At 69.8% G+C, this 55,684-nt stretch carries 59 protein-coding genes and 1 tRNA gene (2 of these 60 only partly in view); 29 read left to right on the top strand and 31 right to left on the bottom strand.

What is annotated here, in order from left to right:
* The 3 genes in view from ORI60_RS09785 to ORI60_RS09775 are tightly spaced (each overlapping or abutting the next) and all read left to right on the top strand, a layout consistent with a single transcriptional unit that may run on beyond the window.
* Window positions 1-558 carry the 3' portion of a fumarylacetoacetate hydrolase family protein gene (locus ORI60_RS09785; protein WP_266036529.1) on the top strand. 606 nt of this gene lie to the left of the window's left edge, so 558 of the gene's 1,164 nt are visible here — the last part of the coding sequence; its start codon lies off the left edge, out of view; the stop codon is at window positions 556-558.
* A complete protein-coding gene (locus ORI60_RS09780; protein ID WP_266036527.1) occupies window positions 558-1,190 on the top strand; it encodes an IclR family transcriptional regulator in 633 nt (210 codons plus the stop codon). The genes ORI60_RS09785 and ORI60_RS09780 overlap by 1 nt, the downstream gene beginning before the upstream one ends.
* A complete protein-coding gene (locus ORI60_RS09775) occupies window positions 1,187-2,329 on the top strand; it encodes a VWA domain-containing protein (protein ID WP_266036525.1) in 1,143 nt (380 codons plus the stop codon). The genes ORI60_RS09780 and ORI60_RS09775 overlap by 4 nt, the downstream gene beginning before the upstream one ends.
* Here ORI60_RS09775 and ORI60_RS09770 read toward each other — a convergent pair.
* Together ORI60_RS09770 and ORI60_RS09765 are read right to left on the bottom strand one after the other, a co-directional pair.
* Window positions 2,326-2,778: a hypothetical protein gene (locus ORI60_RS09770; RefSeq protein ID WP_266036523.1), complete on the bottom strand. Its 453-nt coding sequence runs from the start codon at window positions 2,776-2,778 to the stop codon at window positions 2,326-2,328. The two genes, ORI60_RS09775 and ORI60_RS09770, sit on opposite strands and share 4 nt — an antisense overlap.
* Window positions 2,775-3,239, bottom strand: coding sequence for a hypothetical protein (locus tag ORI60_RS09765; RefSeq protein WP_266036521.1), 465 nt, complete (start codon window positions 3,237-3,239; stop codon window positions 2,775-2,777). The genes ORI60_RS09770 and ORI60_RS09765 overlap by 4 nt, the downstream gene beginning before the upstream one ends.
* Before the next feature lie 30 nt (window positions 3,240-3,269).
* Between ORI60_RS09765 and ORI60_RS09760 the strand changes: the two genes are divergently transcribed.
* From ORI60_RS09760 to ORI60_RS09745, 4 genes are all read left to right on the top strand, one after another.
* Window positions 3,270-4,082, top strand: coding sequence for a DUF2470 domain-containing protein (locus tag ORI60_RS09760; protein ID WP_266036602.1), 813 nt, complete (start codon window positions 3,270-3,272; stop codon window positions 4,080-4,082).
* Window positions 4,083-4,155: 73 nt separating this feature from the next.
* Entirely contained in the window at window positions 4,156-4,854 is a 699-nt protein-coding gene (locus ORI60_RS09755; protein ID WP_266036601.1) for a CPBP family intramembrane glutamic endopeptidase, read from the top strand.
* 147 nt (window positions 4,855-5,001) lie between these two features.
* Window positions 5,002-6,189: an arginine deiminase gene (locus tag ORI60_RS09750; protein ID WP_266036600.1), complete on the top strand. Its 1,188-nt coding sequence runs from the start codon at window positions 5,002-5,004 to the stop codon at window positions 6,187-6,189.
* Window positions 6,190-6,289: 100 nt separating this feature from the next.
* Window positions 6,290-6,850 (top strand): ferritin, encoded by a 561-nt coding sequence (locus ORI60_RS09745; RefSeq protein ID WP_266036519.1) that lies wholly within the window; start codon window positions 6,290-6,292, stop codon window positions 6,848-6,850.
* Between the two features lie 71 nt (window positions 6,851-6,921).
* Here ORI60_RS09745 and ORI60_RS09740 read toward each other — a convergent pair whose 3' ends face one another.
* From ORI60_RS09740 to ORI60_RS09730, 3 genes are all read right to left on the bottom strand, one after another.
* Window positions 6,922-8,055 carry an RNA polymerase sigma factor gene (locus ORI60_RS09740; protein WP_266036517.1) on the bottom strand — a complete coding sequence of 378 codons (1,134 nt, stop codon included), beginning with the start codon at window positions 8,053-8,055 and terminating at the stop codon, window positions 6,922-6,924.
* Between the two features lie 3 nt (window positions 8,056-8,058).
* Complete coding sequence (locus tag ORI60_RS09735; protein WP_266036515.1) at window positions 8,059-8,466, bottom strand: YciI family protein; 408 nt, start codon at window positions 8,464-8,466, stop codon at window positions 8,059-8,061.
* Between the two features lie 174 nt (window positions 8,467-8,640).
* Window positions 8,641-9,078, bottom strand: coding sequence for a hypothetical protein (locus ORI60_RS09730; RefSeq protein ID WP_266036513.1), 438 nt, complete (start codon window positions 9,076-9,078; stop codon window positions 8,641-8,643).
* A 19-nt stretch (window positions 9,079-9,097) separates the two neighbouring features.
* Between ORI60_RS09730 and ORI60_RS09725 the strand changes: the two genes are divergently transcribed.
* Window positions 9,098-9,304: a hypothetical protein gene (locus tag ORI60_RS09725; protein ID WP_266036511.1), complete on the top strand. Its 207-nt coding sequence runs from the start codon at window positions 9,098-9,100 to the stop codon at window positions 9,302-9,304.
* A 128-nt stretch (window positions 9,305-9,432) separates the two neighbouring features.
* Here ORI60_RS09725 and ORI60_RS09720 read toward each other — a convergent pair whose 3' ends face one another.
* From ORI60_RS09720 to ORI60_RS09700, 5 genes are all read right to left on the bottom strand, one after another.
* Window positions 9,433-10,239: a hypothetical protein gene (locus tag ORI60_RS09720; protein WP_266036509.1), complete on the bottom strand. Its 807-nt coding sequence runs from the start codon at window positions 10,237-10,239 to the stop codon at window positions 9,433-9,435.
* 2 nt (window positions 10,240-10,241) lie between these two features.
* A complete protein-coding gene (locus ORI60_RS09715) occupies window positions 10,242-10,715 on the bottom strand; it encodes a SigE family RNA polymerase sigma factor (RefSeq protein ID WP_323055892.1) in 474 nt (157 codons plus the stop codon).
* Between the two features lie 198 nt (window positions 10,716-10,913).
* On the bottom strand, window positions 10,914-11,249 hold the full coding sequence (locus tag ORI60_RS09710) for a DUF952 domain-containing protein (protein WP_266036507.1): 336 nt from the start codon (window positions 11,247-11,249) through the stop codon (window positions 10,914-10,916).
* A gap of 38 nt (window positions 11,250-11,287) precedes the next feature.
* The gene (locus ORI60_RS09705) at window positions 11,288-12,223 is read right to left on the bottom strand and encodes a DUF5926 family protein (RefSeq protein ID WP_266036506.1); all 936 of its coding nucleotides are present in this window, start codon (window positions 12,221-12,223) and stop codon (window positions 11,288-11,290) included.
* A gap of 27 nt (window positions 12,224-12,250) precedes the next feature.
* Complete coding sequence (locus ORI60_RS09700) at window positions 12,251-12,991, bottom strand: glycerophosphodiester phosphodiesterase family protein (protein ID WP_266036504.1); 741 nt, start codon at window positions 12,989-12,991, stop codon at window positions 12,251-12,253.
* Window positions 12,992-13,080: 89 nt separating this feature from the next.
* On the opposite strand from ORI60_RS09700, the gene ORI60_RS09695 reads away from it, so the two are divergent.
* Together ORI60_RS09695 and ORI60_RS09690 are read left to right on the top strand one after the other, a co-directional pair.
* A complete protein-coding gene (locus ORI60_RS09695) occupies window positions 13,081-14,268 on the top strand; it encodes a cytochrome P450 (RefSeq protein ID WP_266036502.1) in 1,188 nt (395 codons plus the stop codon).
* Between the two features lie 212 nt (window positions 14,269-14,480).
* Entirely contained in the window at window positions 14,481-16,166 is a 1,686-nt protein-coding gene (locus ORI60_RS09690; RefSeq protein ID WP_266036500.1) for an MSCRAMM family protein, read from the top strand.
* Window positions 16,167-16,325: 159 nt separating this feature from the next.
* Here ORI60_RS09690 and ORI60_RS09685 read toward each other — a convergent pair whose 3' ends face one another.
* The 11 genes from ORI60_RS09685 to ORI60_RS09635 form a co-directional block, all read right to left on the bottom strand.
* Window positions 16,326-17,336 carry a glycerophosphodiester phosphodiesterase gene (locus ORI60_RS09685; protein ID WP_266036498.1) on the bottom strand — a complete coding sequence of 337 codons (1,011 nt, stop codon included), beginning with the start codon at window positions 17,334-17,336 and terminating at the stop codon, window positions 16,326-16,328.
* Window positions 17,337-17,402: 66 nt separating this feature from the next.
* On the bottom strand, window positions 17,403-18,308 hold the full coding sequence (locus tag ORI60_RS09680; RefSeq protein ID WP_266036496.1) for a DUF4328 domain-containing protein: 906 nt from the start codon (window positions 18,306-18,308) through the stop codon (window positions 17,403-17,405).
* Between the two features lie 2 nt (window positions 18,309-18,310).
* Complete coding sequence (locus ORI60_RS09675; protein ID WP_266036494.1) at window positions 18,311-18,649, bottom strand: rhodanese-like domain-containing protein; 339 nt, start codon at window positions 18,647-18,649, stop codon at window positions 18,311-18,313.
* Window positions 18,650-18,714: 65 nt separating this feature from the next.
* Complete coding sequence (locus ORI60_RS09670; protein WP_266036492.1) at window positions 18,715-19,605, bottom strand: hypothetical protein; 891 nt, start codon at window positions 19,603-19,605, stop codon at window positions 18,715-18,717.
* Complete coding sequence (locus ORI60_RS09665) at window positions 19,605-20,096, bottom strand: SigE family RNA polymerase sigma factor (protein WP_266036490.1); 492 nt, start codon at window positions 20,094-20,096, stop codon at window positions 19,605-19,607. Before ORI60_RS09665 ends, ORI60_RS09670 begins: the two co-directional genes overlap by 1 nt.
* Window positions 20,097-20,214: 118 nt before the next feature.
* Complete coding sequence (locus tag ORI60_RS09660) at window positions 20,215-21,807, bottom strand: cation acetate symporter (RefSeq protein WP_266036488.1); 1,593 nt, start codon at window positions 21,805-21,807, stop codon at window positions 20,215-20,217.
* On the bottom strand, window positions 21,804-22,154 hold the full coding sequence (locus ORI60_RS09655) for a DUF485 domain-containing protein (protein WP_266036486.1): 351 nt from the start codon (window positions 22,152-22,154) through the stop codon (window positions 21,804-21,806). Before ORI60_RS09655 ends, ORI60_RS09660 begins: the two co-directional genes overlap by 4 nt.
* Window positions 22,155-22,411: 257 nt before the next feature.
* Window positions 22,412-24,211, bottom strand: coding sequence for a cation acetate symporter (locus tag ORI60_RS09650; RefSeq protein WP_266036484.1), 1,800 nt, complete (start codon window positions 24,209-24,211; stop codon window positions 22,412-22,414).
* Window position 24,212: 1 nt separating this feature from the next.
* The gene (locus ORI60_RS09645) at window positions 24,213-24,641 is read right to left on the bottom strand and encodes a hypothetical protein (RefSeq protein ID WP_030480300.1); all 429 of its coding nucleotides are present in this window, start codon (window positions 24,639-24,641) and stop codon (window positions 24,213-24,215) included.
* Window positions 24,638-25,504 carry a LytR/AlgR family response regulator transcription factor gene (locus ORI60_RS09640; protein WP_266036481.1) on the bottom strand — a complete coding sequence of 289 codons (867 nt, stop codon included), beginning with the start codon at window positions 25,502-25,504 and terminating at the stop codon, window positions 24,638-24,640. The genes ORI60_RS09645 and ORI60_RS09640 overlap by 4 nt, the downstream gene beginning before the upstream one ends.
* 63 nt (window positions 25,505-25,567) lie before the next feature.
* A complete protein-coding gene (locus tag ORI60_RS09635; RefSeq protein ID WP_266036479.1) occupies window positions 25,568-26,428 on the bottom strand; it encodes a S49 family peptidase in 861 nt (286 codons plus the stop codon).
* 98 nt (window positions 26,429-26,526) lie between these two features.
* On the opposite strand from ORI60_RS09635, the gene ORI60_RS09630 reads away from it, so the two are divergent.
* Window positions 26,527-26,694: a hypothetical protein gene (locus ORI60_RS09630; protein WP_166048541.1), complete on the top strand. Its 168-nt coding sequence runs from the start codon at window positions 26,527-26,529 to the stop codon at window positions 26,692-26,694.
* Window positions 26,695-26,926: 232 nt separating this feature from the next.
* Here ORI60_RS09630 and ORI60_RS09625 read toward each other — a convergent pair whose 3' ends face one another.
* Entirely contained in the window at window positions 26,927-28,189 is a 1,263-nt protein-coding gene (locus tag ORI60_RS09625; RefSeq protein ID WP_266036474.1) for a sensor histidine kinase, read from the bottom strand.
* A gap of 111 nt (window positions 28,190-28,300) precedes the next feature.
* Here ORI60_RS09625 and ORI60_RS09620 point away from each other — a divergent pair, with 111 nt between their 5' ends.
* Genes ORI60_RS09620 through ORI60_RS09610 form a run of 3 tightly spaced genes read left to right on the top strand, consistent with a single transcriptional unit; the run spans window position 28,301 to window position 30,995 of the window.
* Window positions 28,301-29,008, top strand: a complete 708-nt coding sequence (locus ORI60_RS09620; protein WP_266036472.1) for a (Fe-S)-binding protein — start codon at window positions 28,301-28,303, stop codon at window positions 29,006-29,008.
* Complete coding sequence (locus ORI60_RS09615; RefSeq protein WP_266036471.1) at window positions 28,990-30,414, top strand: LutB/LldF family L-lactate oxidation iron-sulfur protein; 1,425 nt, start codon at window positions 28,990-28,992, stop codon at window positions 30,412-30,414. The genes ORI60_RS09620 and ORI60_RS09615 overlap by 19 nt, the downstream gene beginning before the upstream one ends.
* The gene (locus ORI60_RS09610) at window positions 30,411-30,995 is read left to right on the top strand and encodes a LutC/YkgG family protein (RefSeq protein WP_266036469.1); all 585 of its coding nucleotides are present in this window, start codon (window positions 30,411-30,413) and stop codon (window positions 30,993-30,995) included. Before ORI60_RS09615 ends, ORI60_RS09610 begins: the two co-directional genes overlap by 4 nt.
* Before the next feature lie 6 nt (window positions 30,996-31,001).
* On the opposite strand, the gene ORI60_RS09605 is transcribed toward ORI60_RS09610, so the two are convergent.
* The 3 genes from ORI60_RS09605 to ORI60_RS09595 all read right to left on the bottom strand — a co-directional run bounded on the left by ORI60_RS09605 (window position 31,002) and on the right by ORI60_RS09595 (window position 33,744).
* A complete protein-coding gene (locus ORI60_RS09605) occupies window positions 31,002-31,868 on the bottom strand; it encodes a DNA-formamidopyrimidine glycosylase family protein (protein ID WP_266036467.1) in 867 nt (288 codons plus the stop codon).
* Between the two features lie 15 nt (window positions 31,869-31,883).
* A complete protein-coding gene (locus ORI60_RS09600; protein WP_266036465.1) occupies window positions 31,884-32,321 on the bottom strand; it encodes a DUF983 domain-containing protein in 438 nt (145 codons plus the stop codon).
* Window positions 32,322-32,415: 94 nt separating this feature from the next.
* A complete protein-coding gene (locus ORI60_RS09595; RefSeq protein WP_266036463.1) occupies window positions 32,416-33,744 on the bottom strand; it encodes a sigma-70 family RNA polymerase sigma factor in 1,329 nt (442 codons plus the stop codon).
* Between the two features lie 159 nt (window positions 33,745-33,903).
* Between ORI60_RS09595 and ORI60_RS09590 the strand changes: the two genes are divergently transcribed.
* The 3 genes from ORI60_RS09590 to ORI60_RS09580 all read left to right on the top strand — a co-directional run bounded on the left by ORI60_RS09590 (window position 33,904) and on the right by ORI60_RS09580 (window position 34,994).
* Window positions 33,904-34,302 carry a hypothetical protein gene (locus ORI60_RS09590; RefSeq protein ID WP_266036461.1) on the top strand — a complete coding sequence of 133 codons (399 nt, stop codon included), beginning with the start codon at window positions 33,904-33,906 and terminating at the stop codon, window positions 34,300-34,302.
* 33 nt (window positions 34,303-34,335) lie between these two features.
* Window positions 34,336-34,408: transfer RNA gene (locus tag ORI60_RS09585), tRNA-Gly, on the top strand.
* Window positions 34,409-34,565: 157 nt separating this feature from the next.
* Complete coding sequence (locus tag ORI60_RS09580) at window positions 34,566-34,994, top strand: OsmC family protein (RefSeq protein WP_266036459.1); 429 nt, start codon at window positions 34,566-34,568, stop codon at window positions 34,992-34,994.
* Here the strand turns inward: ORI60_RS09580 and ORI60_RS09575 are convergent.
* Window positions 34,969-35,760, bottom strand: coding sequence for a cytochrome P450 (locus tag ORI60_RS09575; protein ID WP_266036457.1), 792 nt, complete (start codon window positions 35,758-35,760; stop codon window positions 34,969-34,971). The two genes, ORI60_RS09580 and ORI60_RS09575, sit on opposite strands and share 26 nt — an antisense overlap.
* Before the next feature lie 312 nt (window positions 35,761-36,072).
* Between ORI60_RS09575 and ORI60_RS09570 the strand changes: the two genes are divergently transcribed.
* The 4 genes from ORI60_RS09570 (at window position 36,073) to ORI60_RS09555 (ending at window position 40,354) form a co-directional block, all read left to right on the top strand.
* On the top strand, window positions 36,073-38,862 hold the full coding sequence (locus tag ORI60_RS09570) for a BTAD domain-containing putative transcriptional regulator (RefSeq protein ID WP_266036455.1): 2,790 nt from the start codon (window positions 36,073-36,075) through the stop codon (window positions 38,860-38,862).
* 168 nt (window positions 38,863-39,030) lie between these two features.
* Window positions 39,031-39,531, top strand: a complete 501-nt coding sequence (locus ORI60_RS09565) for a hypothetical protein (protein ID WP_266036453.1) — start codon at window positions 39,031-39,033, stop codon at window positions 39,529-39,531.
* A 28-nt stretch (window positions 39,532-39,559) separates the two neighbouring features.
* Window positions 39,560-39,952, top strand: a complete 393-nt coding sequence (locus ORI60_RS09560) for a contact-dependent growth inhibition system immunity protein (protein WP_266036451.1) — start codon at window positions 39,560-39,562, stop codon at window positions 39,950-39,952.
* A 45-nt stretch (window positions 39,953-39,997) separates the two neighbouring features.
* Entirely contained in the window at window positions 39,998-40,354 is a 357-nt protein-coding gene (locus ORI60_RS09555; RefSeq protein WP_266036449.1) for a septal ring lytic transglycosylase RlpA family protein, read from the top strand.
* On the opposite strand, the gene ORI60_RS09550 is transcribed toward ORI60_RS09555, so the two are convergent.
* Together ORI60_RS09550 and msrA are read right to left on the bottom strand one after the other, a co-directional pair.
* Window positions 40,335-40,760 (bottom strand): hypothetical protein, encoded by a 426-nt coding sequence (locus ORI60_RS09550; RefSeq protein WP_266036448.1) that lies wholly within the window; start codon window positions 40,758-40,760, stop codon window positions 40,335-40,337. The genes ORI60_RS09555 and ORI60_RS09550 overlap by 20 nt on opposite strands.
* Window positions 40,761-40,821: 61 nt before the next feature.
* Entirely contained in the window at window positions 40,822-41,499 is a 678-nt protein-coding gene (gene msrA, locus ORI60_RS09545) for a peptide-methionine (S)-S-oxide reductase MsrA (RefSeq protein ID WP_266036446.1), read from the bottom strand.
* Between the two features lie 124 nt (window positions 41,500-41,623).
* On the opposite strand from msrA, the gene ORI60_RS09540 reads away from it, so the two are divergent.
* The 6 genes from ORI60_RS09540 (at window position 41,624) to ORI60_RS09515 (ending at window position 51,365) form a co-directional block, all read left to right on the top strand.
* Window positions 41,624-42,247 (top strand): hypothetical protein, encoded by a 624-nt coding sequence (locus ORI60_RS09540; protein ID WP_266036444.1) that lies wholly within the window; start codon window positions 41,624-41,626, stop codon window positions 42,245-42,247.
* Window positions 42,244-43,284, top strand: coding sequence for a hypothetical protein (locus ORI60_RS09535; protein WP_266036442.1), 1,041 nt, complete (start codon window positions 42,244-42,246; stop codon window positions 43,282-43,284). Before ORI60_RS09540 ends, ORI60_RS09535 begins: the two co-directional genes overlap by 4 nt.
* The gene (locus ORI60_RS09530) at window positions 43,281-44,375 is read left to right on the top strand and encodes an acyltransferase family protein (protein ID WP_266036441.1); all 1,095 of its coding nucleotides are present in this window, start codon (window positions 43,281-43,283) and stop codon (window positions 44,373-44,375) included. Before ORI60_RS09535 ends, ORI60_RS09530 begins: the two co-directional genes overlap by 4 nt.
* Window positions 44,372-46,738 (top strand): glycosyltransferase family 4 protein, encoded by a 2,367-nt coding sequence (locus ORI60_RS09525; RefSeq protein WP_266036440.1) that lies wholly within the window; start codon window positions 44,372-44,374, stop codon window positions 46,736-46,738. The genes ORI60_RS09530 and ORI60_RS09525 overlap by 4 nt, the downstream gene beginning before the upstream one ends.
* A 69-nt stretch (window positions 46,739-46,807) precedes the next feature.
* On the top strand, window positions 46,808-47,941 hold the full coding sequence (locus ORI60_RS09520) for a hypothetical protein (RefSeq protein ID WP_266036438.1): 1,134 nt from the start codon (window positions 46,808-46,810) through the stop codon (window positions 47,939-47,941).
* 1 nt (window position 47,942) lies between these two features.
* Window positions 47,943-51,365, top strand: coding sequence for a glycosyltransferase (locus tag ORI60_RS09515; RefSeq protein ID WP_266036437.1), 3,423 nt, complete (start codon window positions 47,943-47,945; stop codon window positions 51,363-51,365).
* Here ORI60_RS09515 and ORI60_RS09510 read toward each other — a convergent pair.
* A complete protein-coding gene (locus ORI60_RS09510) occupies window positions 51,362-52,633 on the bottom strand; it encodes a glycosyltransferase family 2 protein (protein WP_266036435.1) in 1,272 nt (423 codons plus the stop codon). The two genes, ORI60_RS09515 and ORI60_RS09510, sit on opposite strands and share 4 nt — an antisense overlap.
* Entirely contained in the window at window positions 52,630-53,853 is a 1,224-nt protein-coding gene (locus ORI60_RS09505; protein ID WP_266036433.1) for a hypothetical protein, read from the bottom strand. The genes ORI60_RS09510 and ORI60_RS09505 overlap by 4 nt, the downstream gene beginning before the upstream one ends.
* A 355-nt stretch (window positions 53,854-54,208) precedes the next feature.
* Between ORI60_RS09505 and ORI60_RS09500 the strand changes: the two genes are divergently transcribed.
* Together ORI60_RS09500 and ORI60_RS09495 are read left to right on the top strand one after the other, a co-directional pair.
* Complete coding sequence (locus ORI60_RS09500; RefSeq protein WP_266036431.1) at window positions 54,209-54,583, top strand: hypothetical protein; 375 nt, start codon at window positions 54,209-54,211, stop codon at window positions 54,581-54,583.
* Between the two features lie 278 nt (window positions 54,584-54,861).
* Window positions 54,862-55,206, top strand: coding sequence for a hypothetical protein (locus ORI60_RS09495; RefSeq protein ID WP_266036429.1), 345 nt, complete (start codon window positions 54,862-54,864; stop codon window positions 55,204-55,206).
* A 76-nt stretch (window positions 55,207-55,282) separates the two neighbouring features.
* Here the strand turns inward: ORI60_RS09495 and ORI60_RS09490 are convergent, their stop codons facing one another.
* Window positions 55,283-55,684, bottom strand: partial view of a gamma-glutamyltransferase family protein gene (locus tag ORI60_RS09490; protein WP_266036427.1) — the end only. It continues 1,380 nt past the right edge of the window; 402 of the gene's 1,782 nt are visible here — the last part of the coding sequence; its start codon lies beyond the right edge, outside the window; it ends in the stop codon at window positions 55,283-55,285.

The raw sequence follows: 55,684 nt of genomic DNA, 5'->3' as shown, positions 1-55,684 counted from the left end.
TTCGGCGTCACGCTGGTCAACGACTGGTCGGCGCGCGACATCCAGGCCTGGGAGTACCAGCCGCTCGGCCCGTTCCTGGCCAAGTCGTTCGCCACGTCGATCGGCGCGTGGATCACGCCGCTGGAGGCGTTCTCAGTTGCACGCGTCCCGACGCCGCCGCTGCCGAACAAGCTGCACGACTACCTGACGTGCGATCAGCCATGGGGCCTGGACATCACGATCACCGTGGAGCTGAACGACACGATCGTCGCGCGGCCTCCGTTCCGGGAGATGTCGTGGTCATTTGTGCAACAGCTGGCGCACATGACGGTGAACGGCGCTACGGTGCGCCCAGGTGATCTGTTCGCCTCCGGCACGGTCTCGGGACCGGAGAAGGACGAGCGCGGCTCGTTCCTCGAACTCAGCTGGGGCGGCAAGGAACCTTTCAAGCTCGACGACGGCTCCACGAGGTCCTTCCTGGAGGACGGCGACACGGTCAAGCTGACCGCGACCGCCCCCGGTGAAGGCGGCTCGGTGGTCGGACTCGCCGAGGTGGTGGGAACAGTTCGGAGTGCGTGATGGTCGGAGCGACGAAGGAGAGCTCGCTGACCCTGGAAAGGGGTCTGGCGCTGCTCCAGGCGGTCGCTGAGGCGGAGTCCGAGGCGCCGTCGATCTCGGAGCTCGCCAACGCCATCGGCGCGTCCAGAGCGGCCGTGTACCGGCTTCTCGTGCCCCTGCAGGCGCGCGGTCTCGTGCGCCGGGAGGGCTCGAAGGTCAGGCTCGGCCTGGGCGTGCTGCGCCTCGCCTCCAACGTCCTCCCCCAGCTGCGCATGGCGGCCAACCCGGCGTTGCGCGAGCTCGCCGAGAAGGTCGGCGCCACCGCGCACCTCACGGTCGCGGACGGCACCGAGGCACAGGCCGTCGCCGTCGTCGAACCGTCGTGGACCGCTTTCCACGTGGCGTACCGGGTGGGTTCCCGCCACCCGGTGCACCGCGGGGCGGCCGGCAAGGCCATCTCGCACCCCGGTGAGCCGTGGGTGGTCTCGGCCGGTGAGCTGCAGCCGAACGCGTACGGCGTCGCGGCGCCTGTGCGCGGCGTGCCCGGCCTCAGGGCGTCCGTCGGCGTCGTGGCGCTGGAGAAGCTCGATGCGAACGTCGTAGGCCCTCACGTCGTGCGTGCGGCCGAAGAAGTGGCGGCTGCGCTCAAATGACCGAAGAGCGGCTACGGCGCTGGCGGTTGCTCCTCGGACCGAGCGCGGAAGACGTGTCCGAACTCGGCGAGGACGACCAACGGCGCGATGGCGCGCTCACGGGTCTGTACGGCGGCGGCGGTGATCGCGGTGCCGGCCTCGGCGCCAGTTCCCCGCAGCTGCACCGCTGGCTCGGCGACGTCCGCAAGTACTTCCCCACCTCCGTCGTGCAGGTGATGCAGCGGGACGCGGTCGAGAAGCTGGGCCTCAAGCAGCTGCTGCTCGAACCCGAGCTGCTGCAGTCGGTCGAGCCGGACGTGAACCTCGTCAGCACCCTGCTGCAGCTCTCCCGCGCCATCCCCGCCCGCACCCGCGACACCGCGAAGGCCGTGGTGCGGAAGGTGGTCGAGGACATCGAGAAGCGGCTGACGGACCGGCTGGTCGAGGCCGTCCGCGGCGCGGTCGACAGGTCGCGGCGCACCAGGAGGCCGCAGCTGCAGGACGTCGACTGGGCGACGACGATCAAGGCGAACCTCAGGAACTACCAGCCGCAGCACAAGACCGTGATCGTCGAGGACCTGATCGGGCACCGCAGGCGCAGCCGGACCGCGGCGATGCGGGACGTGGTCCTGCTGGTCGACCAGTCGGGCTCGATGGCGGAGTCACTGGTGCACGCGGCGGTGCTGGGCTCGGCGCTCGCGAGCATCCGGTCGATCTCGACGAGGCTCGTCGTGTTCGACACCGAGGTCGCCGATCTCACCGACCAGCTCAGCGACCCGGTGGACCTGCTGTTCAGCGCCCAGCTCGGCGGCGGCACGGACATCAACCGCGCGGTCGCCTACGCGCAGACGCAGGTCCGCAGGCCGACCGACACGGTGATCGTGATCATCAGCGACCTCTACGAGGGCGGTTCGGAGACCGAGCTGCAGCGCCGGGTCCGCGAGCTGGTCGCGAGCGGCGTCACGGTCGTGAACCTGTTGGCGCTCAGCGACTCCGGCACGCCCGCCTACGACCACGAACTGGCCGCGAAGCTGCACGCGCTGGGCGCGCCCGCGTTCGCCTGCACGCCGGACAAGTTCCCCGAACTGCTGGCGGCCGCGCTGCGCAAGGACGACCTCACGCAGTGGGCCGAGGCCGAAGGCATCGCGACGGGCCGTTAGCGGTCGATCACCCGGCCGCGGGTGAGGAACGCGAGCCCGCGCGTCATCGCGACCACGCGCCCGCGCTCGTCCGGACCGGCGATCCACATCCGCCCGGTGTGCCGCACGAGGATCCGGGCCCGTTCGGGGAGCTCGGGCAGCCGCAGGTCCTTCTCCGAGTCCTCGACGCGCAGGTACGCCTGCCGCCCGATGCGCCGGCCGGGCACGAAGCTCACCGACACCGGACGCCACGGGAACCGCTCGATCAGCTCGAGGGTGCCGCGGCGGGTGAGGAAGTGCCGCAGCCCCGGCGCGGCGAGCTCGAGCACCACGGGCACGGACAGCACGACGAGCCAGATCCAGCCGATGAAGAGCACGACGCCGAGCGCGGCGAGCGCGAGGAAGATGTGGCCGACGGCGCGGCGGTCCGCTCGCGCCAGGCAGGTGTCGCTCCAGTTCTCGATGATCATCTCTGCACACGCGCCGGGATCAACCGCGGTACTCCTCGGAACGTGACGAAGGTGTTCCCGGCGGAATCCGGTGGCACGAACCACACACGCCGGTGACGTGCGATCCGTCCGCGAAGGAGAGGACCGACGCTCAAGGTCAGCAACAGAGGCGGCGACGACAACACGACCAGACGCCCTCCTTCCCACTTCACATGGGCGAAATGCCACGGTTCGCCTTCCGGTAAACGCACCGGACGCTTACGTGTCACCCACCAGAGGACGGCCGCGGCGAAGAAGAGCAGCACCAGCGCCACCGGTGAGGACCAAGACCACACCAGTACCAGCAAGAACTGGAGCGCGAAGGCCGCGCCCGCGAGCACCGTCCACACCAGGGCACGACGGCTCGCCCGGTCCACGCAGTGCCGGGTCCACCGATCGTCGAGCGCCGTCACCTCGGTGGACGGCTTGTTGGGCACGACCACGCGTCCAAGGTACAGGTGGTGCTTCCCATGATGAGCAAAGCTAAGTTAGGCTTGCCTAACCTTCGAGGAGGTGCAGCGGTGACCGACACCCAGATCAAGCGCCCGCCGGCGCCGCACGCCGCAGAGCGCGCACGCACGATCGCGGCTCGCCACGGTTCCGCCGCACTGCTTCCTCAGTCCGGTTCGCGCACGAGCCCGTTGTTCCACCACGTGCACCCGTGCGGGACCACGATCCTCTTGCTCGCCGACGAGCACCCGCTGGTCGGGCAGCTGTGGCAGGCTCCGCGGACCGAGGTGACGGCGATGCTGGAGATCGCCGACCAGGCACCCGTGCAGCTGCGCGAACCCGTGCGCGGCCTGCTGTGGCTGACCGGCTGGGTCTCCGCGCTGGACGGGCAGGAGGCGCGCGAGGAGATCCTCGCCATCGCCGACGTGCGGCCGGACCACCGGCTGCTCGACGCGGGCCACGGCGCCTCGGTGCTCAGGCTCACACCCGCGTCGATGGTGATCGCGGACGCCGAGGGCACCTCCTCGATCAGGCCGGAGCAGTTCGCGAGCGCGACGCCGGACCCGTTCTGCCGCAACGAGGACCACTGGCTGCGGCACCTGGAGGCCGCACACCGCGACGTCGTCGGCCAGCTCGCCCGCCACCTGCCGGAGGAGCTGCGCGCCGGCACCGTGCGGCCACTCGGCCTCGACCGGTTCGGGCTGAGGCTGCGGGTCGAGGCGGAGTGCGAGGACCACGACGTGCGGATCGCGTTCTCCAAGCCGGTCAGCACTCCTCAGGAACTCGCCGTGGAGCTGCGGCGGTTGATGGGCTGCCCGTTCCTGTCCCAGAGGTAGCGTCTGGCTGGTGACCTTGATCCCCGCCGACGAGAAGCGCGGTTACCAGCTCGAACTGCTGATCGTCTTCAGCATGACGCTCGGGCTGTCCGGCCTGCGCAGCCTCGTGCGGCTGATCGACAGCCTGCTGCAGCCGACACCGCTCAACAAGCAGTCCGTCGCGATCAACGTCCCGCAGGCGCGCGCCGACCTGCTGGACCTCGTGGCGCAGCTGCTGGGCGTGCTGCAGCTCGCGGCGTGGGGCGGCATCGGGCTGTACCTGTTGTGGCGCACGGGGATCAAGCTGCGCGTCATCGGGCTCGACGGCACCCGCAAGCTCGCGGACTCGCTGGGTGCCCTGGGGCTGGCCGCGATCATCGGAATCCCCGGGCTGGCGTTCTACTTCGCCGCCTGGGCGCTCGGGCTGAACCTCGCCGTCCAGCCGTCCACTCTGGACAACCAGTGGTGGATGAGCCTGGCGCTGGTCCTCGCCGCCGCCGGCAACGCGTGGGCGGAGGAGGTGCTCGTCGTCGGGTACCTGATCACGCGGCTGCAGCAGCTCGGCTGGCGGCAGTACACGGCACTGTTCGCGGCGGCCGTGCTGCGCGGCTCGTACCACCTCTACCAGGGCTTCGGCGGGTTCGTCGGCAACCTGGTCATGGGGCTGGTCTTCGGCCTCTACTGGCAGCGGACCAAGCGGCTGTGGCCGCTGGTCATCGCCCACACCATCCTCGACGTGGTCGCGTTCGTGGGCTACACAATGTTGCGCGGCAAAGTCAGCTGGTTGCCCTAACGATTGCACTGTGAAATTTGAGTTCACACCCCATTCGTTGCATTTTGAGGCCCAGGAGCGGCGATTTGTGCTGTTCAGGGTTACGCTCGATCGGTGACTGCGCACACGATCGCTGAGACCGAAGCACTTCCGGACGCCGCACCCCGTGTGGACAGCGAGGTAGGCCCGCTGCGCACGGTGCTGCTGCACCGGCCGGGCAACGAGCTCAAAAGGCTCACCCCGCGCAACAACGACCAGCTGCTGTTCGACGGCGTGCCGTGGGTCGGCAGGGCCCAGGAGGAGCACGACGCGTTCGCCGCGACGCTGACCTCCAAGGGGGTCGAGGTCCTGCTGCTGGCCGACGTGCTGGTGCAGGCGCTGGAGGACAACCGCGCGCGCATCGCGGGCATCCACAGCGCCGTCAACGAGCGCCGCCTCGGCATCGACCTGGCCGACGCGCTGCGCAGCCACCTCACGTCGCTCGACGCGCCGACGCTCGCACAGGTGCTGATGACGGGCATGACGTTCGAGGAACTGCCGGCCGCCGAGGGCGCGTCGCTGGTGCGCAAGATGCACCTGCCGATCGACTTCGCCGTCGACCCGCTGCCGAACCTGCTCTTCACCCGCGACTCGTCGGTGTGGGTCGGCGACCGGGTGGCCATCACGTCGCTCGCACTGCCCGCGCGTGACCGCGAGACGACGCTGACCGACCTGATCTACGCCTACCACCCGCGGTTCCGCCGCACGGGCCGTGCGTACGGCGCGCACTCGGCACCGCTGGAGGGCGGCGACGTGCTGCTGCTCGCGCCCGGCGTGATCGCCATCGGCGTCGGCGAGCGCACCACCCCGGCGGGCGCGGAGTCGTTCGCCCGCTCCGCTCTCGCGGACGGCCTCGCGCACACGGTGCTGGCGGTGCCGATCGCGCAGGAGCGCGCCACGATGCACCTCGACACCGTCTGCACGATGGTCGACCGCGACGCCGTGGTGATGTACCCGGCGATCAGCGACGCGCTGACCGCCTACCCGCTGCGGTCCGACGGCGACGGCGGCGTGCGGGTGGACGGCCCGGTGCCGTTCCTGGAGGCGGCGGCCGAGGCGATGGGCATCGAACGGCTGCGGGTGATCGACACCGGCCTCGACGTCGTGACCGCCGAGCGCGAGCAGTGGGACGACGGCAACAACACCCTCGCGGTGGCTCCCGGTCTCGTCGTGGCGTACGAGCGCAACGTCGAGACGAACGCGCGCCTGGAGGACGCGGGCGTCGAGGTGCTGCGGATCGCCGGTTCGGAACTGGGCTCCGGCCGCGGCGGCCCCCGCTGCATGTCGTGCCCGATCGACCGCGCGCCATTGGTGTAGATCGTTAGGAATGCCTAACCTTTGTTTGGATTACCTCTCCAAACAAAGGTTAGCTTTTCCTCGAATGCAAATCACCGCGTTTTGGGTTAACGTACTCCTCATGGCCTCGAACGTGAAGAAGATCCTGTCCGGAAAGTCGAACTTCCACGAGCTGCTGCGCGCTCAGATCGGCAACGAGTTCTCCGCTTCGCAGCAGTACATCGCGCTCGCCGTGTGGTTCGACAACGAGGACCTGCCGCGCCTCGCGTCGCACTTCTACAAGCAGGCCCTCGAAGAGCGCAACCACGCCATGATGATCGTGAAGTTCCTGATGGACAACGACATCGCGGTCGCCATTCCCGGCGTCGAGACGCCGATCAACGACTTCAAGTCCCCGCGTGAGCTCGTCGCCCTGGCCCTGAGCCAGGAGCAGCAGGTCACCGACCAGATCATCGCGCTCGCGAAGGCCGCCCGCGAGGAGAGCGACTACATCGGCGAGCAGTTCATGCAGTGGTTCCTGAAGGAGCAGGTCGAGGAGGTCTCCTCGATGAAGACGCTGCTCACGATCATGGACCGCGCGGACGGCAACATGTTCTACGTGGAGACGTTCCTCACCCGCGAGAGCGTCGGTGACGAGGGTGGCGACTCCAGCGCTCCGACCGCCGCCGGGGGAACGATCTGAGCTTTTTCTTCGCACGATTGAGTGCCTGATCACAAAAGGACCGCCCACCCCGTCCGGGGCGGGCGGTCCTTTCAGTTGTTGAGCCGGGCGGCCTGCCGGGTCAGGAATTCCCGCTCGGCGAGGTTCGACGCTTTCCCGGCTGCCTCGGCGTAGAGCCTCGCGGCCGTTTGCCGGTCACCGTCGCGCTCGTGGAGGTAGGCCGCCACGGCCGAGTGACGGGGAAGCCCGTCGTCCAGTTCCGCCAACGCTCTCAGCCCGGCGCGCGGTCCGTCCGCCTCGCCCACGGCCACCGCGCGGTTCAGCCGGACGACGGGACTGTCCGTGAGCGCCAGCAGTTCGTCGTACCACTCGACGATCTGCACCCAGTCGGTCTCCTCGGCCACGGGTGCGTCCGCGTGCAGTGCCGCGATGGCCGCCTGCGCCTGGAACTCCCCCAGCCGGTCCTGCGCGAGCGCCGCCTGCAGGATCTCGACGCCCTCGGCGATCAGCGCCGTGTCCCACCTGCCGCGGTCCTGCTCGGCGAGCGGCACCAGACTGCCGCCCGCCGTGGTCCGGGAGGCCCGGCGCGCGTGGTGCAGGAGCATGAGCGCGAGCAGGCCAGCGACCTCGGGGTGGTCGATCGCGGCCGCGAGCTGGCGGGTGAGCCGGATCGCCTCGGCGGCCAGGTCGACGTCACCGGAGTAGCCCTCGTTGAAGACCAGGTAGAGCACGCGCAGCACGGTCGCGACGTCGCCGGGCTGGTCGAACCGCACGTCGCTGACCGTCTTCTTGGCCCGGCTGATGCGCTGGGCCATCGTGGCCTCCGGCACGAGGTAGGCCTGCGCGATCTGACGGGTGGTCAGCCCGCCGACGGCCCTGAGCGTGAGCGCGACCGCCGACGACGGCGTGAGCGACGGATGAGCGCACAGGAAGTAGAGCTGCAACGTGTCGTCGGTGTCCGGCGCGAGCCCCTGCTCGGGTTCCGCCTCGACGAGGTCCTCACGCCGGCGCCGCGCCGTCTCCGCCCTCGTGGCGTCGAGGAACCTGCGCCAGGCCACCGTCACCAGCCAGCCCTTCGGGTCCCGCGGTGGATCCTCCGGCCACACGCGGACGGCCTCGACCAGCGCGTCCTGCACGGCGTCCTCGGCCGCCGCGAAGTCGGCCCCGCGGCGGACGAGGACGCCCAGCACGGCCGGCGTGAGGCTCCTGAGCAGTGCCTCGTCCACTTCTCACTCCGTGATCGTCGGCGCGTGGCCGTAGAACGGGCGGATCTCCAGCCACTCGTGGATCGGCTTGCCGTCCTTGCCGGGTGCCGCCGACAACTCCGCGGCCAGCTCGAGCGCGCGCTCGTAGCTGTCGGTGTCGATGATCATCCAGCCGGCGATGAGGTCCTTCGTCTCCGCGAACGGGCCGTCGGTGACCGGCGGCCGTCCCTCGCCGTCGTAGCGGACCCAGGTGCCCTCCTGCGCGAGCGCCCGCTCGTCGACGAACTCCCCGGTGCCCCTGAGCTTGTCCGCGAAGTCGTTCATGTACTTGATGTGCGCCGAGATCTCGTCCTGGGTCCACTGGTCCATGGGGACGTCGTTGATCGGGGCCGGGGCGCCGCGGTAGTGCTTGAGCAGCAGGTACTTGGCCATCTCGGGTGCTCTCCCTCGGTGCTGGTGCGACCCATACTGGCCGCTTTCACCTCCGGGGACGGAGCCGAAACGCGGATCTCGACATCACCGGGGGCCATCGGTTTCGGATTTCCCGGGACGTGGCGCTGTGCCCGCCCCACCCCCAGCGGGGCGGGCACAGCGGTTCGGCGAGGTTCAGAGATCGGCCATGGAGCAGTTGACGACTCCCGCGACGAGCTTGATGCGCTGGATCTTGTCCGCCTCTGCGAACCGGGCCAGGTCGAAGCTGCCGATGAAGGCGTAGTAGGCGTTGTCGGCGACCTTGGCCGACCAGCCGGAGCGGTACTCGGAGGCGCTCGGGAAGGCCCGCCGCGCCTCGCCGAAGGTCGAGCCAACGCCGATCCCCTGGGACGTCCTGGCGTCCGCGGGCAGCGTGATGCGCTCGACGCCGTTCGCCTTGGAGATCGCGACCGTCTTGTCCGCGACGCAGCCGGGGTCGTGGCCGGAAGCCTCGTCCCAGGTCAGGTCGGTCAGGCCGGCGGCACGCGCCTCCTCCAGCGACATGCCCAGCTTGAGACCGCCGTAGCCGAGCCGGTTGTCCACCTTCGCGATGGCCCGCGGTGGAGCGGTCACCGTCGCGGTGACGACCTCCGTGACCACCTGGACGGGCGGCGTCGCGACCGACGGCGTGGACGTGCCGGTCGTCGGCGTGACGATTTCGGAAGTGACAGGTGCGGAGTTCTGCTTCGGCACCGAAGTGCACGCGGCGATTCCAGCGACGGCGATTGCGGTGACGAATGCGGCCTTGAGTGAGTTCTTCATTTCGGTTTCCCCCTGGTTTTGTCTGAGCCACCAGTAAGACGTCACCTCCGCAGTGAGGTTGCGCAGGTCAGAGTCACGAAGAAGTCACGGCAGAAGTGGAACAAAAGCGCACTCCGATGTCCCGCCGCACCCCAGGGGCGGCGGGACTTCAGCACTGTTCAGCGATCAGACGGAAATGCAGTCGTTCGCGTTCAGGCGCATGAAAACGGTCGTCACCACTGTGCCGTCGGTTTTGAAGACATATGACCAGGGTGGCGTCGCGGACATTTGCACGATCACATCGGAACCGCTTTGCGCGGCATTCTTGTAGGCGGCCTTCACGTCGGCCACCGTCGAACCCGCGCCGACGTTCTTCGGCGTCTTGGCGTAGCTCGGCATGGTGATCCGGACGATTCCCCTGGCCGGCGAGACGACCACGGCGTCGGTGTCGGGCACCGACTTCGTCGCGTACGCCTTGCACCTGGCCTCCGCATCGGCGGGGCTGCCGGGTTCGACCAGCGACCCCGTCGCCAGCGCGTCGGCCTCGGACATCCCCAGTGCGAGCGTTCCGTACCTGCCCGGCTGCGACTCCGGCGTGGCCGGCGACGACGGCGGTTTCGGGGTCGACTTGCTCGTGCCGCCGGAGCTCGGTTTGCCGGTGTTGCCGCCGGTGGAGTTCGGTGGTTGTCCCAGCGTCACGGTCTCGGTCGAGTAGACCGTGACCGGTGGTGGCGGCGAGGACGTCGTGGGGACGGAGGTGGACGTCGTCAGGAGCGCGCCCGCCGTGCCGTCCGGTGACGACATGCCGAACCGGCTCACCCCGATCCCGGCGCCGGCCACTGCCACCAGGGCGAGGGTGCCGGCGACGGCGTTCCGCCGGCGGCGGCGCCGATCCGCGCCGCGGAGCACCGCCTCGGTGGAGACCGGCGCGGAGTGGACGTCCAGCCGATCGTCGCTGAAGAGCCTGCGCAGCTCGTCGTCGAGGTCGTCCACGGTCACTCCTCTCCCAGGCGTGTTCGAAGACTCGCCATCGCCTTGCTGCTCTGGCTCTTGACCGTGCCGCACGAGATTCCGAGCGCGTCCGCGATCTCGGCCTCGGAGAGGTTCTCGTAGTAGCGCAGCACGATCACCGCTCGCTGCCGTGGCGGCAACGAGCGCAGTGCTTGCCAGAGTGGTTCATTTTCCAGCCTGCTCAGCTCGGGAGCCACGGCTCCGCTGTCCGGGATGTCGGCCACCAGGCGCTCGCGGCGACGACGGCGCCAGATGCTGATGTGCGTGTTGGCCATGGCCCGGCGGACGTACGCGAGCGGGTCGTCGCCCTTGAGCTGCACGGCGCTCCAACGCGAACCGACCTTCTCCAGCACCGACTGCACCAGGTCCGCGGAGTCGTGCGGGTTCCCGGTCAGTGCGTGGCCATAGCGCAGAAGTCCGGGCATGGAGACGCGCACGAACTCAGCGAAATCCCCCACGGCTTCCGCTCTTCCCCCGCCGTGTTCGACGGCTGATCCCAGCTGCAACACCGCCGTCACGGCACGCCCCCTCCCCCGAAGCGAACTGGCTCGGGGTGTTCACGCACGGGGCCGAGAAGCGGTTGCCGCCACTTTAGTCACGGAAAGGCAACGGCCGCAGGCAGTTCCGGGGTTTCGGCACGCGACGGCGAACGGCCGTCAGGGGGCGGCGACGGCCTCCGGGAGGACGAACGAACCGTCCGCCTGAGCGGGGAACTCGTGCACCTCGACCACCGCGGAGACCGGGATCGGCCCGTAGACGTGCGGGAACCACAACGGCGAGTCCGCCACGGGCTCCCACCTGACGGGCACGTCGAGCAGCTCGGGATCGATGACGAGCAGCAACAGCCCGCTCTGCCCGTGGAAGAACTTCCCCGCCGTCACGTGCACGACTCCCCGATCGGAGCAGTGCACGAAGTCCTCGCCGGCGGGCGCGATCGAGCCGGCCGACCGGGCGGCTGCCCAGTCGGCCGTCGAGATGATGTGCAGCAGCACTTATCCACAGCTCCTTGTGGACAACCCTGTGGACAGGGTCATCGAAGCGTGATCTGGCGACCGCGCAGGCCGTCGCGGGCGCGGCGCTCGGCGTCGGACAGCGGCTCGTCGGAGGCGAGTGCCTCCAGCAGGCGCTTGCCCAGTGCCTCGGCGGGCTCGGCCCACTCGCGGGCGTGCATCTCGCGGTCGAGGTCCCAGACCGGCACGAGCAGGCCGTGCGCGCGGAACGAACCGGCGTAGCGCGAGCCCTCGCCGAGGTCGAGCTCACCGCGGGCGGCCAGCCGGGCCATCGCGGGCAGCAGCTTCTCCTCGGGCTCCGGGCGGACCCAGCGCAGGTGCGCCTTGTCGCCGGCGTCGACCCAGTAGGCGGCCTTCACACCGGGGGCGTCGAGGCGCTCGGTCGGCAGGATCGCGGCGTTCGCGCGCTCCAGGGACAGCGCCACCTCACCGGTCGGCTCGGTGCCCTCCGGCATCCACCAGATGAAGTCGGTGTGCAGCACCGGCGTGATGTCGGCCTCGGGGTCGAGCAGGTCCTGCAGGCGGCCCGGCTCCGCGTTGTTGTCGGGGCCCACCACCGGCAGCACGTCACCGGCCTTCGCCTGCTGCGCCCACCGCAGCGCCCGCGCCAGGTCGCGGCTGATGTCGCCGGAGCGCGTCTGCACCTGCAGGCCCACGAACGGCACGTCGTCGCCGCGGATCAGACCGGCGGCGGCCATCGGCAGCACGGTGGCGAGGGTGACCTCGCGACCCTCCTTGACCGGCAGCTTCACGATCGCGGACGGCACGAACTCGCGCAGGGCGATCAGCTCGCACTCGGCGGCCAGGCCCTCGAACGGCCGGGACACGATCACGTCCGTCGCGCCGCCGGGCGCGCCGTGGCACGCCTTGTAGCGCTTGCCGGACCCGCACGGACAGGGCTGCTTCGGGTTGATGCCGTCCTTCGGTGCGTCCTTGACCGCGGTCCGCTTGGCCACCTTGGCCCTCCTCGTGCTCAGGCTTGTCTAGGTGGCCAAATTAGCCGTCAGCAGGCGGCGGGTGTTCGCCGGGGCATTGGTCGCGAGGTAGCGGACACCCAGGTCACGGCACAGCGCGACGTCCTCGGCGCCGTCCACCGTCCACACGTAGGTCTCGTGACCCGCGCGCCTGGCCCGATCGACGTAGCCGGGGTCGTTGCGCAGCACGTGCACGCCCGGCCCGGTGTAGTCGGCGAACGACGGCAGCGCGCCGCCGCGGTACCGGCCCAGGCGGTCGAGGAGCAGCACCGTGCGGATGTCCGGTGCGTGCTCGCGGAACGCCTTCACCGCCGTCGGCGAGAACGACATCATGACGATCTGCGAGTCGAGGCCGTATCTCTTGAGCGCCTCGGCGAGCTTGCGTTCGACCTCGTTGCGGTACCGGACCGGGTGCTTGGTCTCGACGAAGAGCTCCACGTCCGTGTTCTTGACCAGCTCCAGCAGCTCGTCGAGCACCAGCAACCCGGCCGGCTGGCCGTGGCGGTGCCAGCTGCCGTAGTCGAACTTCTTCAGCTCGTCGAGAGTGAGCGCGCTGACCGTGCCGCGGCCGCTCGACGTGCGGGCGAGCGTGCGGTCGTGCACGCACACGAGTTCGCCGTCCTTCGACAGCCGGATGTCGCACTCAAGTCCGTCCGCGCCCTCTTCGAGCGCGAGCTCGTAGGCGCCGATGGTGTGCTCGGGACGGTCTGTGGAAGCGCCGCGGTGCGCGACGATCGCAGGCTGCTGCACACCCAGAACGATAGTTCCTCGGCAACAATTTGAGTCATCAATCAAATCGGCGTGGACGAAACGCGGATCGCGACCTACCGTCCCGCCTTGTGACGTTCGACCAGCGTGATCCCGCGTTCATCGCCGACCCGTACCCGGCCTTCGCAGCCCTGCGCGAAGCCGGTGAGGTGCACCACCACGAGCAGCTGGGCGTCGCTGTCGCCGTCTCGCACGCCGCCTGCTCGGCGGTCCTGCGGCACCGCTCGCTCGGCCGGATCTGGTCGGACGTGAAGCCGGTCGAGCAGTTCATGGCCTTCAACCTGCTGCACCGCAACTCGCTGCTGGAGAACGAGCCGCCCACGCACACCCGCCTGCGCCGCCTGGTCGCCGCCGCGTTCGGCCGCGGCCACGTCGAGCGCCTGCGCCCGTGGGTCGCCGACCTGGCCGACAAGCTCGTCGACGAGCTCGTCGCCAAGATCGAGGACAACGGTCAGGCGGACCTCCTGGCCCACGTCGCCGCGCCGCTGCCGGTCGAGGTGATCGCGGAGCTGCTCGGCGTGCCCGGCGAGGACCGCTACCTGCTCCAGCCGTGGTCGAACGCCATCGTGAAGATGTACGAGTACGGCCTGGCGGCCGACCAGCAGGCCCTGGCCGAACGCGCCGCCGCCGAGTTCGTCGCCTACCTGCGCGAGCTGGTCGCGTTGCGCCGTGTCTCCCCCGGTGACGACCTGGTGTCCGACCTCGTCGCCGTGACCGACACCGACGGCGCGAGACTCACCGAGGACGAACTCGTCGCCACCGCAGTGCTCCTGCTGATGGCGGGCCACGAGGCCACGGTCAACGTCATCGGCAACGGCGTCTACGCCCTGATGCAGCACCGTTCGCAGTGGGAACGCCTCTCCGCCGAGTTGATGCCCACGGCCGTGGAGGAGCTCATCCGCTACGACTCGCCGCTGCAGCTCTTCGAACGCACCGCCACCGAACGCGTGGAGATCGCCGGTCACGTCGTCGAGCCCGGCGAGAAGATCGCCGCCCTCCTCGGCGCCGCCGCCCGCGACCCGCTGGTCTTCGAGAACCCGGACGTCCTCGACATCGGCCGCGAGAAGAACCAGCACCTCGGCTTCGGCATGGGCATCCACTACTGCCTGGGCGCACCGCTCGCGCGCATCGAGGTGGAGGCGGCGCTGTCGTCGTTGCACCGCAAGCTGCCCGGCGCGGTGCTGGCCGAGGAACCGAACCGGCGCGCGGAGTTCGTGATCCGCGGCCTGCACTCCCTGCCCCTCGGCAACGGAGCGTGACCGGCCGACCCGAGCACTTCGGCCAGCACATCGGCCTTGAATGAGTCAGTGGGAGCGCGGTTCACCCACCGGCGTGCCTACCCTGGCGATCCGGCCCCGCTCGACCGTTGATCACGGCACCAACTCTCCCGCCCGGCCGTCCTTCCGTCCATCTGGACGTCGGCGCGCGGCGCGGGGGCCGGGCAGACGTCCCAGCGCACCGGAGAACCACCATGCGCAGACGTTTGATGATCGCGGGCGCCGCGGTGTCCGCATTCGTGCTCGGCCTGCTCGGTCCGGCAGGCGTCGCGTCCGCCGGCCCGGTCGGACTCGCCGCCGGGTTCGAGGACGACGACGCCAACCTCGCCCCGCAGGCACCGATCAACTTCGACTGGAACAGCTTCTCGCCCGCCACCTGGACGGGCACCGCCGGCACGAGGACGGCCACCAAGGTCACCTCGGGCTGGACCTTCACCGGCCTGGAGGACAGGCAGGCGACCACCTCCGACTCCGGGTTCGCTGGCGGCACCAAGCAGGACAACGTCTGCCCGACCGTCGGCACGGCCAAGGCGTCCAACAAGGACGACCTCAAGCGCGTCTACGTCGCGAGCAAGACCGTGGGCAGCAACGTGTTCCTGACGCTCGCGTGGGTCCGCATCCCGCAGAACACCACCTCGCCGAGCGCGCACGTGGCGTTCGAGTTCAACAAGGGCACGACGTCCTGCGGCGCCTCCGGCCTCGTGCGGCGGACCGCGGGCGACATGCTGATCGTCTACGACTTCGAGGGCGGCGGCACCCCGGTGCTGAAGCTGTCCCGCTGGATCTCGTCCGGTGCGTGCGAGGTGGGCAGCAACTCCGCCCCGTGCTGGAGCGTCGCGACCACGCTGTCCTCCGGCGTCGCCGAAGCGGCCGTGAACACCGGCAACACCCCGCAGGACACCGTCGCACCGGCAACCGAGACGCTCGGCCTGCACGAGTTCGGCGAGGCGGGCATCAACCTGACCGCCGCCGGCGTCTTCGCCCCCGGCGTGTGCGAGGGCTTCGGCAAGGCCTACGCGGTCAGCCGCAGCTCAGGCCAGTCCTCGACCGCGCAGATGAAGGACCTGGTCGGGCCGGGCAACGTCAACATCCGCAACTGCGGTTCCGTCGCCGTCACCAAGCTCGGCAGCGACGGCGGCAGCCAGGCCGGTGCCGTCTTCACGCTGTACTCCGGCACCGGAACGGGCGGCACCGTCGTCGGCACCTGCACCGTCCAGGCGAGCGGCTCGTGCACCCCGCAGTTCGCCGACCTGCCTGTCGGCACCTACACCCTCGACGAGACGACGGTTCCGGCCGGCTACGACAAGGACCCGACCCTGCCGTTCTCGTTCAGCGTCGCGGCCGGCGAGAGCAAGGCGCTGACGTTCACCGACCCGGCGCGACCGGCGACCGTGAACGTGGCGAAGACCGACGACGCCGGCGCCGCGGTGCCGGGCGCGGTCTTCACCCTCTACACGGGCGCGAACACCGGCGGCACCGTCGTCGGCACCTGCACCACGGACGCCGCAGGCGTCTGCCAGCCGCCGTTCACCGGCCTGGCCGCGGGCACGTACACGATCGACGAGACGACCACACCCACCGGCTACGCGAAGGACAGCTCACTTCCGCTGACCTTCACCGTCGTCCGCGGTGAGACGAAGAACCTCTCGTTCACGAACCCGAGGACCTTCAAGGTGATCGTGCTCGTCTGCCGCGAGGCCGGCGGCACGCTGCACCCGAGCCCGGTCACGATCGACGGCCAGGCCGCGGGCACCACGCTGTCCTCGGCACAGGCGACCACCGCCGGCTTGAGCGAAGCCGCGCTGTGCGGCATCGCGACCGGTCAGCGCGGCGGCCTGCAGGCCGGCAACCACTCCGCCAGTCCGATCGGCATCAGCTAGGCCGTGTCCCGGAAGTCCCTCGGGCGGCAGTGGCGGCCGAGGGCCCCGGAGACGACACCGCCGCGACGCCCGAATACGCCCGGTATGAGGGCATCGCGGCGGCGCCGTCTCCGGGTCTCTCGCCCGCGCCTGCCACCGGACGAACTTCCGGGCCACGACCTAGCGCTTCGGATAGCGCTTGGGGAGCTTGAACCCGCGCTCCTTCGCGACGGTGCGCAAGCGGTCCGGGTAGTCGGTGATGATGCCGTCCACCCCGTCGTCGATCAGCTTGTGCATCGTCGCCGGGTCGTTCACCGTCCACGGGATCACCTTCAGCCCGTGGCGGTGGGCGTCCGCCACGAGTGCCCTGGTGGTGAACGGGACGTAGCCGGGGTCGCCGACCTTGCCGTTCTGCGGGTTGCCGTGCACCGGCGACAGGGCCTTGGCGCCGAAGCTCTTCACCGCCTTCGCGACGCTGCCGCCGAAGTCGGCGAGCTCGAGGCCGCCCGTCCACGGCGAGCCGGGCCGCAGCATCTCCGGCTGCGTCAGCGCCACGAGCGGGATGCGGGGCTCGACCTCGCGCAACCGCATCAGGGTTCCCCAGTCGAAGGACTGGACGGTGATGTTCGGCATGAAGCCCGAGCGGCGGATCTCGCGGACGGCGCGCTGCACGAACTGCTCACGCGGCGCGGTCTCGTGCGGAGCCGCGGCCTCGACCTTGGTCTCGATGTTGAAGCGGACGCCCCACGCGCGGTGCTCGCGCGCGAGGTCGAAGAGCTCGGCCAGGGTGGGCATGCGGGCGCCCGGCGAGAGTTCCTGGTCCGGGTACTGCGACCACCTCGTGCTGCCGCAGTCGAGCGTCCGCACCTGGGCGAACGTCAGGTCCTTCACGTACTTGCCGGCGTAGGGGAACTCGGGGTCGCCGGGGAACGCGGGCGCGGTGTCGAGGCACTTCGCCGGGTTCGTCCTGCGGTCGTGGGTGATGACCTCGCGGCCGTCCCTGGTGATCTGCAGGTCGAGCTCCAGCGTCGTCACACCGAGTTCGAGCGCCTTGCCGAACGCCTTGAGCGTGCTCTCGACGGTCAGCCCGATGCCGCCGCGGTGTGCCTGGACGTCGAAGTCCCTGTGGTGTGCCTGGGCGATGCCTGGTGCGAGCAGTGCGATCACCAGAGCCCCGATGAGTGTCCGCATTCCTCCAACCTGGCACTCGGCGGGGAACGCCGGCAGGTCCGCCAGGGCGAACGTCGCCTGAACAGATCAGCGGGGCGAGCCGGACGCGCGGACCGAGCGCAGCGGCGGCTGGGGGGCGTCCTTGACCTCCACCACGCGCATCAGCCGGACGGACGCGGCGTCCACCGGCAGCAGCAGGGTGGTGATCCGGCGGACGACCAGTGCCGACGTCACCGCGACACCGGCGAGCAGCAGGTCGGCGAACGCGTGCAGCAGCACGCCGTCCGCGAGGGCCTGGGTGCTGGAGCGGAACGACCACAGCACCACGACCACGACCATCAGCCCCGAACCGGCCCAGAAGCCCCACCACCAGCGCAGGAGCTTCGACGGGGTGGGACGTTCGCCGGCCGGCCTGCGGGCCACGGCGTGTTCGAGCTCGGCGAGCACCGAGCCGGGCACCACGAGGTTCACGCCGGGCACGATCAACCCGATCAGCACGTCCCGGTCCGGGCGCGACGGCCCGTAGCCGACGAGCGTCGCCGCCACGTTCCGCGCCCGCCGCACCCACAGCATGCTGAGGATCAGCGCCAGGAAGCAGCCGGTGATCGTGACCGCCGAGGAGGCCACCACCATGGCGTCCGAGGTGCTCACGACCCCGGCCGACAACGCTCCGAACCGGCTCAGCGCGACCAGCACGTAGCGCCAGATCTCCGAGCACGCCGCCCAGACGGCGACGGCGGCGAGCAGCCACAGCGCGTTCTGCGCGGTCCGGCCCAGCCGGCGCACGCCGTCGACCGAGTCGGCCTGCTCGACCGTGCCGGGCACGGCCGTGGGCCAGCGCCACGCGAGCAGCGGGAAGCCCCAGCGCGGCGGGACCGGGTAGTTCGGGGGGCCGCCGTAGGACGGCCGCTGCGACCGGTGCGACGGCTGCGGGTACGCACCGGGTGGCGGAGTCGCCACCCAGTCCACGCGCATCGGCTGCAGCGGCTGCACGATCAGATGACCTCGGGTGCCATGCCGTCGGTGCCGCCCTCGAGCGGACGACCGGCTGCCTCCCAGTGCTGCATGCCGCCCTCGACGTTGACGGCCTCCCAGCCGTTCTCGTTGAGGTACTGGGTCACGCGGGCGGAACGGCCGCCGGCGCGGCACACGACGTAGAGCTGCACGTCGTTCGGCACCTCTCCGAGCCGGGCACCGATCTCGCTCATGGGGACGTGCAGCGCGCCGGGTGCGTGGCCGGCGTCCCACTCGTCCTGCTCGCGCACGTCCAGCAGAACGGCGCCCTCGGGCAGCTGCGCCGGTACGTCGGCGATCTCCACGCTTGGAACAGTCACGTCCTAGATGTTGCCATGCCGGAGGTTGCACGGACGTGAACCTCCGGCACGGCACACCCCGGCCCCTACTCCGCGAAGACGGGACCGAGCCTCGAGAACTGCTCTTCGGTCAACGGCAGCGTCGGACGGCCCGCGCCGGTGCGCCGCGGCGTGCCGGGACTCTGCGGGTCGTCGGCGAAGTCCGGGCTGCCGAAGTTGTGCAGTTCGACCTGGATCATCGAGCTGTCCACGCGGTAGACCCTCAGCACCTGCTTCAACGTCTGGAACGGCTCGTACGGCCTGATGCCGTGCAGCTGCATGATCGAGCCGCCCGACTGGAGCCGCCGGGCGGGCTCGCAGTCACCGGTCTCCCACAGCGAGTCGTTCGCGTGCGCCAGCGGGGTGCCGGTGAACTTGCCGACGGTGATCCTGATGCTGCCGGTCCCCCGGGAGTCGGACACGTCGGCCTCGTAGCTGGTCCTCATCGGGCCGGGCCTCGCGACGCCGATGGTGACCTCCGGCAGCACCTTGCGCGCCTCGTCGAGCCACCTGTCGACGGCCTCGGGGTTGAACGCCACCGCGCCCACGTCCGCATTGTCCTGTCGCTTCGTCGGCTTGATGTCGCAGAGGGGGAGGCCGATCGAGAGCCAGCCGGGAGGTGGCGGCGCGGTGGACGCGGGCGACCACGTCCCGTACGGCGTCTGCGGTGGCGTGTTGACCCGCGGCCAGTCCACCGCGTGCTCCACGGTCGCGGGACCCGCGTCCGGCCTGTCCGCCTGCTCGGGTGGCGGTGCGGCCCGGTTCAGCGTGGCGGCGCTGAACCCGATACCGGCGACCACGGCGAACACGCCCAGCACGGCGCCGGCGCGCTGGGCGAACACCCGGCGGCGGCCGCGCTTCATGACCACGTCCAGCGTCGTCGTGGGAGGCGGTGCGGAGACGTCGAGAGCTCCGCGCAGCTCGTCTTCGATGTTCATCAGGCACTCTCCGAGTTGACCGGTTCGCCGTACGCCTCGCGGAGCGTCGCCAAACCCCTGGCTGTCTGACTTTTGACGTTGCCCACCGAACAACCCAGCTCGGCGGCCGTCTCCTCGATGGACAGGTCGTGCACGAAACGCAGCACGAGCGCGGCCCGCTGTTTCGGCGCCACCTGTTGCAGTGCCGCGTTCAGCCGGGCGTCGGGGTCGGAGAAACCGCCGGAGACGCCGTGTTCGGGCAGGTCGGCGACGGGGTGCTCGCGGCCTCGGCCACGGCGCCTGCTGTCGAGGAACAGACGCGTCACGATGGTGCGGACGTAACCCTCCGCCGTCTCACGCCTGATGCTCGGCCATTTCGCATACGCCTTCACGAAAGCGTTCTGCGCCAGTTCTTCCGCCTCCGACCAGTCGCCGCACAACGCGTACGCCGTGCGCCGTGCCCAGTCGAATCTGCTCGTGAAGAACTCCGAGAACTCCTCGTCTCGTCGCACTCCGGTCCCCCAAGCTCGTGCCGCTTCGCAGTCAATACGCGGGCAGCACCTGCAGGGTTGCACAACACGAAGAACGGGCCGCCCCCGCAGGGACGGCCCGTTCTCGGTGTTGCGCGTACTAGTGCGCGATGGCCTTCTCGGCGCCCGCACCGGTGAGGGAGCGGACCTCCATCTCGGCCTGCTTGACGGGGTCGGCCTTCTCCTTGGACAGGATCGTGCCGACGTAGCCGAGCAGGAACGCGACGGGGATCGACACGATGCCGGGGTTCGACAGCGGGAAGAGCGCGAAGTCGGCGTTCTTGAACATCGAGGTCGGCGAGCCGGAGACGGCGGGCGACAGGACGATCAGGGTGATCGTGACGACCAGACCGCCGTAGATGCTCCACAGCGCGCCCGAGGTGTTGAACCTCTTCCAGAACAGCGAGTAGAGGATCGTCGGCAGGTTGGCCGAGGCCGCGACCGCGAACGCCAGCGCCACGAGGAACGCGATGTTCTGGCCGTTGGCGATGATGCCGCCACCGATGGACACCAGGCCGATCACGATCGCGGTGAGGCGGGCGACCTTGACCTCGGAGTCCTTGTCCTCCGCCTGGCCCTTCTTGATGATGTTGGCGTAGATGTCGTGCGCGAACGACGCCGACGCCGTGATCGTCAAGCCCGCCACGACCGCGAGGATCGTCGCGAAGGCGACGGCCGCGATCAGGCCGAGCAGGATCGGGCCACCCAGTTCCAGCGCGAGCAGCGGCGCGGCCGAGTTGGCCTTGCCGGGAGCCGCGTTGATCGCGTCCGGACCGACGAGCGCGCCGGCGCCGTAGCCCAGGACCAGGGTGAACAGGTAGAAGATGCCGATCAGCCAGATGGCCCACACGACCGAGCGACGGGCTTCCTTCGCCGTCGGCACGGTGTAGAAGCGCATCAGGATGTGCGGCAGACCCGCGGTGCCGAGCACCAGGGCCAGCGCCAGCGAGAGGAAGTCCAGCTTGCTGACACCGGTCTTGCCGTACTGCAGGCCGGGGCCGAGGAGCTTCTCGCCCGCCTTCGGCGCGGCGTCGACAGCGGCGCCGAGCACGGACGAGAGGTTGAAGCCGTACTTGGCGAGCACCCAGACGGTCATGATGCCGGCACCGGCGATCAGCAGGACCGCCTTGATGATCTGCACCCAGGTGGTGCCCTTCATGCCGCCGATGAGGACGTAGGCGATCATCAGGGCGCCGACCACGGCGATGACGATCGCCTGGCCACCCGCGCCCGTGATGCCGAGCAGCAGGGCGACGAGACCACCGGCACCGGCCATCTGGGCCAGCAGGTAGAAGAACGAGACGGCCATCGTCGACGTGGCGGCGGCGGCGCGGACCGGACGCTGGCGCATCCGGAAGCTCAGCACGTCGCCCATCGTGTACTTGCCGGTGTTGCGCAGCAGCTCGGCGACCAGCAGCAGCGCGATGAGCCACGCCACCAGGAAGCCGATCGAGTACAGGAAGCCGTCGTAGCCGTTGAGCGCGATGGCGCCCGCGATGCCGAGGAACGACGCGGCCGAGAGGTAGTCACCCGCGATCGCGATGCCGTTCTGGGGACCCGTGAACGCACGACCGGCGGCCAGGTAGTCGGCAGCGGTCTTGTTGTTCCGGCTCGCCCGGATGACCACGAACAGCGTGATCAGGACGAAGACACCGAAGATGCTGATGTTGAGGATTGGGCTGGACTCGTTCACTTGCCGTCTCCCTCGATCTCGTTGCGGAGCTTCTCCGCCAGCGGGTCGAGGTTCTTGTTCGCGTGCCGCACGTACAGCGTCGTGATGACGAACGTCGACACGAACTGCAGCAGGCCGAAGATGAGCCCGACGTTGATGTTGCCGAACACCTTGGTGGACATGAAGCCGTGCGCGTAGTCCGCGAGCAGTACGTACAGCAGGTACCACGCGAGGAACAGGCCGGTGACGGGGAATACGAACTTTCGCAGTCGATGCTTCAGCTCCGCGAAGTCATCGCTCGCTTGGACGTCGGCCCACTTCTGCGCGTCTGGGGCCGACTCAGACGGGGTGTGATCGACGGTGCTCACAGGCCCCTCCTCGCGGTACTCGTCGTAGGTGTCAGCAACGTGACGTGCACGTAATGCCTCCAGGTGCGGTCCGTTCTTGGTCGAGACCGTATGGAGACTTGAGTCACTCAGGTAAGACCCCGTTCGTGCCGTTGCGCCCAGCAGTCGGGTGATGCGACGAACGGTCAGTATGCGTAGACGAACAGCACTCTGCGTGACCTTGTTCACCGTTCACCGATTCGAGTGACCAATTTTCACCCATTTGAAACGGCGGCTACTTACCGTGTCCGGCCAGCTCCCCTGCGCTTGTCGTCCGCCAGACGGGCCTTCTCCTCGGCGGTCCCGAAGCGGGCGATGGAGCGGTCCTGGATGAAACCCAGCGGGTCCGGGGCGTGGAGGCGGAGCAGGATCTGATTGACGTCCGCCGGCACCCGTCTGCGGGTCGCCTTGCTGACCACGATCATGGTGATGAACGCGACCGGCACGGTGATCAGCGCAGGCTGCGTGATGAACGCGGGCGCCCAGCGGCCGGTGTAGGAGCTCACGACGCTGACGACCTGAGCGGTGATGACCATGCCGCCACCGACCACGAGGCCGCAGACGGCGCCGACCCAGGTCAGTCCCCGCCACCAGATGCCGAGGACCAGAAGCGGGCAGAACGTCGACGCGGCCAGCGCGAAGGACATGGCCACGGTCAGTGACGCGTCGGAGCGCGGCAGCAGCAGGGCGAGACCGATCGCCACGAGTCCGGTGAACACGGTTGCCCACCGGAAGTCACGAACCTTGCCCGGCATGATGTCCGTCGAGACCACCCCGGCGACCGACACCACGAGGCCCGAGGAGGTCGACAGGAACGCCGCGAACGCGCCCGCCGCGACGATCGCACCGACGATCTGACCGCCCAGGTTCGGCAGCATCGTCTCGGGCAGCATCAGCACCGCCGCGTCGGTCTTGCCGTTCACCAGCAGCTGCGGCAGGTAGAGCCGCGACAGCACGCCCAGCACCGTCGGGAAGATGTAGAACAGGCCCAGCAGGTAGAGCACGTGCAGCGCCGTCCGGCGGGCCGCCTTGCCGTCCGGGTTCGTGTAGAAGCGGACCAGCACGTGCGGCAGGCCCATCGTGCCGAGGAACGTCGCGAAGATCAGCGAGTAGGTCCTGATCAGCTCGGAGAGGCCGCCGGTCTGCGGCCGCGTCCAGTCGAAGTTGCTGGTCGGCGAGCCCTCGACCACCGGCACCGGGCTGCCCGCCTTGAACTCCATCGTCGTGCCGGGGCTCAGCTCGTAGACGCCGCGGCCCCAGAATACCGCCCCGTCCGCGTTCCTGCCGTCGATCTGGCCGCGCACCTCCAGCGTCAGCGGTTCGTCGACGCGGACCTTCACGACCTGCTCGGCGATGGTGACCGACTCGGCCTTCGGGAACCGGACCACGCCGTCGTCGCTGATCGGCTGCGTGCCGCGGTCCGGCGAGGCCAGGAACACCACGAAGAGCACGAACGTGGGCGCGGCGATCGCGAAGAGCTTGCCCCAGTACTGGAACGCCTGCACGAGCGTGATCGCGCGCATGCCGCCGCCCAGCACGTTGACCACCACGATGACCGTGACGACCAGGCCGCCGAACCACGCGGGCAGGCCGGTGATCGTGGTCAGCGTCAGGCCGGCGGACTGCAGCTGCGGCACCAGGTACAGCACGCCGATGCACACCACGAAGAACGTGCTGAAGTGCCGCACGTTCACCGATCCCAGGCGGGCCTCGGCGAAGTCGGGCAGCGTGTACGCGCCGGAGCGGCGCAGCGGTGCGGCGACGAACAGCAGCAGCGCCAGGTAGCCGGCGGTGAAGCCGACCGGGTACCAGAGCGCGTCGACGCCGTCCTTGAGCACGAGCCCGGCGACACCGAGGAACGAGGCCGCGGACAGGTACTCGCCGGAGATCGCGGCGGCGTTGCGGGTGGCCGGGATCGCGCGGCGCGCCACCAGGAAGTCCGGGGTGGTGTTCGCCTTGCGCGACCCGACGTAGCCGAGCAGGAACGTCACGGCCGCAACGGCGACGATGGCGCTGAGGCTGTAGATGGTGGCGTTCACGTCAGCGGTCGACCATGTTCACGAAGTCGCGCTCGTGCCGTTCGGCCTGTCTGCGGAAGACCCACCCGACGCCGTAGAGGATCGGGAAGGGCGCGAGACCGAGCACGAGCCACGGGATGGGAATGCCGAGGATCTTCAGTTCCCCGATCGAGGGAACGAGGTAGAAGGTGATCGGGAGCAGGCACATCCCGATCAGGACGGCGAACGCGAGCCCGAACGCGGACTTGAGCTGCTGCCGGATGAGGTCGCGGACCAGCTTCTCACCGACGCTGGTCTGCTCCTCCAGCTCGATGATCGTTCGTAACGCCTTGCCGCTCTTCTTCGTGGAGTCCGCGAGCACGACCCTGCGGCGGCGAGGCCTGCTGCCCTGCTCGCCGAGCCAGGCCTCCCGGGCGGGTGGCTCGGGCTTTCCCGCGTCGTGCCTGCTCACCAGCCGCTCTTCGGCGGTCGCACGATCCGTTCCTTGAGCTCCTTGGTGTGCCGGCGGCTCACCGGGAGCTCCTTGGCACCGTCACCGGTGCCGATGACGACCGCGTAGCCGTTCGCCGTCATCCGCAGCTCGCTCACCAGCGGCAACGCCACCAGGTACGAGCGGTGGATGCGCACGAACCCCGCGTTCGCCCAGCGTTCTTCGAGCTGCGCTAGCGGGATGCGGACGAGGTGGCTGCCGTCCTGCGTGTGCAGGCGGGCGTAGTCGCCCTGCGCCTCGACGTACCGCACGGACGCGCGCGGCACGAGCTTGATGGTGCCGCCGAGCTCGACGGGGATGACCTCGTCGTCGGTCGGTTCGGCGGGGTTCTGCGCGGCCGGGCCCGACGGGTTCGCCGGCGCCGCCGTGCGGCCCACCCGGTCCGCGACCCGCGAGATCGCCTTGAGGACCCGCTCCTCGTTGATCGGCTTGTTGATGAAGTCGAGCGCGCCGACGTCGAACGCCGTGACGAGCGCGTCGCGTTCCTCGACGCCCGTCACGAAGACGAGCGCCGGCGGATACCGGAACGCACTGAGCACCCGCGCGAGGTCCATTCCGGACAGTCCGGGCATGTTGATGTCCGCGAACACCGCGTCGACCGGCGGCAGGCCGGCCTTGGTCCGCGCCATGACCTCCTGCTCGTAGTCACCCCTCAGGATGCGCAGGGCCTCGGCGGCGTCGAACGCCGTGAGGACGCGCCTGATGTGAGGGCTGCTCTCGAGCAGGAACTTGATCTCGCTCAGGCCAGGAGCCTCGTCATCGACTGCGAGGACGAGGAGACCGGCGTTGTCTTGGGTACTCACTGTGTCGGGCATCTTGCCCATCAATGTGCGGTCATGTCTACGCCGGGGTAGGTCCCGACACGCCCTGTGAAACCGAACTGATGCTCACAGCCCGAATCGGGACCAGCGCGCACGTTCCTCGACGCTCGCGAGCACCTGCGCCACGAGATCGCCCGATCGGGTGGACGCCCCGGTCAGCCCGAGCTTGGCCAGCAGGGGCTTGCGCGGCTCCGCGATCGTGAGCTCGGCGTCCGGGAAGCGCTTGGCGATGACGCTCCGGATGGTGCCGATGCCGTCGATCAGGCCGAGCTGCTGCGCCTTCGTGCCGGTCCAGATCTCACCGCTGAAGAGGTCTTCCTCGGTCTTGAGCTTGGCGCCGCGCCGTTCGGTGACCCACGCCTTGAACTGCTCGTGCAGATCCGCGTGCAGGCCCTTCAGCCACTCGACGTCCTCGGGCTTCTCGGCCTGGAACGGGTCGAGCCGCACCTTGTTCTCACCCGCCGTGTAGACGCGGCGCTCGACGCCGGCCTTGTCCAGCAGGCCGTTGAGCCCGAACCCGGCGCTCACGACACCGATGGAACCCACGAGAGAGGTGCCGTGCGCGTAGATCTCGTCACCAGCACAGGCCAGCCAGTAACCGCCGGACGCCGCCACGTCCTCGCAGAACGCGAGCACCGGCACGTGCTTCTTCGTGGCGAGCTCACGGATGCGCTCGGCGATCAGTGCGCTCTGGGTGGGCGCGCCACCCGGGGAGTTGATGAGCAGGGCCACGGCGATCAGGCGCTCGTTGTCGAACGCGCGGTTGATGGCCGACTCGACGTTCTGGAGGTTGATCGTGTTGCGCGCGACAGGCGAGGACTGCGGGGTGATGACCCCGTGCAACCGCACCGCCGCGACCACCGGCGGCCGCTCACCCCGGTCCATGACCCTCGGGAGCCTGGCCGCGATCTTGTCCGTGACGCTCATGTACTCGACAGTACGTGCGTTTCGCGGACACGCGGGAGCCCAACTGCGCTGTCGGTTGCTCCCGCGTGACCTGGAACACAAGATGCTAGGTTCGGGCTGTGACGTTCAACCCGATCCGCTGGCTCGAACGGTATGTCGAGTGGTGGGACGACCGGGGCAGGCAGAACGCCGCCGGGCCGACGCCGATGCACATCTACTGGATGTGGGTGAGCTGGAGCGTGTGCGCCGTCGTGCTGATCACGACTTTGGCGGTCGCCGCTCGCTGAGCCGGGTGCTCGTCAGCACTTGCAGCTGTTGAACCCCTTGGCGGTGCACTTGATGCAGACGCGGACTCGCTCGGGTGCTTGCTGTTCCTGCACTGGTGTGGCCTTTGCTCCCGGCCGGCCCCTGGTTGCTCAAACGGCCGGCTGTTCATTGGTCAACACCACAATCGGCACGTTGCCCGCCGGGGTTGAGCATGATTGACCTTGCAACTTCTCGCCTGCACATCAGCGCAGGTCAGGCGCGGACCACCGGTTGCTCCGCCGTCATCGGCTCGTCGGTCATCTGCGACCCGATGTTCAGGTTCGGCAGCACGTTGCGGGCGAACTTCGGCACCTTCAGGATGACCTTGGTGCCCGCGTTCGGCGCCGTCTCCACGACCAGCGCGTACTCGGCGCCGAACACCGTGCGCATGCGGTCGTTGATGTTGCCGATGCCGACGTGCGCGCCGGTCTGGTGGGCGTCCTTGATGTCGTCGAGGCGGTCCGGGTCCATGCCGACGCCGTCGTCCTCGACGCTGATCAGGGCCTCGCTGCCGTTGTCCTCGGCGGTGATGGTGAGCATGCCGCCGCCGGGCTTCTTGGCGAGGCCGTGGCGCACCGCGTTCTCGACCAGGGGCTGCAGCACGAGGAACGGCAGGACGACCTGCAGGACCTCGGGGGCGATCCTCAGGCGCACGTTCAGGCGTGAGCCGTATCGGGCCTGTTCGATGGTCAGGTAGCGGTGGATGTTCGTCAGCTCGTCGGCCAGCGTCGTGAACAGGCCGTCGGTGCGGAACGAGTAGCGCGTGAACTCCGCGAACTCCTGCAGCAGCTCTCGGGCGTGCGACGGGTCGGTGCGGATGAGCGAGGAGATCGTGTTCAGCGCGTTGTAGACGAAGTGCGGCGAGATCTGGGCTCGCAGGGCCTTCACCTCGGCCTGGGCCAGTGCCTGCCGCTGCTTCTGGACGACTTCCAGCTCGAGCTGGGTCGAGACGAAGCGGGCGGTCTCCTCGGCCATGCGGATCTGGCGCTTCGAGGCGACGCCGGAGACCACGATCAACGTGCCCGCGACGTCCCCTTCGACGACCAGGGGCACCACGACGACGCTGTGCAGTGAGCACGGACCCTGCAGCTCGCAGCCGAGCTTGCGGTGGTCGACGTGCTCCTTGTGGCAGTTGTTGATGGCACGGGCCACCGTGTCGCGGAGGTACTCGTAGTGGTCGTTCGCGCCGCCGTCCCACGACAGGACGGTGCCCTCTTCGTCGGTGATGGCGACCGCGACGCACCGCAGCATCTCGCGCAGGTGGGGCGTGGCCTTGTCGGCGGCCTCCTGGGTCAGGCCCGCGCGGAGGTCGCTCGACGCCTTGGACATGCGGTCGAGCATGTCCATCACAGCATCCTCGACGGAGGTGCTGACTCGTCGAGCGCGGCACAGCATCACGAAGAGGCCCAGAACGGCCAGGGTCGCGATGACACCGAGCACGGCGCGCTCGGTCAACAGGTCGCCCACGGTGCACATGCTGTGCTGTGGGGCACCCCTATAGCAAGAGGCGCGCCCGGCGTACCCCCGTACGGTCCACCGGCCAGGGTAGACATCCGATGAATTTGGGGAGAGGGTGTGCGCGTGAAAGTGGCACTGTTCGCAACCTGCCTGACGGACACGTTCTTCCCGGAGACGGCCCGTGCCGTGGTGCGTCTGCTGGAGCGCCTCGACTGTTCGGTCGAGTTCCCGCTCGAGCAGACGTGCTGCGGCCAGATGCACTTCAACACCGGCTATCGGGACCATGCGAAGCCGCTGGCCCGCAAGTACACCGACGTATTCGGAAGCTACGACTACGTGGTTGCGCCATCCGGGTCGTGCGCCGGCATGGTCCGGGAGGTCCACCCCACCCTGGGTGAGTCCCCGCCGCGGACGTTCGAGCTCGCGGAGTTCCTGGTCGACGTGCTCGGCGTGACCGACGTCGGCGCCTGGTTCCCCCACCGGGTCACCTACCACCCCACGTGCCACTCGCTGCGCATGCTGGGGGTCGGTGACAAGCCGTTGGCGCTGCTCAGGGCCGTGAAGGCACTCGATCTGGTGGAACTTCCGGACTCGACGCAGTGCTGCGGCTTCGGCGGCACGTTCGCGGTGAAGAACGCCGAGACGTCCACGGCGATGCTCGCGGACAAGATGCGGTGCGTGCTCGACACCGGTGCCGAGGTGCTGTCCGCCGGTGACAACTCCTGCCTCATGCACATCGGAGGTGGGCTCTCGCGGCTGCGCGCGGGCGTGCGGCCGGTGCACCTGGCGGAGATCCTGGCTTCGACGGAGGAGGACCCGTGGCTCGCAACCCGGTGACGTGGCTGGGCAGCCCGGCGTTCCCCAAGGCCGCGAGGGAGGCTTTGCAGGACACCCAGCTGCGGCAGAACCTGCGCAGGGCCACCGGCACCATCCGGGGGCGCAGGGAGGCGGCGGTCGCCGAGATGACCGACTGGGAGATGCTCAGGGTCGCCGGCGAGCAGATCAAGGACGACGTCCTGGCGCGTCTCGACACCCTCCTCGTCGAGCTGGAGGAGTCGGTCACGGCCCGCGGCGGCGTCGTGCACTGGGCGCGGGACGCCGAAGAGGCGAACCGGATCGTGCTCGACCTCTGCCGCGCCGAACAGGCGGACGAGGTCGTCAAGGTCAAGTCCATGGCCACGGCCGAGATCGGGCTCAACGAGGCCCTCGAGGCCGGTGGCGTGCACGCGATCGAGACCGACCTCGCCGAGCTGATCGTGCAGCTCGGCGAGGACCGGCCGTCGCACATCCTGGTGCCCGCGATCCACCGCAACCGCTCGGAGATCCGCGAGATCTTCCAGCGCCGCATGGGGGTCGAGGTCTCCGACGAACCGGCGGACCTCGCCGAGGCGGCGCGGGTGTACCTGCGCGAGAAGTTCCTGACCACCAAGGTGGCCATCTCGGGAGCGAACTTCGCCGTCGCCGACACCGGCTCGATCGTGGTGCTGGAGTCCGAGGGCAACGGCCGGATGTGCCTGACGCTGCCGGAGACCCTGATCACCGTGATGGGGATCGAGAAGCTCGTGCCGACGTGGCAGGACCTCGAAGTCTTCCTGCAGCTGCTGCCCCGCTCGTCCACCGCGGAGCGGATGAACCCGTACACGAGCGTGTGGACCGGCGTGACCCCCGGCGACGGCCCGCAGCGGTTCCACCTCGTGCTGATCGACAACGGCCGCACCGCGACGTTGACGGATTCCGTCGGGCGCCAGGCACTGCGGTGCATCCGCTGCTCGGCGTGCCTCAACGTCTGCCCCGTCTACGAACGCACCGGCGGAAAGTCGTACGGCTCGGTCTACCCCGGACCGATCGGCGCGATCCTGACGCCGCAACTGGTCGGCGACCTGCACGACCCGCAGGCGGCCTCACTTCCCTTCGCCTCTTCGCTCTGCGGCGCCTGCTTCGAGGTGTGCCCGGTGCGGATCGACATCCCGTCCGTCCTCACGCACCTGCGTGCCGAGGTCGTGGAGGCCAAGGGACGCACGCCGGAGTCGGTGGCGATGGCGGCCGCCGCGTGGATGTTCAGGGAGGCCTCGCGCTACGAGAAGGCGCAGAAAGCCGGTGCCCTGGCACGATTCCTGGCCAGGGACGGCAAGATCACGTCACTGCCGTGGCCGGGGTCGAGGTGGACGTCCTCCCGCGACGTGCCCGCACCGCCCGCCGAGTCGTTCCGCGCCTGGTGGAGGAAGAACCGTTGCCAAGAGTGATCAATACCGCCGCACGAGAAGAGATCCTTCAGCGCATCCGCGACGCGAAGGTGCCGCCCGCCCGGCCTGTCGTCCGGGGCTACAACCGGACGGGGCCCGGCGGCGTCGAGCTGTTCGCCGAACGGGTCGCCGACTACCGCGCGATCGTGCGCGTCGTCAGCGACGTGCCTGGAGCTCTAGCCTCCCTGGAGGGCAAGAGGATCGTTGCGCCCCAGGGCGTTCCTGAAGAGTGGTTGATCGACGGCGTCACCTGGCTGCGCGAACCGCTCACGATCGACGAACTCGACCAGGCCGACGGCGTGCTCACCGGGTGCGCGGTCGCGATCGCGGACACCGGCACGATCGTGCTGGACGGCAGCGAGGGCCAGGGACGCCGCGCGCTCACCCTGCTGCCCGACTACCACCTGTGCGTGGTCCGCGAGGAACAGATCGCGGCGTCGGTGCCAGAGGCGTTGCAGCGGTTGGAATCGACGCGGCCGCTGACGTTCATCAGCGGCCCGTCGGCCACCAGCGACATCGAGCTGAGCCGGGTGGAGGGCGTCCACGGCCCCCGCACCCTGGAGGTCTTGATCGTCAGCTAGCGGCGGTCACTTGAGCAGGCGGGACAACCGGCGGTCGGCCAGCGGCTTGCCGCCGGTCTGGCACGTCGGGCAGTACTGGAACGCCTTGTCCGCGAACGACACCTCACGCACCGTGTCACCGCAGACCGGACACGGCAGCCCCGTGCGCGCGTGCACCCGCAACCCCGACCGCTTCTCACCCTTCAGGCGCGCGGCGTCCTGCCCGACGGACCGTGCGACCGCATCGGTCAGGGTCGTGAGCATCGCCTCGTGCAGGTGGTCGAGCTGCTCCGAGTTGAGCTTGCCCGTCGTCGCGTACGGCGAGAGCCGCGCCATGTGCATGATCTCGTCGGAGTAGGCGTTGCCGATGCCCGCGATCAGGCTCTGGTCCGTGAGCGACGTCTTGAGCCGCTCGGTCCGCTTGTCGAACAGGTCTTCCAGCTGGGTGCGGGCGATCCCCAGCGCGTCGGGGCCCAGCCTGGCGACGCTCGCGATGCTCTTCGGGTCGCGCACGATCCACGCCGCGAGGCCCTTCTTCGTGCCCGCTTCCGTCAGGTCGAACCCCGGACCCTGGCCGGGCGGACCGAGGTGGACGCGCAACGCCAGCGGCCCGCGGCCCTGCTTGGGAGGAGGCGCGGACATCGTGTCGGCCCAGCGCAGCCAGCCGGCACGGGCGAGGTGCACGACCAGGTGCAGACCGTCCGCGACCTCCAGGTCGAGGTGCTTGCCGTGCCGGTGCGCGGCCACGACCTCCTGGCCGTGCAGCGCCGTCCACGGCGGGTCGAACGTCTTGAGCACCTGCAGCGATGCGACGTCGACGCGGTGCACCACACGGCCCACCGCGTTCTCACGCAGGTGGTGAACCAGTGCTTCTACCTCGGGTAGCTCGGGCACCGGTCCAGTGTCGCATCAGTCGACGGGTTGCAACGGACCTTCGACGTCCGGCAGCGAGTGCATCTCGATCGTCCTGGCGACCCGGGAGGCCTCCTGACGCACCGCCATCGGGCCGCGAACGGACCCGATCCACCGCTCGGGTGGCAGTTCGTCGGCAGTGGCCTTGCTCTCCGCGACCAGCGTGTGCGGGCGGCGCAGCGCCCAGCGGACCGGGAAGAAGGCGAACAGGAAGATCAGGGCGAGGATCAGCCACGCCGGCACGACGACCTGCTCCGGCGTCCAGGCGATCAGCACGACCACCATCACGGCGAGCATGCCCGCCATCATGATGCCGGGCAGAACACCGCCGCTGACGTCGTGTTCGAAATCGTCGGACTCCACCGGGTTGCGCCACTCGATGCGGCTGTGGACCGTCCACATCCGCCCGTCCGCACCGCGCACCAGCCGCGTCATGTACCCGTCTCCCACGCTCGGTCGGTCTTGGTGAAACCGTACCTGGCGCGGGCAGAGCCTTGTGGGTGAACTCGCCAGACCTTGATCGTCACCGTCAGTTCAGGCGCGGCTCTGTCGGGTAGAGCGTGGCCGTCGTGACCGTGGTCCGCGGCGACGAGCACGGCGGGGAGGACGTCGTCGGCGGTTCGGACGACTTCGACTGCACGTCGAGCGACTTCACCTCGCGCGACGTCGTCGTCGACACCGTGCTGACCAGGCCGGCCTGGTCCGACGACTCGACGATCGTCTCGGCCCGCTCCACCGGCGGGTCCTGGTGCTGCTCGCCGGCCAGCGCCGGCACCGACGAGGCGGTCCTGCGCACGGTCGTCTCCTGGCGCTGCTTGCCGGGGTTGACCACGTTCTCCCGGCGCGGCTCGACCCGCTGCTGCTCGGGAGCGGGCGGCTGGGCCACCACGAGCTCCTGGCTGTGCTCGGAGCTCGACGACCCGGACGTCTCCATGGCGATCACCGGGTTCTGGTCCGGCTGCAGCACGGCGACGCCCGCGGCACCGTTGAACACGGCGGCCACCGTCCCGAACAGGCCGACGGTCGCCACGCTCGCCGCCGCGACCGCCAGTTTCGCCTTGGTCAGGAACACCTTCCCGGCGAACGCGAGCCCCAGCGCCGACGGCACGATCAGGTACGCCGCGCTGGCGCGCAACGTCGCGCAGACCTCGTTCAGCTCGGTGTGGAGCTGCGTGCAGGCGGAACAGGTGTCGAGGTGGGCGCGGATCCGGCGTTCCTCGACGCCCTGGACCCCGCCCGCGGTGTAGGTGCCGAGCTTCGAGCGGATCGCAGCGCACGACGAACGCCCGTCGTCTGCCGCGAGGTGTGCCTGCAAGTACGCCGCACGCAACCCCTCGCGCGCACGGCGGGCCAACGCCGACATGGCGTTCGGCGAGAGTCCGAAGTGCGGTGCCACGGAGGCGGGGCGCTCGCCCTCGACCTCGACGCGCCACAGCACGACCCGCCAGCGTTCGGGCAGGCTGGAGAAGGCCCTGGTGATGAGGTTGTGCTCGGCCCTGCTGTTCGCGTTGTCGCTCACCGGCTCGACGCGACGGCCCAGCTCCTCGTCCTCCACCGGCACGTCGCGGCGCCGCCCGCTCCACTCCCACGCGACGCGGCGCGCGACGGTGAGCAGGTAGGTGCGGACGTGGTCGGTCGGCCCGCTGCCGCGGCGGATCGCCTGGAGCATGCGGAAGAACGATTCAGCGGTGAGGTCGTCGGCCTCGGCCGCCTCCCGGACGTGCCTGAGAGAAAAACGGCGGATCGCGTCCGCATGCCGGGAGAACAGTTCGCCGTAGGCCGAGTCGTCTCCCTCGCGCACTCTGGCGAGCAGGTCCCGGTCGACCTCGTTCTCGTCGACCATCACACGCTTCAACATGCCACAAGGGGCCAGACCTGCCGCTCGATGAGAACAGGTCGATATACAAGACCATCCGTTCGGCGTGGGCTGATCAGCGCAACGCAATCGGTGACAGGACGGTTACAGGTGGGCGTCGGACGGTCGGCGCGACAAGATCGAGCGACTATCGTCACGCACGTGGTGGACTGGCGAGAACGTGCTTCGGCCCTCGTGCCGGAACTCCGTGCTGTCGCCGAAACCGAGGAGTGGTCCTGCCACGTCTTCTTCTCCGAGCTGTACCAGCTGGTCCAGGAAGCGCACCGCGAGCAGGACGACGAGGTGCTGCGCCGCGCGTACGGCTTCGCGCACTGGTGCTTCCACCAGCAAGAGCAGTTCCTCGAGAACGCGGCACTGGTCAGCTTCTACGAGCACGTCTTCGACGACTGGGACCTCCGCGAGGAGGTGGCCGCGTGGCTGCCGGTCGACGTGCTGCCCAAGGTGCGGGCGCTGTGGGAGTGGCGCTGGCCGAAGGAGCAGTTGGACGAGGTAGATCAACTGCTGGCCGGTTTGGCACCCCCCTCGCAAGATGCCGTCTAACCCCTGCTGTATAGTTCTCTCCCGTAAGGCAGTGCGGATGTAGCGCAGTTGGTAGCGCATCACCTTGCCAAGGTGAGGGTCGCGAGTTCGAGTCTCGTCATCCGCTCTCGAAAGAAGCCCGGTGTCCCAGGACGCCGGGCTTCTTTCGTTTTTGGGGATGTTCACGCGGTCCTCGAGGTGATCTCGGGGGCCACCCGTGAAAAGGTGGTCTCAGACCGCTCGCATCAACCTGATCGAGCCTGTTCGACAAGGACCTGGAGATCATGGCCATCAAGCAGACGGCAAACGCTCACTGGGAAGGCTCCCTCGTCGAGGGCAAGGGAAACGTCAGCCTCGCCACCTCCAACAGCGGCAGCTTCGACATCGACTGGAAGGCGCGCGCCGAGGAGGCGGGCGGCAAGACCAGCCCCGAGGAGCTCATCGCCGCCGCGCACTCGTCCTGCTACTCGATGGCGCTCTCGCACGGCCTGACCGGCGCGGGCACGCCGCCCACCTCGATCGACACCAAGGCCGAGGTCTCGTTCCAGGCTGGCGTCGGCATCACCGGCATCCACCTGACCGTCCGCGCGAACGTGCCCGGCCTGTCCCAGGAGGACTTCGTCGCGGCCGCCGAGGGCGCCAAGGCGAACTGCCCGGTCTCCAAGGCGCTCGCCGCCGTCGAGAACATCACCCTCGACGCTTCCCTGGTCTGAACCGCAGCTCCGCGGGCCCGTGACTGATCAGGTGCCTGCGGTAGCGCACGTCGCCGGGCTGCTCGGCCACCTCGGACGAGCGGTCGAGCAGCTCTTCGGCGACGATCCGGCCCTCCAGCCGCGCCAGCTGGGCGCCCAGGCAGTAGTGCGGCCCGTGCCCGAAGCCGAGGTGTCCCGGCACGGACGGCCTGCCGGGGTCGAAGTCCTCGCTGAACACCTTCGGGTCGCGGTTGCCGGCCGCGTAGTCGAGGAACAGGTGCTCGCCCTCCTCGATCCGCACCCCGCGCGTGGTCACCGGGCACGTCGCCGTCCGGAAGAACCCGATGAACGGCGTGTCGAGCCGCACCACCTCCTCCACGACGCCGCCCAGCCGAAGCTCCTTCGCGTCCAACCGCAGGAACGTGCTGGCCAGCATGTTCGTCGTCGAGTCGGTGCCGGCCACGACGATCGCGAGGCACAGCGACAGCCGCTCCTGCTCGGACAGCTGCCCGCCCCGGAACGCGTCCGAGCGCGCGAAGTAGGCGCAGAACTCGTTCATCCCGGCGAAGTACGACCCGAGCGCGCGCTCGTTGACCTCCTCACCGCTGGTCAGCTCCAGCACCGGTGCCACGAACTCCCGGAACAGCGGGAAGTCCGCTTCGGGCACGCCGAGCACGTCACCGACGACCCCGAGCGCGAACGGCGCGGCGAACTCGCTGACGAACTCGGCTTCCGCCGGGAGGCCGTCGAGCAGGGTCCTCGCGCGTTCCCTGATCGGGTCAGCCATTCGGCGCACGGCCGTTGGAGTGAATTTCTGATTCGCCGCCGCGCGAATTCTGGCGTGCCTCGTGCCGTCCGCCGCATTCAGCGAGGACATCAATTCGAGTAATCGCCGCTGCTCCGGCGGCATCAGTGCCGCCACGGCCGCGACCTGCGGACCTGCCATGTTCCGGGAGGAGAACGTCACCGGATCAGCCAGCACGGCACGCAGGTCGGCGTATGCGGTGACGCGCCGGGCGTTGATTCTCGGGTCGAATTCCATTGCGCTATCTTTGCGCGGTTCCAGCCTTTGTCGGGGGCTGACGACAGGACCAAAAACGTGATCATCCGGCTGCTCGGGCCGCTCGAACTCACCGGCCCGAACGGAGCAGTTCAGCTCAGCAGCGCGGGACAGAGAACACTCGTGGCACGGCTGGCGCTGAACCCAGGTGAAACGGTGCCGAGGAGTGCGCTCGTCGACGCGCTCTGGTCGGACGAGGTGCCGGCGTCCGCCACGAAGACCCTGCACAGCCTGCTCGCGCGCCTGCGCGGTCAGATCCGCGACGCCGGGCTGGGTGAGCTGATCACCACCCGCGAGCCGGGTTACGTGCTGAACGCGCCCGCGGACACCGTCGACGCCGCACGGTTCGAGGCGCTCGTCGCGGCGGCGCGGCACAGCGACGAGCCGTTGGCGTCCGCGAAGTTGCTGCGCGAAGCCCTCGCGTTGTGGACGGGCGATCCGCTCGCGGACTGCCGTCCCGGCGAGTGGACGCGGCACGAGTCCGCGCGGCTCATCGACCTGCGCATGGACGCGACCGAGGAGCTGATGGAGGCATCGCTCGCGCTCGGCGAGCACGCCGCGGTGGCGCCGCTGGTCAACGCGCTCGTGGAGCGGCATCCGTTCCGCGAGCGGCTGTGGGAGCAGCTGATGATCGCGCTCTACCGGTCCGGGCGGCAGGCCGAGTCGCTGGCCGCGTTCCAGCGGGCGCGCAGCGTCCTGGTCGACGAGCTCGGCATCGAGCCCGGCCCCCGGCTGCGCGACCTCGAACAGGCGGTGCTGACCGCCGACCCGCGCCTCGACCTGCCGGAACGCACGCCGGTCGTGGTGCGCGGCAACCTGCCCGCCGACCGGTCGAGCTTCGTGGACCGCCCGGAGACCGCGCACGTCGCGGACCTGATCAGGAGGCACCGGCTGGTCACGCTGACCGGCGTCGGCGGGGTGGGCAAGACGCGGCTCGCGATGCACGTGGCGCGCGGCGAGAAGCCGCCGGACGGCGTGTGGCTGGTGGAGCTCGCGGCGTTGCGCGACAGGGCTCTCGTGCCGCACACCGTCGCCGAGGCGCTGGGCGTGGTGGACCAGACCGGACGCGGGCAGCTGACCGTGCTCACGGAGTTCCTGGCGGGCAAGGACGCGTTGCTGGTGCTGGACAACTGCGAGCACGTCGTGGACCACTGCGCGGTGCTGGTGGACACGCTGCTGCGGGTGGCGCCGAACCTCCGTGTCATCGCCACGTCCCGGCGCGCGCTGCGCGTCTACGGAGAGCAGGTCATGTCCGTGGCGCCGTTGTCCGTGCCGTATCCGGCGGCGACGTTGTTCGCCCAACGCGCTGATGCGGCGATTCCCGGCTCGTTCGTCATCACGGCGGCGAACGAGCAGGCCGTCAGCGACCTGTGCCGGCGGCTGGACGGCATCCCGCTGGCGATCGAGATGGCGGCGATGCGGGTGCGCGCGCTGACTCCGGCGCAGCTGCTGGAACGGCTGGACGACAGGTTCCGGGTCCTGACCGACGGCGGGCGGACCGCGTTGCCGCAGCACCAGACCCTGCTCGCGACGATGGAGTGGAGCTTCGACCTCTGCTCACCGCGCGAGCAGCTGCTGTGGGCGCGGGCGTCGGTGTTCGCCGGTAGTTTCGACCTGGCCGCGGCGGAGGCGGTGTGCTCGGACGACTCGCTGACCGCGGACTTCATGTTCGACGCGGTCGACGGGCTGGTCGAGAAGTCCGTGCTGCAGCGCGAAGAACGCGCGGGCGTGGCGCGCTATCGGTTGCTGGAGACCATGCGCCAGTTCGGGCAGACGCGGTTGCGTGCGGGCGATGAGGAGCCACGGCTGAAGACACGCCATCGTGACTGGTACGCAGGCATTGCGTTGCAAGGAGAACAGGCCTGGTTCACGCCACGGCAGGTAGCGACCGTCGCGGCGATGGCGGCCGAGCGCGGCAACCTGCGGGCGGCGCTGGAACACTCGTTGACGACACCCGGCGAGGCCGACGCGGGCCTGCGACTCGCGGCGACGCTGTGGTTCTACTGGGTCGGCTGCGGGCGGTTCGCCGAGGGCCGGCACTGGCTGAACTGGGCGCTGTCCCTGGAGACCGAGCCGTCACGGGCGCGCTGCAAGGCGTTGTGGGTCACCGGGTACCTGGCGACGTTGCAGGGCAACACCTCCGCGGTGCCGGCGTTGCTGGAGGCCTGCCGCGCCGAGGCCGCGGCGCTGGGAGACGAGGACGCCGACGTCTACGCGACCTACGTGCAGGGCGCGGCGGCGGTGTTCGACGACGACCTGCCGCTGGGCGCGAGGCTGCTGGCCGAAGCCGACCGCAGACATGCCGAGCTCGGGCACATGGACAGCAACGTGGTCATGGCGCGGGTGGCGCTGGCGATCACCGTGGCGTTCGGCGGCGAACTCGACCGTGCGGCGGAGATCTGCACCAAGGCACGGCTTGTGTGCGAGGAGAACGGCGAGCTGTGGGCGCGCGCGTTCGCGTTGTACGTCCTGGCCTTCGTGGCGATGGGACGGGGCGACGTCGTCGAGGCCCGCGAGCTGGCCGTGTCCTCGTTGCGCATCAAGGAGAAGTTCAACGACCTGCTGGGCATCGCCGTCTCGGTGGAGCTGCTGGCGTTGATCTCGGTCGTCACCGGGTCCGCCTCGCACGCCGCGTTGCTGCTGGGCGGCGCGGACCGGGTGTGGCAGTCGGTCGGGTTGCCGCTCTTCGGGTCGGCGAACTTCGCGGCGTCGCACGACCACTGCGTGGCGTTGTGCCGTCAGGCCTTGGGACCTGAGGCCTACGAGGACCACTTCTCGCGCGGTGCGGCGATGACCGTGCCTGCGGTGGTCGCGGCCGCGCAGTCGTGACGCAGGCTCCGTGCAACCGGGCGCCGGGACGCTGTCCGGATGAGGACCAGCGTTCGCACACCTGACGCGGGAACCGTCGAGGAAGTGCTGAAACTAGCCGCCAGAGCACCGTCGTTCGGCATCGTTCCGCCGTGGCGGTGGCGGAACGGCAACGAGTGCCTTGAACTCGTGACCACACGCACGGACCAGACGGCGATGCTCGCGTGCGGTGCGGTGCTGCACCACACACGGGTCGCGTTGTCGGCGATGGGCTGGGACTGCCACGTGCTGCGGACCCCTCAGCCGGACGGCCAGGTCGCGTCGGTGCACCCGCGCTGGGAACTGGACCCGTTCTCGTGCGAGGTGGCCTCCGCGGCGGCGATCTCGTTGCGCAGGGCCGATCCGCGCCCCTACCTGGACGACGAGGTGCCGGACTCGGCGCTGACGTGGCTCCTGCACGCCGCCCGCGCGGAGAACTGCGAGCTGGAGCTGGTGGCACGGCACAGAGGAGTGCTGCTGCGGATGCTCGGGCACGACTGGCTGAGCACGGGCGAGGCGGTGAGCGCCGTGCTGCTGGCGTCGACCGTGTGGGGCCTGGCGTCGGAGCCGCTGCTGCACGAGGGCGAGGTGCTCGTCCGCGTGGGCTGGCAGTCGCCCAATGCCGAACCGTTGCCTCCATCGGCCCGCTAGCGCCTCCCTTTGCGAGGACTATGGGTGCGTGGACCGGGACAGAACGCTGGCGCACCTCAGCGAGGACGACTGGGGAAGGCCCGACTCGTCGTCGACCCAGCTCTACCGGGACCTGTGTGCGTTGCGCGATCTGCCGGTCGGGCAGCTGACGCCGACGTCGTTGCACCTGCTCGTGACGCACCAGGTGGGGCTGGACGTGACCGCGCTGCTGGCGCTGGAACACGTGGAGTGCGACCCGCTGCGGTCGGTCGCCCTGTACCCCGGCGACCTGCTCGCCGCTCTACTGAGAGTAGATCCCTCGTTCTGGGCCGATCACCCAGCGTTGCTGGCCAGGATGTCCGCTTTGCTTGATCGACTGCGCACCCTGCCGGACGGCGACTGGCACCTGCTGGTGTCCGCGGCGGAGCAGTTCCCCGGTTAAGCACGCATTAGGCGGCTCTTTGCCGGTGCGTGAGTTGCTTGCACCATGGCAAAGACTCTCGCGGCGGCCGGCCTCACGCTGGCCTCTCTCGCCGCCACCGCTGTGCTCTTCTCCCCCGTGGCTTCCGCCGAGACCTGCAAGGCTTCCTACTACTCGGGCGGCGGGACCACCGCCAGCGGCGAGCGCTTCGATCCGAACAAGCTGACCGCCGCGCACAAGACCTTGCCGTTCGGCACCAAGGTCAAGGTGAAGAACCGCTCCAACGGCAAGACGGTGACCGTGCGGATCAACGACCGGGGCCCGTTCATCACCGGTCGCTGCGTCGACCTGACCCCCAAGGCCTTCAAGGCGATCGCTCCGCTGTCACAGGGCGTAGTGGGCGTCACCGTGACAAAGGTGTGAACGAGTAGAAAAAAGCCAGTTTGCTTGACCCAATCGAGTGAACGAGATAGTCAGTCCGGGTGTTCGCGGCGATGAGTGGGCCTGCCAGGCTCGCAACCGGAGCGTTGATCGGCGTGGTCGTCGCTGCGTTTTGCGTGCTGGGGACGTATGTCGGATCGCTCGTGGCGAGCGATCCGACCGCACCGGACAGCGATTTCCCGGCCCGCGTCTCGCTCATCAACACGCCTTCGCTGCTTCCCACGGAATCCGAATCTCCGTCACAGACAGTGGCGTCCAGCTCATCGTCCGCAGCGTCGTCGAGTTCCAAGTCGACGACCAGCAGCACCACCACGACCACTACGACGACAACCACCACGACGACCACGACTACGACAAAGGCGCCGCCGCCCGTCACGACGACGACCACGCGCCCTCGGCCGCCGACCACCACCACCACGACCAGGCAGTGCGGCCTGATCTTCTGCTGATCAGCCGGTCGGCTCGGAGCCGAGGTTCAACCCCACCGGGCACGACACACCGGTGCCGCCCAGTCCGCAGTAGCCGTAGGGGTTCTTGGCGTCGGACAGGTACTGCTGGTGGTAGTCCTCCGCGTAGTAGAACTCCTTCAGCGGCGCCAGCTCCGTGGTGATCGCCCCGCGCCCCGCCTCGCTCAGCGCCCGCTGGTACACGGCCGCGGAAGCCTCGGCGGTGACCCGCTGCCCTTCGTCGGCGTACAGGACCACCGACCGGTACTGCGTGCCGACGTCCGCGCCCTGCCGCATGCCCTGGGTCGGGTCGTGGCCCTCCCAGAACACCCGCAGCAGGTCCTGGAACGGCAGCGCGCCGGGGTCGAAGACGACGAGGACGACCTCGGCGTGGTCGGTGCGGCCCGAGCAGACCTCTTCGTAGGTCGGGTTCGGGGTGACACCGCCCGCGTAGCCGACGGCCGTGGACCAGACGCCGGGTGTTCGCCAGAAGAGCCGTTCGGCGCCCCAGAAGCAGCCCAGCCCGAAGACCGCGGTGCGGTGGCCGGAGGGGAACGGTGGCGCAATGCGACGGTCCGGGAACACCGCGTGAGAGTCGGCCACGGTGATCGGGTCCGGACGGCCCGGCAACGCGTCGGCGTCCGTCACCCGGCGGGCTTTGTCTCGACCGAACAGGGCCATGACCTGCATTGTATGGATCATCGGGCTTCGATGTGACTTGGCACATGAAAGCATCCCAATCGGGCACCAAAGCAACTGACGATCAGCGAGAATTTCCGCACCGTCGTTCGCTGGGGGTTCCGCCATGTCCGCTCGCGCCCGCCGAGCCGCGCCCGTCGTGGCCGTGCTCGCGCTGCTCGTCGCCGTCGGCGCGGGGGCGTGGGCGGTCTGGGGAGACGGCTCCGGCAACGCCTACGCGAGCGATGTCGTGACGACTCCGGACCCGACGCCCCGATTGCCGTACGTCGAAAGCACCGACCCTCTGGTGGACCCTCCCGGCGACATAGCGTTCAAGAAGACCGGCCGCACGGAGATCTTCGAACGCGACACGCTGCTGTCCGAGGACGAGCTCGAGATCGCCCGGGCGACCGGCGTCGCCAAGATCGACGCACGCGTGACCAGGCGGACGGACGGCACGGTGCTGGGCGTCTGGAGGTTCACGCTGCGGGACGGCGCGGACCCGTTCGCCGCGCTGGACGAGTTCGACGGGCTCTACAAGCGCGGCAACCACCAGCTCGTCCCCGGCGGGGACGACGTCCTGCTGCGCCGTTTCGTCCACGAGGACGACAGCGCGGTCTACCACGCGCACTACGTCCGCGGCCGCGACGTGCTGCGAGTGGACGGCTACGGCCCCAGCGCCACGGACCAGGTCGTGGACCTGCTCGAGCGGCAGCTCGCACGCTCCCCGGCGGAAGCCGAGCCGGAATGATCTCGACCGGTACCTCCGCGGCGCCGAACGCCGAGGCGACGCACGTACCGAGGCCCGGCGTCGTGCTGATCCGCGCTGTCGCCGCCGTCCTGGTCCTGCACGGCTTCCTCATCGGGCTGTGGACGACCCAGCACGGCGTCCGCCTCGGCTACCTCGACGCGGTGCGGCACGTGCTGAACCGGCCGCTGGGCATCGGTGAGGACTTCGGCGTGTTCGCGGTCATGCTGCTGCTCACGACCGGCGGCTACCTCGCACAGCTCGACCGCGCTCCGCTGCGGTGGCAACTGGTGCGCGGCTACCTCCCTGCCGGGGTCAGCGCGGTCCTCGCCACGATCGTCGCAGCGCTTGGCGCACAGGTCTGGACCGCTCCCCTGGCCCCGATGACCGGCGTCCTCGCGGCCGCCGGAAACATCACGCTCGTCAGTCAGGTGGTGAACGGAGTCCAGCTGCTCTTGCCGCTGGCATGGCTCGTGCTGCTCCTGCTGGCAGGCGCCGCGGCCGCGGCGGTGATCAACGAGTACCGCGGTCTGGCGATGCTGGTCGTGCCGCTCGGGCAGATCGTGCTGTCGGCGGCCGTGGTCGCCGTCGCGCCGGACAGCCGGCTGGCCGGGGTGATCGTCTTCTTCCCGTTGGTGGCCGTGGGGCAGTTGATCGCACTCGCTCAGCGGGCAGGGCTCAAGTCGGGGTTCGTGGTCGCGTTCGGGTTCCTGAGCGTGTTCGTCATGGTGATGCTGCAGACGCTCAAGCCCGAGTTCGCCAGGTGGTGGTACCCGGTCCCGGCGGTGTTCACGATGCTGCTGGTCGCACTGGGTGTCGTGTTCAGCGGTGACCTGGCCGCACGACTCACGAGCTTCTCCGCGGTGCGCTGGCTCAGCGACCACGCCGTCTGGCTCGCCCTGCTCCAGGGCGTCGTGGGATACGCGGTGATGGACGTGCTCGGGTTCTTGCCCGTAGGCGTGGCACTGGCCGTCGCGGTGGTCGCGACGGGCGCGGCCGCATCGGCCTGCCATCGGCTCGTGCTGCGAGTACCGGCATGAGCAACAAGCCGGGGTACATGCCCGGACTCGACTTCGTCCGCGTCGTCGCGTCGGTCGCCGTCGTCTACCACCACTACGCGGACTGGATCCACCTCGACCGCCAGCAGTACGCCACCGCGAACGAGGTCAACTCGCTCCTGGTCGACACGCTGCACCTGAACCCCACCCTCGGGTTCGCGGGCGTGGCGGTGTTCCTCCTGATCAGCGGCATGGTGATCACCGGAGCGTCGTTCCGGGAGAGCGGTCCCGAGTTCCTGGCGCGGCGGACGGTGCGGCTGCTCCCCGCGTTGTGGGTCGCGGTGTTCATCGCCTGGTCCGCGGTCAGCCTGGGGCTGCTGCCCGCCACCCTGCCCGCGGACTTCAACGACCTGTTCCTGAACGCGTTCCTGGTCAACTACCTGGTACCCGGGACGTCCGAGGTGCTCGGCATCGACTGGACGCTGGCGCTCCAGTTCGTCTTCTACTTCTACGTCATCGCGACCATGCCGCTGCTCAGGCGCTGGCCGTGGGTGCCTCAGGCCGTCGCGGTCACGCTCGTGTCGGTGCTGATCTCCGTCGTACCGCCGGAGGGCGGGCCGCCGTTCAGCTTCCTCCGCCAGGTGGCGACGTTCCTCCCCGTGCTGTTCATCGGACAGCTGATCGCACTCGTGCGGTCGGGGAGGCTGCCGATGCTCGCCGGTGTCTCCCTCGGCGCGATGCAGTTCCTGCTCTTCATCAGGGCGGACCTGACCAGCGAGACCTGGCCGGGCAACGGTGAGGCTTACCCGCGTACTCTCGCCATCCTGTTGATCGTGGTGTTGCTGGCCAGCCGAGCCGACGGAAAACTGGTGCGGGCGCGGTGGGTCGCGGTGGCCTCCAAGCGCACGTACGGCATCTACCTGCTGCACATCCCGGTCGGCATTCCGTTGCGTCGCCTGATCACCCCGTTCACCGGATACTGGCTGGCCATGTGCATCGCGATCGTCGTGGTGCTCATCGCGACAGAGCTGATGTACCGCTTCGTGGAGACTCCGGTGGAGCAGTGGTACCGGAAGCGGACGAAGGCACGCAGCACCAGGTCGACCATTGGTCAGGGGAACCGGGGGACATGAACGCGGTCGCATGCACGATCACCAGGGAGAGCGGGCTGCCGCTGGCGACGGTGCTCGCCCGGTCGTACCTGGAGCACCACCCCGGCAGCCGGTTCGTCATCGCCGTGCTCGACGCCGAACCCGGCGCCCGCTCGGAGGACGGCGTCACGCTGCTGGGTCCGGGTGCGATGGGGGTGCCCGAGGACGACTACTTCAGCCTGGCCACCGCCTACCCGCCGGAGCAGCTCGCCGAGGCGCTGAAGCCGTTGTTGCTGCGCGAGCTCCTCCTCGACGCCGATGTCGCCGTGCACCTCACGTCGTCGAGCTTCGTGCTGGCGCCGATGGACGACCTGCTCACCGGCCGGCACGCGCTCGTGGTCTCGCCGCACTTCCAGCGGCCTTTCGACGACGTGCGGTCGGACGAGGGCCGGCTGGTCGGCACCGGGGTGTTCGACCCCGGTTTCGTCGTGGTCTCGCAGGGTGCGGCGGAGTTCCTGGACAGCTGGGCGGAGGCCGTCCGCACCTTCCACGCCATCGACCTCGGCCGTGCCGTGTGGGCCGACCAGGCGTGGTTCGACCAGGCCGTGAGCCAGCGGGAGCACCACGTCGCGCGCACGACGGCCGGCGTCTGGAACGCCTTCGAACGGCAGGTCGGCGCCGGTACTCAGGTGATCGACCTGCTCGGGTTCGACGCGACCAGGCCGTGGCTGCTGAGCTCGCACCTCGCCGGGCGTCCGCGCACGCTGCTCTCCGCGCGCCCCGACCTGGCACCGGTGGTCGCCCGCTACGCCGCGGCGCTGACCGAGGCCGGGTTCATCGCGCCGGAGGACGTGGCGCCGTCGTGGCTGAGCGAACTGAGCGACGGCACCAAGATCACGCCGCTGCTCCGCGCGATCTACCGGAAGGCCTGGGTCGAGGACGACGAGCAGGCGCCGCACGCGTTCAGCGGCAAGCCGTTCCGCGACTGGCTGACCGAACCCGAGCTCGGCACGCTGAACCGGTGGGCCGCCGCGATCTGGCGCGACCGTGCTGACCTGCGCGGCTACTACAACGACGCGGCCAACCCCGGCTACCTCGACTGGCTGCGGGCGTTCGGGGTGCCGGCGGGCGACCTGCCCACCTGGGCGATCCCGGCACCGCCCGCGCCGATCACGCCCGCGAACGACGAGCTCGGCGTCAACCTACTCGGCCACCTCACCGCGGTGCTCGGCGTCGGTGAGCTGGGCCGGTCGCTGCACGACGCGCTCGCCGCGGCGAACGTGCCCACGGCGTCCGTGATCGAGGACGAGTTCGTGGTCAACGAGCTCGGCATCGACGCCCCGGAGGACGTCAGCAGGCCGCGGTTCCCGGTCAGCGTCCTCTGCGTGAACGCCGACCTCACCCAGGCGGTGCTGCGGGCGCACCCCGAGGTCGCCGAGGGCCGGCACAAGATCGGCGTGTGGTCGTGGGAGCTCGACGAGTTCCCCGAGTCGATGCACGTCTACGACAGCCTCGACGAGATCTGGACGATCAGCGAGTTCTGCCGCGAGGCGATCGCCGCGCACACCACCAAGCCCGTGAAGGTGTTCCCCATCCCGGTCAAGGAACGGGCAGCGGTCACCAGAAAACCGGGCGGGCGTACCAGGTTCCTCTTCGCGATGGACTTCAACAGCGTCTTCAAGCGCAAGAACCCGCTCGGCACCATCGAGGCGTTCCGGCGTGCCTTCCCCGGTCGCGACGACGTCGAGCTGGTGCTGAAGGTGATCAACGGCAAGCAGCACGTCCCGGCCGCCGAGCAGCTGCGGGCCGCCGTCGCGCTGGACGACCGGATCACGCTGATCGAGAAGTACCTGTCCGCGCAGGAACTGCACGAGCTCTACGAGAACAGCGACTGCTACGTGTCGCTGCACCGCTCGGAGGGCTTCGGCTTCACGGTCGCCGAGGCGATGTCCATGGGCATCCCGGTGATCAGCACCGACTACTCCGGCACGGCCGAGTTCCTGGACCCGGTGAACTGCTGGCCGGTGCCGTACGAGATCGTTGAGGTCGGACCAGACGCCGCGCCGTATCCGCCTGACGCGCACTGGGCCGAACCGGATCTCGACGCGGCCGCGCAGGCCATGCGCGAGGTCGCGGACGATCCGGCACGAGCCGCCGAACGAGGGCTGGCCGCGCGGGACCATCTGCGTCGCACGCGCAGCACCGAAGCGGCAGCGAAATGGATCGAGGACCAGGTCGGGGACGCGTTGCAGGCCTGGCGGGAGCGTTCCCACCCGGCTCCGCCCGTCGTTCCCGAACCGGAACCGGCGGCTGGGCGAGGTGTCTCGCCGGTTCTACGCAAGGCGATACTGCGGGTGGTCAGTCAGGTCGAGCGCTATAGGTCATCCGGACCAACGGTCCGATAGGCCGGATCACGACTTGGCGGTTGGCCGGTCAGCCCTCAGGCAGGACATGCACAATGGCCGGGTTCGCACATGGAGAAAGGGGCTGTCAGCGTGAACTGGCAGGACGAACTGCGCAAGCTGGACGACGAGCTTGCGAGCGGCCGGATCTCGGCTGACGACTACCGGGTTCGCCGCGACCAGGTGCTGTCCTCCAGCAACGCGGGCGGCCAGCAGGCTCCCGGACAGCAGCGCTGGCAGGCCCAGCCGCCGTCGGCGGGGCCCGCGACCGGTTCCCAGGCGACCCAGTACATCGCTCCGGTCGGCGAGCCGCCGAAGCCGCCGAACCCCGACGCCACGCAGGTCGTGACGCCGCGGCCGCCCGATGCCGACCGCACGCAGGCCGTGCCGAACGCGGGCATGGGCCAGCCGAACTACGGCCCTCCCTCTCCCGCTCACGGTTTCCAGCAGCCCGGTCCTCCCCCGCCGCCGTGGCAGGTGAGCAGCGACCAGGCGCCGCCGTGGCTGACCCAGTCGAACGACAGCTGGTCGCGCTCGGGGCCCGAGGTGTTCGACGAGACCTCGTCCGGCAAGGGCAAGAAGGTGTTCGCGATCATCGGCGTGGTGCTGGTCATCGCGCTGATCGGTGGTGCCGTCTGGTGGTTCGGCCTGCGCAGCGGCTCCGGCGGTGGCGGTGGCACGACCGCCGCCTCGACGGCGACGACCTCCACGACCACCAAGCCCAAGACCCCGCTCGAACTGCTGCCGGCGGCGCCCGGCACGGCCGACCCGAACAACGGTGAGGTGACGGCGGAGAAGCTGGTCACGGCCGGCTTCCTGACCGCGGACGACGCCGAGGCGCTGACCACGGCGGGCGTGCAGAAGATCGCGTTCAAGGGTGGCAAGGAAGACGCTTTCACCTACCACGCCGAGGTCTTCGAGACCGACTCCCCGGAGAAGGCGACCAAGCTCGCGACCGATCTCGTCGAGGCGGCGGGCAGGTCCGGGATGGTCGAGGGTGCGCGCGGCGCGCTGCCCCCGAAGTCCAACGTGCTCCAGCTGATCAAGCCGAAGCAGAGCGGCTCGTACCTGGTCGTGTACGCCACCGGCAAGCAGGTCGTGCGCGCGATGACGGTCCAGGAGCCCATCGGCGACTCCGACACCGATCTGATCAGGAAGTTCCAGGAGTACAGCGTCGCGGTGTCGAAGAAGTTCCCGACCTCCTGACATGAGCAACGACGTCGTCGACTACGCGGACGGCGCCGAGGACGCCGTTCTCGAACGGCTCCGCGCGGCGGCGGACGTCAGCGCCGGTTCGGCTGAGCTCGCCACGAACCTCGGTGGTTCGTGGGAGCTCAGCTACCACTTCTCACCGCAGCGGCTCGGGCTGCTCGCCCCCCTGGACATCCGGCCGGGGCAGCGGGTGCTCGACGTCGGCTGCGGAAGCGGCGTCCTGAGCCGCGCCATGGGCGAGGCGGGCGCGGAGGTCGTCGGTGTCGAGGGCGTGCCGTTGCGCGCGGCCGCGGCACGGGAACGGTGCCGCGACCTGCCGGGCGTGCGGATCGTCGACAGCCCCGCCGTCGAGCTGAGCAAGCACGGGACGTTCGACCTCGCGATGGTCTGCGGGGTGCTGGAGTACTGCGATCCCGAGCAGTTGCTCGGTGACGTCGCCGAGGCGCTGGACGCCGACGGCGCGCTGGTGCTGGCGATCGAGAACCAGCTCGGGCTCGGGTACCTGCTCGGCCGGGCTGAGGACCACCGCGGCAAGTCGTGGGTCGGCCCCGCCGGTTACCCGGGCTCCGGCGCGCGGACGTGGAACAGGCAGCGGCTCGGCGAACTGCTCTCCGCCGCCGGCTTCACCGCCCAGCGCTGGCTGGCGCCCTACCCGGACTACAAGATCCCGCGGATCGTCGTGGACGCGTCGCTGCACGACCGTCCCGACGCGCCCGAACTGATCGACAAGCTCGTGCGCGACCCGCTGCAGGGCGCGTTCGGCGGCACCGTCGGTGCTGTCGCCGGCAGGCTGCCGCACCGCCTCGCCGTCTCGGACGGGTTCGGCATGGCGGTCTCGCCGTCGTTCCTCGTGATCGCGGCGCGCACGCGGGAGTCCGTCGAGCGGACCCTGCGGCCGGGCCTCGCCTGGATGGTCAACAACGGCAGGTTGCCGCAGTGGCGCCGTTCGCGGACGCTCACCGGCGATCTCGACCTGGTGATGGCCGACGGCCGCGAGAGCGCGGCGGGGTGGCTGCGCCAGGTGCTCGTCGAGCGCGATCCGGTGTTACCGGGTGTCGCCCTGGACAGCCTGCTGCTCGACGCCTTGGCGGACAACGACCTCAGCGAACTGAGCGACCTCCTGAAGAAGTGGCGCCAGTACTGCACGGCCGACGCGCGGCCCGCCACCGACGTCGACGTGCGCCACCCGTTCCTGCCCGGCCGCGAAGGTGTCGCGGTGCTGCCGCCGGACTGCCTCGACGTGCACCCCGGCAACTTCATCGTCGCGGACCACGGGACGTACCACCGGATCGACCTCGAGTGGCAGGCCGAGTCCGGAGTGGACTCCGAACTGGCGCTCGTGCGGGCGCTGCTGGAGTTCGCCCGCGAGGTCCACCGCAGCGGCGCCGCGCACCCGTGGCCCGCGGAGTGGTCGATCCGCAGGCTCACCGAGGAGCTGACCGCGCTCGCCGCGCTGCCCGCCCCGCGGTGGGACGACCTGCTTCCAGCCGAGGCGACGTTGCAGGAACTGGTCAGCGGCACACCGGCGGACGAGGTGCTCGCCGCATTGCGCAGCGAGCTCGACGTGCCCGGCAGGCCGAGGCTCTGGGAAGGGCCCGCGCTCACCGAACTGCAGGACGCCGCGGCCTCGGTGCCGCACCTGCACGCACAGGCAGTGGAGCTGAACGCGCGAGCGGTCGAACTGACCGAGCGGCTGCACGAACGCTCCGAGGAACTGGAGAAGCTGCACGAGCAGTCGAACACGGCCGCCGCCGCGCTGCGCGAGGAGATCGGCCGGCTGGACGACCTGGTCGGCAACTCGTTGATGGAGCTGGCCGACACCGACGCCCGCCTCACCGAGCAGACGGCGCTGGCGGAACGGCTCGCCCGGGAGAACGCGGAACTGCGGGCACGCCTGGACAAGCTGGACTCGTCGTCCATCGTCCACATCGGACGCGACTACGTCTGGCCCGCCGCCCGCGCGGTGCGCGGCACGCGCGACCTCCTGCTCGGCAGGGGTGGTGAGGAGACCGACGCGGTGCTGCGCCGGCTGGGCCCGATCGCACCGCTGGTCGGTGGCCGGATCCGCGAGGTGAGCAAGCACCAGCGCGCCGAACGGATGCGCTACGAGGTCTCGGTGCCGTCGGACGAGGTCGTGGTGGGCCGCGGCCAGGTCGTCGAGCTCGAAGGCACGGCCGTGCACGACGACCTGCCGGTGCACACCGTCGCCATCCGCGCCGACGGCAGGACCTGTCCCGGCACGACCGGCCATCCCGGCAACGGGATCCGGCTGCGCGTGCCGGTGCGCGCACGCACGTCACCGGGTTCCATCGCGCTCGAACTCCTGGTGACGCTGGCGGACGGCACCGTCTTCCGCAGCGACCTGCCGCCGTTGCGCGTCCGTCCACGGCCGGCGGTCGAGCGGGCCGAGGCGGTCTGGCCCGCCACCGGGCCGAAGGTCGCGATCTGCCTCGCCACCTACAACCCGCCGCGGCACCACTTCGCCGCCCAGCTCGACACGATCCGCGCGCAGACCCACCAGAACTGGGTGTGCGTCATCAGCGACGACAACTCGGACGAGACCGGCCGGGCCACGCTGCACGACGTGGTGGGCGACGACCCCAGGTTCGTCGTGGTCGAGCACGACCGGAACGCGGGCTTCTATGGCAACTTCGAGCGGGCGCTGCAGATCGTGCCCGCGGACGCGGAGTTCGTCGCCCTGTCCGACCAGGACGACCTGTGGGACGCCGACAAGATCGAGACGTTGCTGGCCGAGTTCGCCGACCCGTCGGTGCAGCTGGCGTACGCCGACATGCGGCTGGTCGACGACAACGACAGGGTGATCGCCGAGAGCGTGTGGACCGGCAGGTCGCGCCAGAACACCGACCTGGAGCAGTTGTTGCTGCTCAACACGGTGACGGGCGCCGCGAGCATGGTGCGCGCGGACGTGCTGGCCGAGCGCATGCTGCCGTTGCCGCCGAGCACCCCGGCGTCGTACCACGACCAGTGGCTCGCCGCCTGCGCTCTGTCGATCGGCGGGATCGCGTTCGTCGACCGGGCGCTGCACTCCTACCGCCAGCACGGTGCGAACGTCACCGGCTGGCAGGTGCCCCGCCTCGCCGACGGCCTGCCGGGCCTCAAGGGACTGGCCAGGTACGCGCTCGGTCTCGACCAGGACTCGTTGGCGCACAAGCAGCCCGAGCTCGACCACATCGTCGAGCACGAGACCCGCCGGATCGCGCAGTTCGCGACGGTGCTGCTGATGCGCAACCACGACCTCATGTCGCCGGAGGCGGTTCAGCACCTCTCGCGGCTGACCACGGCCGAACGCAGGCTGTGGCCGTTGGTGCGCCTGGCGCTCGAAGGCGACCGCCCGGACACGGCAGGTGCCGAACGGAGGCTGCTCGCGGCCGCGTTGTTGCGGCGCGCCCAGCGCTAACGGGATCTCGCGGGCGCCAGACCGCAGTCGACGAGCACGTCGTCCAGCACGTCGTCCGCTCGCACGACGGTCTGCGCCCACTTCTCGGCGCTCGCGAGCCGCGCACGTTCGACACCGGCCCGGATCGCGTCCTCGCGCCTGCGGTCGCGTGCGTACTTCTTCTCCCAGGCGACGTGCGGCAGGACGTCCAGGCGCAGCACCCGGACGGCCTGCGGCTGCCACTCGGTGATCTCCGCCGCGGCCGTGCCGGGGCCGAGCGCGATGACGACGTCGTAGAGGCCGACGCGCTCCCGGCTCCACGGCTCGGGTTCGGCGCCGGACACGACCTCGATCCCCGCGGGCCGCCAGTCGTGCTCGGGTTCCTCCGGCACGAACAGCGTGACCGCGGCCTCGTGGTCGCGGTCCCTGAGCTCGGTGAGCAGAGCCGCGTCGAGCTCCTCCTCGCCGGCGACCACCAGGATCCGCGAGGTCGTGGGGCGGTCGCGCAGCCACCAGAGCCGGTGGGTGTGCTCGTGGATACCCAGCGAGGGCGGACGGGTCGCCAGGTCGTCGGCGTGACGGCGGCGGAACACCTCGCGGTTGATGTCGGAGAGGCGTTCGGCCGTGGCCGTCGAGCTCGTGCCGTGCCGGACGTGCAGCACCCGTGACGCGGGCTGGACCCACACCTGCCAGCCGTGCCGGCGCAGCGTGAACTGCAGGTCGGTGTCCTCGTAGTAGGCGATGTGGTACTCCGGCGAGAAGCCGCCGACCTCGTAGAACGCCTTGCGCCGCATGACGAGGCACGCGGCGGAGGCGTAGTCGACGACGCGGGGGTAGAACGAGTCGACGTCGTACTGCCCGTCGCCCCAGCCCCTGCTGTACGCGTCGCCGCCGAGGAGACTGCCCGCCTCCTGCACGCGTCCGTCGGGGAAGACCATCAGCGGTGCGACCGCGGCCGCCTCGGGCTTGCCGTCGAGGAACTCGAGCAGAGGCGGGAGCCAGCCCTCGGTCACCTCGACGTCGGCGTTGAGGAAGCAGACGAACTCGGTGCCCGCGTGCTCGACGCCGACGTTGCACCCGGCACCGAACCCGAGGTTCTGGCTGAGCCGGACCACGGTGGCCGATTCGAGGTTCTCCTGGAGCCACTGCCCGGTGCCGTCGGGCGACGCGCTGTCGACGACCACGACCTCGTAGGGCTCGGTGGTGTGCTCGGCGAGCACCTCCAGGCAGCGCGCGGCCATCGGTCCGCCGCCGTAGGTGACCAGGACGAACGTGACGCGCGGGTTCACCGGCCGCGCAGCTTTCCGTAGACGACGCGCGGCAGCCGCGACCAGCGGTAGAGCTTGGTGGAGCGCATCGCCGCCAGCTCGGCGCGTTCCGCGGCCAGAGCGGCGAGCACGTCGCGGTGCCGTTCGGCCAGGTCGGCGTGCAGCCGGCGCTCCGTGGCCAGGTCGGGCCCGATGTCGCCGCTGCGGCTGAGCATGTGCTCGACGAGCGCCTCCCGTTCGGCGATCAGCCGGGCGTGCAGCTGCCGGTGCGCCTTGCGCAGCGCCCGGTTCTCCGCGGCGAGCAACGCGATGCGCGGCTCGACGGCCCCGGTCTTGGCGAACGCCTCCTCCGCCAGCCTGGCCACGGCGTTGAGGTGCTCGTCCAGCAGCCGGACCGCCTTGGCGGACCGCTCGACCTTGAGCGCCCGCCGCATGGCCGTGACCAGCCTGCTCGGCGCGGTGACGACCTGGTCGGGACTGCCGAACTGCTCGACGGCCTGCCGGTCGGTGCCCTTCGGGTCGAACAGCACCCACGTCCGGCCAAACGCTTGCGCGGCCGCTGCCACGTGTTCGTCGCAGGCCACCACCGCGGCCGCGTTCGCGATCACGGCCAGCCTGTCCTCGACGACGGCGTCGTGCGGCATCGCCGGCCAGCTGGACTCCTCCGGCTCGACGCCGGTCGGCAGCACCACGACGTGGTCGATGGCGAGCAGCTCGGCGGCCTTGGCGACGGCGGGCCGCAGCCGGGCGAGCGGCGTGGTCGCGGTGACGTGCAGGACCAGGTACCGGTGCTCGGGCAGCCTGCCGAGCTGCTGGAGGTGCTGCACGCGGGCGGTGAGGACCTCGGGCTCGACCAGCCGGTCGGCGAGCACCCCGAGGTTCGGCACGACGTCGGGCCCCTCGTCCCGGGTCGAGAGCACCTCGATGCCGGTCCTGCCGCCCGACCTGACCGCGACCCCGACCGCACGGCCGGGCAGTTCGGCGATGTCGAGGGGCTCGGACGGCGACACGACGATCAGGTGGAAGTCGTCGGGGCCGACCGAGCTGATCGGTGTCGCCCCCAGCCCGCCGTCGGCGCGATGGGAATGCTCTCGCCGCGCGAGCGCGGTGATGCGCCAGTCACCCAGCCGGTCACGCAGCTCCCGTTCGAGGACGCGCACGGGCAACTGGTCACCGAGCCCGTCCAGCTCGGTGCTGCACAGCAGGCCGAGTGCTCCCCCGACGGCGGTTTCTTCACGCACCGCCCTGACTCTACTGGCCTGACCTCGCGCAGAACGGCGAGTCGGCAAAGGTGCAACCCACGACGCGTGCTACACGTCTAGTACGGGTGTAGGAGCCACTCGGAGGCGACACATGTTGATCACCGTGACTTTAGTCACATTAGGCGGTTTGGCGTTCTTGGTGCGAACCGTAGCGGTCCTCCAGGCCGTTTCCTCTACCAAGAAGGCCAACGATTACCCTGCGCCACAAGCGTCTGCCAATTGAGATACTCGTTCGGAGTACGTCTTACGGCAGAACGTTGCCTTACCGTACGATCCTTTCGGGTCGTATGACTGATCAGTCACCCGAAGGGGACCTCACAGGGGTAGGTGCGCCATGGACCACGCACTGAACAAGGTCATCGAGCTGCGCGAGAACGGCTTCCAGTTCCTCCACCTGAGGGACGACGCCGGGCAGCTCGACCGGATCATGGCGTTCAAGCAGCGCAGAGGCTTCATCGACTCGATCCTGTTCTGGTCGGAGACGGAAGCGCGCGCGGGACGTCTTCCCGCGGTCCGCGACTCGGCTCGCCCGGCACAGGCCGTGTGGATCTACGAGGGCCCGCTGGTCGAGGCCGTGGACAGGCTGCTTGACCTGCCTGAACCCGGCGCGCGCAACGCTCCCTCGCTGATGAAGGCGACGGCCTCGGACTTGGCCGTCGTGACGACGCTGCCGTTCAAGCTGAAGCTGCCGCCGGGGGCCATCGCCTAGCCGGCCCGTCAGTTCTTTCCAGGTCGCCGCGCTTCACGGCGCTGTTCCACGCTGCCCGGACGAGGCGCGGTGACTCTCGGAACTCACGTTTTGCAGGCGGGCACGCTGTGTCCAATACGACCAGAATCGTGACGTTCGGTAGCACCTGGCGTTGTCGCCGGTCTTTCGAAGCCAGGGCCCCTCAGAATCGTGCGCCGTCCCTCCAAAGGATGAAGAACTTCCCTCGCCTGAGTTACGCAGCTTGATGTAGAGGGTCCGAACACGACACGTTCGCGCCTATGAACCTCAGGAAGACCGTCGCGGGGGCCGCTGTTGCCCTCGGCAGCGCAACCGTCATGCTCGGCCTGGGTGGTATCGCCAACGCGGACACCGGGTCCGCCGCCGTTCACACCACGCCCGACCTCGGTGGTCAGCTGGGCGACATCGCCACCGTCGGCGACCTCGCGTCCGTGGACACCGCCGACGCGGCGGGCAAGATCCAGGCCCTCAACGCGCAGGACCTCGACGCCGCCGCGCTGGTCGAGAACGTCGACGCCGGTGCCTCCGGTCTGCCGGCCTCCACGCTGCTCGGCCTGAGCGAGCCGACCGGCGTGCCGACCGGCGCCGCGTCCGTCGACATCTGATCCGACAGACCTTCCTGGCCGGGGCGGCGCCCGATTCCCTCCCCCTCGAATCGGGCGCCGTTCCTCTTTTCCCGGACTACCGGCCTGCCGCGTAGCCCTGCGCGCCGCGTGGATTCGCGCCGGCGCGCAGAAGTCCGTCGAAGGCGTCCCTCGCCACGGCGGACATGCGGCCCAAGGTCCACTCGCCGGCGTCCACGACCTGGTGGCCACGCGATCGCAACGCATCCAGGACGTCCGCGCCGGCGCGGGACTCGATGACGAGCTCACCCGGCGTCCAGGCCCGCGGGTAGAACGAGCTCGGGAACGCGTTCGAGTGCCACATCGGCGAGTCGATCGCCTCCTGCAGGTTCAGGCCCGCCCGGTGCGCCAGCCAGAAGCCGAGCTGCCACTGGTCCTGCTGGTCGCCGCCGGGAGTGCCGAACGCGAGCGCGGGACGGCCGTCGCGCAGCGCCATCGACGGCGACAGGGTGATCCGGGG

The organism is Lentzea sp. NEAU-D7 (assembly GCF_026242055.1).
Taxonomy (GTDB): Bacteria; Actinomycetota; Actinomycetes; order Mycobacteriales; family Pseudonocardiaceae; genus Lentzea.
This window is presented reverse-complemented; position numbering and strand designations above follow the sequence as displayed.

Excerpts from the sequence above, each read along its gene's own strand:
- ORI60_RS09780 (WP_266036527.1), top strand. The coding sequence starts at position 558 with ATGGTCGGAGCGACGAAGGAGAGCTCGCTGACCCTGGAAAGGGGTCTG.
- ORI60_RS09775 (WP_266036525.1), top strand. The coding sequence starts at position 1,187 with ATGACCGAAGAGCGGCTACGGCGCTGGCGGTTGCTCCTCGGACCGAGC.
- ORI60_RS09770 (WP_266036523.1), bottom strand. The coding sequence starts at position 2,778 with ATGATCATCGAGAACTGGAGCGACACCTGCCTGGCGCGAGCGGACCGC.
- ORI60_RS09760 (WP_266036602.1), top strand. The coding sequence starts at position 3,270 with ATGAGCAAAGCTAAGTTAGGCTTGCCTAACCTTCGAGGAGGTGCAGCG.
- ORI60_RS09755 (WP_266036601.1), top strand. The coding sequence starts at position 4,156 with ATGACGCTCGGGCTGTCCGGCCTGCGCAGCCTCGTGCGGCTGATCGAC.
- ORI60_RS09745 (WP_266036519.1), top strand. The coding sequence starts at position 6,290 with ATGGCCTCGAACGTGAAGAAGATCCTGTCCGGAAAGTCGAACTTCCAC.
- ORI60_RS09735 (WP_266036515.1), bottom strand. The coding sequence starts at position 8,466 with ATGGCCAAGTACCTGCTGCTCAAGCACTACCGCGGCGCCCCGGCCCCG.
- ORI60_RS09690 (WP_266036500.1), top strand. The coding sequence starts at position 14,481 with ATGCGCAGACGTTTGATGATCGCGGGCGCCGCGGTGTCCGCATTCGTG.
- ORI60_RS09685 (WP_266036498.1), bottom strand. The coding sequence starts at position 17,336 with ATGCGGACACTCATCGGGGCTCTGGTGATCGCACTGCTCGCACCAGGC.
- ORI60_RS09670 (WP_266036492.1), bottom strand. The coding sequence starts at position 19,605 with ATGAACATCGAAGACGAGCTGCGCGGAGCTCTCGACGTCTCCGCACCG.
- ORI60_RS09640 (WP_266036481.1), bottom strand. The coding sequence starts at position 25,504 with ATGGGCAAGATGCCCGACACAGTGAGTACCCAAGACAACGCCGGTCTC.
- ORI60_RS09635 (WP_266036479.1), bottom strand. The coding sequence starts at position 26,428 with ATGAGCGTCACGGACAAGATCGCGGCCAGGCTCCCGAGGGTCATGGAC.
- ORI60_RS09625 (WP_266036474.1), bottom strand. The coding sequence starts at position 28,189 with ATGTGCACCGTGGGCGACCTGTTGACCGAGCGCGCCGTGCTCGGTGTC.
- ORI60_RS09600 (WP_266036465.1), bottom strand. The coding sequence starts at position 32,321 with ATGACGCGGCTGGTGCGCGGTGCGGACGGGCGGATGTGGACGGTCCAC.
- ORI60_RS09595 (WP_266036463.1), bottom strand. The coding sequence starts at position 33,744 with ATGTTGAAGCGTGTGATGGTCGACGAGAACGAGGTCGACCGGGACCTG.
- ORI60_RS09580 (WP_266036459.1), top strand. The coding sequence starts at position 34,566 with ATGGCCATCAAGCAGACGGCAAACGCTCACTGGGAAGGCTCCCTCGTC.
- ORI60_RS09575 (WP_266036457.1), bottom strand. The coding sequence starts at position 35,760 with ATGGCTGACCCGATCAGGGAACGCGCGAGGACCCTGCTCGACGGCCTC.
- ORI60_RS09555 (WP_266036449.1), top strand. The coding sequence starts at position 39,998 with ATGGCAAAGACTCTCGCGGCGGCCGGCCTCACGCTGGCCTCTCTCGCC.
- msrA (WP_266036446.1), bottom strand. The coding sequence starts at position 41,499 with ATGGCCCTGTTCGGTCGAGACAAAGCCCGCCGGGTGACGGACGCCGAC.
- ORI60_RS09540 (WP_266036444.1), top strand. The coding sequence starts at position 41,624 with ATGTCCGCTCGCGCCCGCCGAGCCGCGCCCGTCGTGGCCGTGCTCGCG.
- ORI60_RS09535 (WP_266036442.1), top strand. The coding sequence starts at position 42,244 with ATGATCTCGACCGGTACCTCCGCGGCGCCGAACGCCGAGGCGACGCAC.
- ORI60_RS09530 (WP_266036441.1), top strand. The coding sequence starts at position 43,281 with ATGAGCAACAAGCCGGGGTACATGCCCGGACTCGACTTCGTCCGCGTC.
- ORI60_RS09525 (WP_266036440.1), top strand. The coding sequence starts at position 44,372 with ATGAACGCGGTCGCATGCACGATCACCAGGGAGAGCGGGCTGCCGCTG.
- ORI60_RS09520 (WP_266036438.1), top strand. The coding sequence starts at position 46,808 with ATGGAGAAAGGGGCTGTCAGCGTGAACTGGCAGGACGAACTGCGCAAG.
- ORI60_RS09515 (WP_266036437.1), top strand. The coding sequence starts at position 47,943 with ATGAGCAACGACGTCGTCGACTACGCGGACGGCGCCGAGGACGCCGTT.
- ORI60_RS09500 (WP_266036431.1), top strand. The coding sequence starts at position 54,209 with ATGGACCACGCACTGAACAAGGTCATCGAGCTGCGCGAGAACGGCTTC.
- ORI60_RS09495 (WP_266036429.1), top strand. The coding sequence starts at position 54,862 with ATGAACCTCAGGAAGACCGTCGCGGGGGCCGCTGTTGCCCTCGGCAGC.